We start from the raw sequence: 57671 nt of genomic DNA, 5'->3' as shown, positions 1-57671 counted from the left end.
TACCCGTATGAAATCCGGAACCGCTCAAAAACTGGTGCTCAACATGATCAGTACTAGTGTGATGATAAAACTGGGACGTGTCAGAGACAATCGTATGGTGGACATGCAACTCAGCAATGATAAGTTGGTAGATAGAGGTGTAAAGATGGTCATAGAAAAAACCGGTCAAAACTACGAACAAGCAAAAGAACTCCTTTTGGAAAAAGGATCAGTCAGAAAGGCGGTCGATGCTTTTTTTCAATGCTAAAATGCTGATATTTATTGATCAGCAAGGAGGTTTTTAACCTGCTCCACCACATTTTGGGCTGTAAAACCAAATTTTTCGTCCAGTACAGGATATGGGGCAGAATAGCCAAAATGAGTCATTCCGAATACCATTCCATTATCCTTGATAAGGCCTTCCAATGTTACTGGCAATCCTGCAGTCAATCCAAATACCGGAGCATCATCCGGTAATACTGAATGCTGATAATGTGCGGGCTGGGTCCTGAAAACACCTTCAGAAGGTACTGAAACCACTCTAACTCTGAGCCTTTGAATCTGTTCGAGCAACGGAGCAGCCTCTATCAATGTGGCGACTTCTGATCCATTGGCTACCAAAGTGATATCACAATCATCACTGGTGGCATAAACCACATATGCACCTTTTTTAATCTGTCTGCTTTCTGACATCCTGTCAGATTCTAAAGCAGGAATATCTTTTATGTTTTGTCTTGAAAGTATTAAACCTGAAGGTCTGCTTTTTGTTGACAACATCAGCTCCCAAGCGCTTGCAGTCTCTGCGCTATCGGCAGGTCTTAGCGCAATAGAAGATGGTTTTCCAGAATGGTTATATAGTTTTTCTAAAAGTCTCACCTGTGCTTCCTGCTCGATCGGCTGATGTGTAGGTCCGTCTTCACCTACTCTGAACGCATCGTGTGTCCATAAGAATTTTACCGGAACTTCCATCAGAGAAGCGACCCTTAATACTGGTTTCATATAATCAGAAAAAGCAAAGAATGTAGCACATACTGGTATGACACCGCCATGTAAAGCCATACCAGTACTTAATGCAGCCATAGTTAATTCAGAAACTCCTGCCTGAAGGAATGCACCTGAAAAATTTCCGTTTGTAAATGCTTTTGTCTTTTTCAGAAATCCATCGGTCATATCACTGTTGGACAAATCAGCAGAGGCAACGATCATGTTTCCTACATTTTGAGCCAGGTAAGCCAGGACTCTGGACGAAGCATTTCGGGTAGCATCATTGGGAGCCAGTTCAATTGCTGCGAAGTCTAGTTTTGGCAAAGTTCCAGAAAGGTATTGTTTTAATGTTGCATCGGCTTCAGGATGATCGGCTGACCATTTGCCGTACACAGCATTAAATTCTTTTACTTCCTTTCTTTTTTGATCCAAAACGTTTTTATAATGATCTGCTACTTCAGGAAAAATCGCAAAGGGATTTGACGGGTCACCTCCCAGATTTTCGACGGTTTTTGTAAATGATGCTTTTGATTTTCCAAGAGGCTTTCCATGGGTTTCCACCATACCTTCATATGATGTACCATCTTCTTTGACAGCACCTTTGCCCATGACAGTGCGTCCGATGATCAATGAAGGTTTTGAAGTTTCGCTTTGACAGCCTTTGATGGCTTCTCTGATTTGTGTTTCATCATTTCCATCTATAGTTACTACATGCCAATGCCAGCTTTCATATTTTTTGGCTGTATTTTCAGACGTTACTTCTCCCACTTTGGTGGATAATTGTACATCATTGGCATCATAAAACATGATGATATTTCCAAGTCCAAGATAACCTGCAATCCTTCCGACGCCCTGAGATATTTCTTCCTGGATACCACCATCTGATATGTAAATATATGTATGATGGCTCATCCATGGGCCAAATCTTTCGACAAGGAACCTCTCAGCAATAGCAGCACCCGCTCCGAAAGCGTGACCAAGTCCAAGAGGCCCTGAAGTATTTTCAATCCCACGTTTAATATCCAACTCCGGATGACCTGGTGTAGGGCTTTTCCACTGTCTGAAGTTTTTGATATCTTCTATGCTCATCAGACCCAAAAGGGTAAGTTGCGAATAAAGCATGGCAGACATATGCCCGGGATCGAGAAAAAATCTATCTCTGAAAGGCCAGGAACAGTTATCAGGATCAAATCTCAAAAATTCACTGTAAAGAATGTTAATAAAATCTGCACCTCCCATGGCTCCGCCCGGGTGACCTGAAGCTGCTTTTTCTACCATTGCTGCTGAAAGAATTCTGATATTATCTGCTGATCGGAGGGCAATTGACTTTTCCAAGGATGATGATTTTTTTATTAGGGCGCAAAATTAGAAAGAAAAAATATTTATAGCACTACATTTGTGGGTGATATATAGCAGGATGGCAATAAAAATGTACATTCAAAACAATTTCTATCAACATTTTAAATAATGACCAATAATAAATCCATTCAGGATATAGTCCATCAATCTCTTGCCGTAGTCAATCAGGCAGCACAATTTATTAAAACCAACCTTAATAATGTCTCTGAAGATCAGGTGATCGAAAAAGGCACCAATTCACTGGTATCTTATGTGGATCAAAATGCTGAAAAAATCCTGATTGACGGTCTGTCAAAAATACTTCCTGACGCAGGTTTTATTACCGAGGAAGAAATGGTGGAGCAATCCCAAAAACAGTATACCTGGATCATCGATCCATTAGATGGAACGACCAATTTTCTTCATGCTGCTCCTTATTTTTCAGTAAGCGTAGCCTTGTATGACGGAGAGAGGGTAGTAGCAGGTATCGTGCATGAAGTGATGCACGATGAAGTATTTTTTGCATGTGAAGGCAAGGGTGCATTTCTCAATCACAAAAAAATCCAGGTCACTCAGAGACCATTATTTTATGATGTTTTAATCGGGACAGGTTTTCCATACAAAACTGAATACTTGTCTGACGGGCACTTTACAGCACTCCGTCAGATTCTGACCAAAACCAGAGGTATCAGAAGATTTGGATCGGCGGCTCTAGATCTCTGTTATGTGGCAAGTGGCAGATTTGGAGCATTTTATGAAAAAGCACTGAATTCTTACGACATTGCCGCAGGTGCTCTGATTGTAAAGGAAGCAGGTGGATTGGTATCCGATTTTAAGGGTGGTCAAAACTGGCTGTTTGAAGGGGAAGTACTGGCGACAGCACCTCAGTTTAGTGAAGAAATGCTGGGCATTCTCAGCGCTTTTGACATTTGATAAGACGAGTATTATTATTTTATCAATCTGACACCATAGCAAAACAGACTGTTCCAAATGAATCACCTTACAGATACCATCATCGCACCTGCTACGCCTCAAGGTCAAAGTGCTATTGCCGTAATTAGACTTTCGGGAACAGATGCCATTGCCATCACTGATCATATATTCAAAGGTAAAAAACTAAATGAAGCCGATTCGCACACAATACATTACGGGTGGATCGTAGATGGTGACAAAGAAATAGACGAGGTCATGGTGTCGGTTTTCAGAGCACCTAAGACATTTACAACAGAAGATAGTACAGAGATATCCTGCCACGGATCGCCACAATTGGTACAGGCTATTATCTCATTAGCAATAAAAAACGGCGCAAAATCTGCATTCCCCGGAGAGTTTACGCTGCGGGCTTTTCTCAATGGTCGTCTTGATTTATCCCAGGCAGAAGCCGTTGCTGATTTGATCCATGCTTCATCAGCCAAGTCATCAGAGATTGCCCTCAATCAACTCAAGGGTCATTTTTCTCACATGCTGAAGGATCTGAGACAAGAGTTGATAGATTTTGCGGCTTTGATCGAACTGGAACTCGATTTTTCTGAAGAAGACGTAGAGTTTGCCCATCGTGGAAGGCTCAAAGATCTTATTCACAAGATAATTACGGTAATCAATCCTTTGCTAGACTCTTTCCGATGGGGAAATAGTATCAAAGAAGGCATACCGGTAGCCATCATCGGTGCGCCAAATGCGGGCAAATCCACCTTACTCAATACGATACTGAACGAAGAAAAAGCATTGGTCAGCGACATTGCAGGTACCACAAGAGATTTTATCGAAGATACATTGGTCATTGATGGTATTATGTTCCGTTTTATAGATACCGCAGGCATCCGCGAGACGTCCGATATCCTCGAAGGTCTAGGTATAGAAAGGTCAAAACAAAAACTCCGTGAAGCAGAGATCGTACTTTTTCTGAGTGATATACATAACAGTATTGAAAAAACCATTGAAGACTTCCACGATCTAGCGCTCACCAAAGATCAGACATGCGTCATCCTGCTCAACAAAGCAGACACCATCTCCGCTGCTCTGGCTGAACCCAAAACCCAAACCATCTCAGACAAAAGCGATGTAAAAACCCTGCTCATTACCGCAAAATACAAAGAAACGTTACAGCCATTGTTGTCTTATTTTTCGGAATATATCCAACACCACAACCAAGCTGAAGGTACCATCATCAGCAATACCCGGCACTACGAAGCGCTTGAAAACACCAAGCTATGTCTGCAGAAAGTGTTGGCAGGATTGGACTCAGGTCTTTCATCAGATTTCGTAGCGATGGATATTAGGGAAGCACTATTTCATCTCGGTACGATCACAGGTGAGGTGTCAACAGATGATTTGTTGGAGAGTATATTTAGTAAGTTTTGTATAGGGAAGTAAAGCAATAAATAAACCAGAAATTGAAAATAATATTTGCATATTTTTGTCGTTTTGTATGCGTATTTTTAGTATAAACTTATTGTAGAATCATGAAAAGAAATAATAAAAGCAATATAGTTAGTGAATTTGTAACACACATAAATAAGATTCAATACCATTTTGGTTCAGACCCTTGTTGGCAACTCATCTTTTCGAATGGCAAAAAGAAATGGTACTATCTTAATGTAAGTTTGTATAATGAAGTATATTATGTTAGCCAATTTATAGGTAATTCAACGAATATAGAGATACACAATAAATCCGAATTGAAAGAAGGACAGTCTTTTGGCATAGGTTCAAATTTTATAGACATTAAATATTGGAATACAGTATTTGAATTAGCCATTGATAGTATAAATTTAATAATAGATAACCCATTAAAAGCATATGCTACTCTACAGTCTAATTTTCCATGGAAATACAGGTTTGGTCTTATTCAAAAAGCTTTGTTATGGCAATTTGATAAGGAAATATACCGCTATGACCAGGATTTATCGCAACAAGAAATTAATCAATTTAGTAAATTAGTCGAAGACAGAACATTTAGTGAAAATTCTTTTAAATCAGTAGAAAGTCTGACTGCAAACAAGTTTTTTGAATTGTGTAAAATTGCTTATATATCAAGCGGTTTAAAACTTAGTGCCAACCAAAAAAAGATGAATGGCAGGGAATTATATAAACTATTTGCAGATGGTAGGCACGATGGTTTATTGGATATTGATGGTGAAAGTACTGAAGATTTTTGGGAATGGATAAATCATAAACACCCAAAATATACAGGAGGAGGCCACCCTTGGGAAATATTAAGGGGAGGAAATACCACACACATTTCATTGTATGTTAGTAAGAATAATTATAGTAATGATAGAGAATATACAATCAGCTTAGCGGGCAATGCGGCTAATAGACTTTGTGAAACAGTAAAAATTGCATTAGGACTTTATAAAAGTGGTCATATAGTTCAGATCAGTAGTGCGGATTTAATTCGAAATCGCTTACTAGGTCTGGACTTTATAGGGATCGTACCCGAGTATGCTTCACTTCATAGAGCTGAGCAACTCTTTGAAATAGAACTCAAAGATGTGTTACATTTAAGTGATATAAAATCAAGGAATCGCCAACTTATTGATCTTATTAATTGGAAGCAAATTCCATTTAATTTTGCCATAAATACGATGAAATAATTACTACAATTATTTTATAACCGTGTGTATAACAAATTGCACAAATTCATATTTTCTTCCCCGCTACCCTCATTCCCTAAAGAGCCTGTCAAGCTACGCTTGAGACGCCCCACCCTTTACCACTCTTCAGACATCTGATCTCCCCTTCAGGGGTCGGGGGTAAATTGATGAAATATTCCTTATAGACACATTCTCAAAAGAGATCCGCCTTTCTTGTCTGATTGGTTATACAATACAATACTAGATAAGAAATTCCAAGAAAGTAATAATCCTGAAATAAGTAGAGAGATTCTTAAGAACAAAGGTATTTCAAAAAGAGATAGTGATATTTTTTTAAATCTTATGACTTATTTCGATCTCATTTTCCAAAAACCAAATTTTGGTAAAGATGAAAATGATAAAGTTGACGATGAAAAGCAAATCTATATTGTACCACAATTTCTTGCTGATTTCAATCACAGTTTCAAAAATATCATTCTAGAATTATTGCCGTTTACCTTTAGTCTTAGATTCTCTGATTACTTCCACGAAAGTAAAATCTTTAACTTTATTGCACATTACGGAGCGTATGATGATGACGAAACATCAAGGTACCTGACGGTAACTCCATAAAACACAAAATTTCGTTTTTCACATCTGGCCCCGCTATCCGCCGAGGCGGATTCCGTTCAACTAAGTTTTCATCGCATGTGCTTCGCACACGACGGCTGGCATTATGCCGTTATCTGTTTCAACCATTTTTTTATATGTTGTTTTTGTTTGTTGTCAAGTTGAGTGATTTTTATGTGTTTCAATGTGTTGCCTTCACCTTCTAATTTATTGTCTGGGTCAATAAGTTTGTCAATATGGTAAAAACCAAGAGTTATGTGCTTTTTTGAAAATCTTAAATAAGCAAAGTCTTTGGTCTTGCCAAAGACAGGCATTTTCCATTTTATTTCTTCTGTCACATTTTCAACGCTTTCGTGAATTAATTGTCGCAAAATTTCAAGTGTCGTAATTTGTTCAGCACTTGCTTTGCTAATATATTCTGTAACTTTTTGATTGAAGCTCATAGTATTTATTTTGATTTGGATTTTAAAATGAAACTCAATAGTAAAGTAAAAGAAATTCCTGTAATTAGGTTGCCAATAAAAGAATAAAAACTTTGCACAGAAGTGCTGTAATATTCTTTCTTTTCAGCAAGTTTTTGTTGTAGTCTTTCAGGTTCTACATTCATACTCTGCATTTTGGTTTGCAGGGAACTCAACATATCTGATACATAGTTTGGGTACAGAATTTCATAAAACAGATAAGTTAGAACAATACTAAACAAGGCTGTTGAAATACTCAAAATTGTTCCTTGAAGTAGAGCTTCCTTAAAAGCTATTATCTGTCCGTTGTGTTCCTTTCTTTTTTTAATTGTCAGGTAAATTACGAATAATAAGAATAGATAGAGCATTAGAAACAAGATTGTTCCGCCTATCATTTCCGTGTCCAAAGAAATTGCTTTGGGTCCGATAAGTTTAAGCCCTAAAAGTGAAACCATTAGAACGCTGCCTGCAAGTGCAACTGCAAGTCCATTGAAAATTGCTGATTTGTAATTACCGAAATTTGCCATTTTATTTAAATTTTTGTTCGTGCAAAAGTCAGTCGTTCAAATCCGTCTTGCAAGTTTTGGTAGGTTGAAAAAAGGGTGGATTTATTGATTTCCAACCTTTTCTAAAATGGTTTTGCTCAATACAGCAAGTTCTTTTCTGTTTTTTACTCCTGTCTTTTTGTAAATATTATTTATATGTGTTTTGATTGTTGAAATGTTATTAAAGAGTTCGTCAGCAATTTCTTGGTTCTTTTTGCCTTGTGCTATCAATTCGATTACTTTTTTTTCTTTGTCTGTAATTTGGTTTTGAAATGCCAATTCAAATTCGGTGTCTTTTTTTGCAGTTCCAAGGAAAATTCCGAGCCAACAAACCAAAAGTATAAACGGAACTAAAAACAATGAATTACGATTGTTGATTTCTACAAGTCCGTAACTTGACGAGTAATGAAATACATTAAAAGTCAACATTCCAAGAATGACCAAAATTGTCAGAATGATTAAAATGCTGTTCTTTTTAAATGTTGTTGTCATATTGTTATGGTGTGTCTCTGTATGCTTGCCGCTAACGGCTCGGCTTTGCGTCGGTTTTTGGCGATAGCCAAAACTGGTGTCAAAGCACTTGTGTGTGCCTTGAATGGCAAATGTACAACTCAGTAATGAGAAGTACAAACTGTTTAAAGAAACAGTTTATCTTGAGAGTGAAAGCCCGTAGGATAAATATCCAACGGGTTGAAAGTCTCTCATACGCTGGTGTAACGCCCGGAAGTATTAGCAAGCTGTCCGCCGCGGCGGATGGTTTAGAGTGATCTAAGCACTGAAGTAAGCAGGACTGCAAAAGTCGGTACTCTGGGTGGCTTGCTATAGCAAAGAGTAGGGATATAGGAACCGGATAAGAGGCTGGTCAGGTTGGGTTAGATGACTGACCGATCCCGAAGGGTGAAGTACTGAAGTGCTTCAAGGGAAGGAACCGCGAAAGCGGATGGGTTGACACACTAACGCCCGAAGTTCTGATACCTGATGAGTAGATTCGGCAGCGATTGACTGAAAGATATTTGCCTTACCGAGATGACTGACCGATCCCGCAGGGTCGATGCCCTTTTGTGGCATCGAAGGGAAGGAACCGGAACGGGTGGGTAGGTTGAGTTCATTGATTGAAGTATCAGAGAAGTCAGCAGAGGTCATAGTACCCATAGAAACGAGTCTGGGCTGGTAATTCCATACCTTGGTAGGTCTCACATTGGGGAAGGACTGAACGTAAGTCTCCAAGAAATTCGAATAGGAAAGAAATTCTTAGCCTATTCTTAAAATAATGGATAGGCCGAATAGGTGAAAAGAGCTATTTGGTTGATGATTTGCGAACTGTGACTGAATGGTTGCATAGCAAATCAAGTGAACGATTTCACTTGATAATGAAGGAACCACAAACAACGGCTTGTGGCTACAAATGATCCAATAAATATATCAGATAGAGGCGCTCCCCATCAGCTTCGGCTGGTGGGACCGTCTACTCGATTGTGCCGTCGTGCATTTTTCAGTTTTGAAATATTATACCGTTTTTATTATACCATTTCGCCAACTTTCCATATACTTCAGATACTGAATCACCTTTAAATTCTTTTTTATCTTCCATAAATTCTCCGATAAAAGAATCACATATCTCGCTTTTAAGACTTAAAACTATTGGATTTAGTTTCCTGTCGTAAATTACTAATCTACCTGAATACATTACCCATTCATTTGAACGAAGATGTTTTCCAATCACTTCTTGGTCTGCTTGATATATGATTAACGGTTTTGGCATTCCTTACTACTTTCAATTATCTTTTTTAAACGCAAAACACTTGAATTCATCATCATCCTTTTGGTCATATCGTGTCATATTGCATAGCATCTCTTCGTCTGGATTATCATCATTCATGCAAATTAAACAAATTGATGGCTTTTTAATCAATTCGGTATTAATTTCAAATCCATCGTCATCAAAAAATCCATTAATCTGTTTTTTGTCCATTGTGTCAATATGTCTTTGACCTTTTTTATTGTCATTTTTTTTAATCGCTAAATCAATCTCATAATCGCTATCAGGCTGACTCTCTCCAGTAATACAAGTAAAACAACTATTACCAGCAAATGCAGAACCAATCACCCAAATATCATTTCCGCAAGAGCATTTAACTCCTTTATTATAATCCGCCAATGCTGAGTTAAGGTTTTTCCGTAAATCCTTTTCATTCTCAGATGGATTACTTTCCAAATGCTTTTTTATATACTTGTCAATTGAAATCGCAACAAATCCCATATCCATTATTATCTATAAAACCAACTACTAAAAATCAAGGTAAAACTAAATCCATTTTACAACTTTTCAAAATCCCACCTAAACTATCTGGTTGCGTATTTTTGCATGCGGCACAACGTCTAGGCTATGTGATGGATGAAGCGATAGCGAATCTATCATCATAGCCATTGTGTGTGCCTTGAATGGCAAATGTACAATTTTCATTTAAGTTGTACAAACTGCTTAAAGGAGCAGTTTATCTGGAGAGTGAAAGCCCGTAGGAGTCTGGGCTGGTAATCCCATACCTGGTAGGTCTCACATTGGGGAAGGACTGAACGTGAATTTCCATGAAATTCGGATAGGAAAGATAATCTTAGCCTACTCTTAAACTAATGGATAGGCCGAATAGGTGAAAAGAGCTATTTGGTTGATGATTTGCGAACTGTGACTGAATGGTTGCATAGCAAATCAAGTGAACGATTTCACTTGATAATGAAGGAACCACAAACAACGGCTTGTGGCTACAAATGATCCAATAAATATATCAGATAGAGGCGCTCCCCATCAGCTTCGGCTGGTGGGACCGTCTACTCGATTGTGCCGTCGTGCATTTTTCAGTTTTGAAATATTATACCGTTTTTATTATACCATTTCGCCAACTTTCCATATACTTCAGATACTGAATCACCTTTAAATTCTTTTTATCTTCCATAAATTCTCCGATAAAAGAATCACATATCTCGCTTTTAAGACTTAAAACTATTGGATTTAGTTTCCTGTCGTAAATTACTAATCTACCTGAATACATTACCCATTCATTTGAACGAAGATGTTTTCCAATCACTTCTTGGTCTGCTTGATATATGATTAACGGTTTTGGCATTCCTTACTACTTTCAATTATCTTTTTTTAAACGCAAAACACTTGAATTCATCATCATCCTTTTGGTCATATCGTGTCATATTGCATAGCATCTCTTCGTCTGGATTATCATCATTCATGCAAATTAAACAAATTGATGGCTTTTTAATCAATTCGGTATTAATTTCAAATCCATCGTCATCAAAAATCCATTAATCTATTTTTTGTCCATTGTGTCAATATGTCTTTGACCTTTTTTATTGTCATTTTTTTTAATCGCTAAATCAATCTCATAATCGCTATCAGGCTGACTCTCTCCAGTAATACAAGTAAAACAACTATTACCAGCAAATGCAGAACCAATCACCCAAATATCATTTCCGCAAGAGCATTTAACTCCTTTATTATAATCCGCCAATGCTGAGTTAAGGTTTTCCGTAAATCCTTTTCATTCTCAGATGGATTACTTTCCAAATGCTTTTTTATATACTTGTCAATTGAAATCGCAACAAATCCCATACCCATTATTATCTATAGAACCAACTACTAAAAATCAAGGTAAAACTAAATCCATTTTACAACTTTTCAAAATCCCACCTAAACTATCTGGTTGCGTATTTTTTGCATGCGGCACAACGTCTAGGCTATGTGATGGATGAAGCGATAGCGAATCCATCATAGCCATTGTGTGTGCCTTGAATGGCAAATGTACAATTTTCATTTAAGTTGTACAAACTGCTTAAAGGAGCAGTTTATCTGGAGAGTGAAAGCCCGTAGGAGTCTGGGCTGGTAATCCCATACCTGGTAGGTCTCACATTGGGGAAGGACTGAACGTGAATTTCCATGAAATTCGGATAGGAAAGATAATCTTAGCCTACTCTTAAACTAATGGATAGACCAAATGGGTGAAAAGAGCTGTTTGGTTGATGATTTGCGAACTGTGACTGAATGGTTGCATAGCAAATCAAGTGAACGATTTCACTTGATAATGAAGGAACCACAAACAACGGCTTGTGGCTACAAATGATCCAATAAATATATCAGATAGAGGCGCTCCCCATCAGCTTCGGCTGGTGGGGCCGTCTACTCGATTGGCTGTCCGTTTTTTATTCAATTAATTTTAAATCCATTGGCAAATATCGCTTGTCCAGAGGCTGTAAAATATTTTGTGTAAACAAAACTTCAAAGAATTATGGCTGAATCAAATTATCCTCAAAGATAATTAAAATTTCATTATTCGTGTCTTTTGCCAGCTTACTTATAACAGTTATGAGAAATTGTCTTGCGAAATCAATAATTTCCATCGGCACAAAAGCCTTTTGAAGGATAAATTTTGTTGAGTTATAATATTGTCGAGTGACTTTTGCTGAAATAGCTTGGTTCTCACTCTTAGTCCAAATTATATTGTATGTCAAGTCATTATTTTTCAAGTTAAAAAGTAATTCATTTTTCTGGCTGTCTGTGACGAAAGAATTCAGGTCAACTAAAAAATTTATTAATTGTCTCAGCTTAACAGAGTTATTTGTGTCCCAAATTTCTTTGTCTGTCCCAAAACCAAGATTTAGGTCAAACGAGCAGTGTATAGTTGTATGAGCAGTCCAAGAGTTGTTAGGTTCTTGTACTTTATTGTCAGTCTTTGTAAATAATTGAATATTGTCAAACATCTTTTAATTGTAGGGTCTTTCTAAAATGGCAGCCAACGGTCTGCGGCTACCCGAAGGGTGGGACTTTTACCACAAAACTTGATTTGAAAAACTAATGTTTGATTAACCAAAAAACTGTCTTTGGAACACGAAACCCCGCCTTTTGGGTAGGTGCTGTTGGCAGTAGTACCTTTTATTCTATTCGTTTTATCAGTTCTTCATTGCCGTAATAGTCGTGAAGAAAAATTGGAAATGCACTAAGAATAGCAACTGTTTTATCTTTGTTTATGTGTTTTTCTATTTGTTTGCTGAAAATTGTCAATTGGTCAATAATTGAAATTGGAAGTTGATATTTGTCATTTACAATGTCATTCATTTTCATTAAATGTGATTTGATAACTGTCTTCCAAGTATCTATGTCGTAAAGATGAAAATGCTTAAAGGTTTCAATGCAATTATCACTTACTATTTTTTTGTAGTTTTCAAAATCTTGAGAAGCAAATATTAAATCCTTAAAAGTATCATAACTCTCTATATGTTTTAATGCTTCAACCATAGGATAACTGATGTACAATTTACCTTTTTCTGTTTCTTCATTGAAAAAGTCTAATAAATCGTTCAATTTCTTATCACTTGCGTTTGTTGCGTGACCGTCATAGTCAAAAAACATAAAAATCTGAGCAAAATCAGACCTTTTGTAATCTTTTAAAGCGTCTTTGTTTGCCTCAATATCTTTCACTAAATTAAAAGTGTCCAAGAATTGGTCTGCTGAAATATCAGAATACATTTTATATATTGTCGAACAATACGCACAAGTAATAACAGTGTTTTCATTTACAAAAAATTTAATCAAATTATCTGTAATTGATTTTTCTGTTTTAGGACCTTCAAAAATGAAAAGAATATTATTCGACATTGAATGAGCCTGCTTTATACATTTTTTCTATGTTATGAGCTTCTCGCAATTCTTTTTGAGTGCTTCTTGATAAAGACCGAATTTGTTTTTTTGTCATTTCAAAATAACAGTCTGGTCGTAACAAATCATTTGTCATAATTGATGTGTTATGAGTTGTAAGTATAAATTGAACACCTGTTTCTTTTAGTTTTTCAACAATCAAAGCAGACAATGAATGATGATAAAAGGCATCAAATTCATCAATAAAAAGGAAAGAAACTTTCTTGTTTTCTTTTATATCTTGATACCATAAATAAAAAATTGATAGTGCTATTGTTCCTGTGGAAGCAAATTCAAAAAATGGCAATAATTTACTATTAAAATTAAAAGCTATTGTTTTAACTCCAAGCTCTTCGACTTCAGAAAGTTTACATTCAATTCCCGCTTGATTTAAAAATGCTTCAAAATTTCCTACATTTTTCTTTTTTACAATATCTTCTAAAATGTTTTTTCTTCCTACATCTAAACCAAAATAGGTTTTATCAAGTAGTGAACGAAAATATAGCATTTGCTCAATAAATGTAAAAAATGAAAGAAAAGTAGTATTTATATCGTTGTGAACTAATTCAGTATTATTCTTAATATATTTTAATATAGACAATTGATTGTTCTCAATGTCTGTTTTTAGGGTTTCCGCTCCTTTGAAAGAGATTTTTGCATTGGATGTTTTTGTTCTGTCAAAAAGAACAAGTTCTTCATTATCTATTCTAAATCTTTCGTAAACAATTGTCTTGTAGTCAGATTTTTTATATTCATAAACCACAACTTTGGAATTAATTGAGAATTCATAATAAAAACACGCTACACTTGATTTGCAATAAGCGTTTAAATAATTTTTGTAAACTGCCTCGTTTCTTTGTTTGTCTGTTAAATGTTCAATAATGTCAAATATTGCAAGTGCTAAATTTGATTTTCCTGTTCCATTCTGTCCATAAATAATAGCATTATTGACAATTCCCTCTTTTACAGAGTCTTTATTGAATACGTAACCATTTACATTGGTCAAATCTATTTCAAAGTCTTTCTCAAAACTTTTAAAATTTGAAACTTTAAATTTCCTTAGCATTTCGCTTTTTATTTTTGGGCAAAGATAGTCAAATAAATGATTACCGTAAAAAAATTACGGCATTTTTTTTCGGTGGCACTGTCGTCACGGTATTACTGCCTAACGTTTTGGCTATGTGATGTGGCGACGATAGGAGACATGTACATCATAGCCTGTGTTGGTGGCATTTATTTTATATAATTTTGTCCAAACCGTATACATCTTCGTCTATATTTTCAATTTTTCTTGTTATCTTAGAAAAGTTATTTATATATCTGTTGTATTTGTTTTCTGATTTTAATTTTTCAAATACCGAATTTGTAATTAAGATTGGTTGTAAAGTATAGCTATCATACTTAGTCTCAGAACTGGAAAAAAATGACATAAAATATTGATTCTTAAACTTTAGTTGGTTGTTCGAGTACAATATTTCAATATTTTCTTCAAATTCCTTATTACTATAAAACTTCCAAGTCCAATCATTATCCCAAGGATACTTAAATCCAACTCTATAACCTGCAATTTCCTTAGAATTTGAAAAATACTTATTTGCGCTATCTGTTAATTTTGATGCAATATTTGCAGTTTTACCTGCCCAAACTAAATATTTATAATGACTGTTTTCATTACCATGTTTAATTGAACCACACTTGGATACAAGCATTTCTCCATAAGATATTCCAATTCCACATTTAACACTTGCATCTTTGAAATGCTTATTAATGATGTTCCTTGTAACTGTATTCATTAAAACAGCTGTCTCGATAGCTTTTTCACAACAACCAATACTGTCATAAACAACCATTACTCTATCACCAATAATATTTCTTACTTTCCCCCCTGTTTTCTCCGCAATTTTTATCATACTTCGACTAAATGAAGAATATAATTTAGTCATTTTTATTGCATCATTTTTTAAACTTATTGCAGTTGATTTTCTTATATCAATAAATAGAACACATGTTTCAATTGTTTTTACTTTCTTCGAATAATTGTCAAAATTTTCATAAGTTAAATTTGTATCTTCCTGTGATGGAACATAATAAGTGTTTGTAATATCTACCCCAAAATATGAAGCATGTATTTCTTCTACTTCACTGTCAAGTTCGTCTAAGAAATCAGAATAGTCCATTAAAAAATGTATGTTAAAATTTGAACAAATAAAACAAGTATCATACTTGAAAAGAAACGTATAGCCCAGCCTACTTTAACAAATTTATTCCAAGCTATATGAGAGTTAATGTATATCTGCTCGGAAAACATTTCATTTAGTTCTTCTTCGTTTAACTCTTTTATTGTCTTGTGATATTCAGAGTTGTTCGAGTAGTTTTTTATAGTCCCAAAATAAATAACAGATTTTTTATTATGATTTGTTAAGTTGGGATTTATTGCCAAAAATGAGAATATCAATGTCAAAAGGAATAGCAAGGCAGAAATTATGGTCAATCCAAATTGAAAGCTGGATGTAGCTAGAGCATCGTACAAATCATTTGCATTAGTGTATATTATGGTCAATATTACACCTTGAACGGTAACTATTATAGTTGCTTTTGTTTCTGCAAACTTTAGCCAATCTATGTTGTACTGAAGGATGTCTTTTTGATTTTCCATTTATTTTATTTTTTACTTTCAGACTTTATTTATAATTGCCACCAAAGAGAGGATTGACGCCAAATGGCGTATATCCCGGATATCAATACATGCTTTCTTTCTCACTTAACTCCTTGATTTTCTGCTCATATTAAATATGTAAATATACGAATGTTTGTTAATGATTTGTACATTATTTAAGTGTAGGTCGACAAATCTCACAATATCAGACCGCTGTTTTGTGTACTCCTTACACATCATGCACACGTCAAGGCAGCGTATCCCACGACGACGAATTTTTAATAATATTTACAACGGGTGTGACAATGCACAAAAGATGAGAAAATAGATATAACTAAATGTTTTGACGCTGAAACAAAAGGAGTTCCGGCATCAATTTAATCTTTCGATAATCCCTGCTATACCCTGACCTCCACCTATACAAGCGGTCACCATTCCGTATTTTTGATTCCGTCTCTTTAATTCGTTGATGATCTGAATACTTAGTTTTGCACCTGTACATCCCAGTGGGTGACCCAATGCTATGGCTCCGCCATTGACATTGACTATATCTGCGTTCAATCCTGCTTCTTTGATCACGGCAAGAGCCTGTACTGCAAAAGCTTCATTTAATTCTATCAAATCGACATCATCCAGAGTAATACCTGCTTGCTTAAGAGCTTTGGGTATAGCCACTACAGGTCCGATACCCATAAATAAAGGGTCTACTCCTCCTAGTGCACAGGAAGCCAGACGTGCTTCGGGTGTAAGCTGAAATCTTTTGACCATCTCTTCACTCACTACGAGCACAAAAGCGGCTCCATCTGAAGTCTGAGAAGCATTTCCCGCAGTCACAACTCCACCTATTTTGAAGGCTGCTTTGAGTTTTGAAAGCCCTGCTACTGACGTATCGGCTCTTACGCCCTCATCTGTGTCAATGATAAATTCCTTTTCTACTCTCTTATTGTTTTCTACGTATACTTCCTTGACTGTTACCGGTACTATCTCATCTCTGAATTTACCATCGCGAATGGCTGCTGCTGCCAGGGCATGTGATCTTACTGAAAATTCATCAGCCTGCTCTCTTGTTATATGGTACTTTTCAGCAACGGCTTCTGCAGTATGTCCCATACTTACATGATAGTTTATGTTTTGCATGGCAGCATTATAGCTTGGCACCAGCTTGTATCCCGTCATAGGTAGCAGGGACATAGATTCTGCACCTCCGGCTATATAGCAGTGACCCATCCCGGCGTTTATTTTGGCAGCAGCTATGGCGATGGCTTCAAGACCTGATCCGCAATATCTGTTGATAGTCATGCCCGGTACTTCTTTGCCCAGCGCTCTGGCTGCTATAAGTCTTCCTACCTGCAATCCTTGTTCGCCTTCAGGATTGGCGCATCCTACTATGACATCATCGATTTCTTTGGGATCCAATTGTGGTACCTGTGAAGCGAGGTAAGAAACTATATCAACGGCGAGATCATCTGATCTGTAATTTCTGAAACCTCCTTTTTTTGCTTTTCCAACTGCAGATCTGAATCCTTTTATTATATATGCGTTCATTTTTTACTATTTGATTATTTTATGAAAAAAGAATAAAGTGTAATTAATTTCTCAATGGTTTATTGTTCATGAGCAGATACTGGATTCTGTCGAGTGTTTTCTGATTGCCCAATAACTGTAAAAATGCTTCTCTCTCAATATCCAGCAAATATTGTTCTGACACTTTTTGTTGGCCTGTGAGGTCACCGCCACATAGAACATAAGCGACTTTTTTTGCTATTTCAAGGTCATACTCAGACATATACTTGCCCAGATAAAACTCATTGAGAGCAGTATATAAAGTACCTAATCCTCCTCGCCCCAATACAGTCACATTTTTCGGAACCGGAGCTGTATAATTTTTTGCCAGATCCAGCACTTTATCCTTAGCCCGGCTCAGTACATTGCCCAGATTTATTTCTACATAGTCTCTGTCATGCTGGAGATAACCATATTTATACCCTTCATAGGCAGATGTTGCGACCGAAGCTGTAGCAATAGTTTTCAGCTTTTCGATCAGTGTAGGTATCTGCACATCTCCTTCAAAAAATGATTCAGAGGCCCTGACAGCAAACTCTTTGGTACCACCACCACCTGGTATAAGACCAACTCCTACCTCTACTAAGCCGATATAGGATTCGGCATGACAAATAGCAGCATCCGTGTGCATTAAAATTTCGCAACCTCCTCCAAACACATAACCCTGAGTAGCTGTCACCACCGGCACAGGAGCATATCTCATGGCCATATTGATCTGTTGAAAACCATGGACCATTTCTTCAAGTTTTGCAAAATCTTTCTGCATGGCCACCATAGCTACATTCATCAGATTGGCTCCCACTGTAAAGTTTTTGGCATTGTTGCCTATGACTATACCTGCCCAGTCGCCGGATTGTGCGATATTTAATGCTTCAATAGCTCCCTGACCTATTCCATCACCTATGGCATTGGATTTTGATATAAACTCAAAACACAAGACACCATCACCGATATCATGAATGATACACTCGGAGTTTTTGTACACAGGAGTATTGCTCCGGAAGTTGTCAAGATGGATATTTGATTCGGTACCAGGAATGACTTTATAACTTTCGCTCTGCAGATCGTAATATTTTTTCTTTCCGCCCTCAGATTTGTAAAAAGACGTCAGCCCCTTTTCAGCTGCACTTCTTATCCACGCAGGAGTTTTTTCACCTATCTGTTCAGCAAGTGCAATGGTTTCTTTTATACCTATCATATCCCAGTATTCAAAAGGACCATATGACCAGGCGTAGCCGGCTTTCATAGCATTGTCAAGACTGTATATATTATCGCTGATTTCCGGAATTCTATTAGCAGCATAGACCATCATTCCCGCCAAAAGATCTCTGACAAAATGTCCCGACTTTTCATCAGAAGCCATCATATCTTTGAGCCTCTTATCCATCAGCTCTACTTTTTTGGCTATACCTACTACCGGAATCATTGGTTTTTGAGCCGGATTGTATTCAAGGGTATTGAGATCCAGAGCCAGAATGACTCTTCCGCCTTTATCATCGCGCTGATCCGTTTTTTTATAGAAACCCTGCCCGGATTTATCTCCCAGAAATTTATTGTCCAACAAAAACTGGGTGGCTTTCGGAACAGATCTGTTTTTCAGAACTTTGACGTACTCGTCCTGAGGACAGTTGTCTATCACTCCTTGAGTCACTTTTACAGATGTATCCAGACCTACGAGATCAAGCAATCGATAGCTTCCTGTATTGGGCCATCCTATAGGCTCGCCGGTGATTTTATCCACTTCTTCAATAGTCAAGCCATACTTTTCTGTAAGTTCTCCTACTTTATTACCACTATAAAATCCTATTCTGTTAGCAATAAACGCCGGGGTATCCTTACATAAAACAGCTTTTTTTCCCAGATGCACTTCGGCATAGGTCATCCAGAAATTGATCACATCGGCATCAGTACCTGCGTGCGGAATGACCTCAAAGAGAGCCATATATCTTGCCGGATTGAAAAAGTGGGTCCCGCAAAAGTTTCTCTTAAAGTCATCACTTCTGCCTTCTGCCAATTGCGATATAGGAATGCCGGATGTATTGGATGTAACCAATGAAGCAGGCTTACGAAGGAGGTCTACCTTTTCGAAAATCTGTCTTTTTATTTCGAGTTTTTCAATGACAACTTCGATGATCCAGTCACAAGAGGATATTTTATCAAAATCATCATCAAAATTTCCTGTGGTAATTCTGGAAGCAAACTCGATGTCATAGAGAGGTGCAGGTTTTGATTTTAGAGCATTGGCCAGCGATGTATCAGCGATACGATTTCTGAATGCTTTGATAGATTTTTGTTTTTCGTCAAGGTCAAACGGAACTATATCAAGCATGATAACTTCGAGACCTGCATTTGCAAGGTGACAAGCAATACCGGAACCCATAACTCCTGACCCCAGGACTGCTGCTTTTTTGATTCTATGTGTCATAACTTTATTGTAAATATGAAATTTACCATAAAATTACACGCTTTTTTTGAATGGGTAAATATTTGGCATAAAAAATTTAACTCTGAGTTCAATTTTTCTATAAAATCCATAAAAAAAGGCAAGTTTTTTTACAAACTCACCTTTCTATTAACTAACAAATCACCTTTTACATTTCAAAAGATCTGGTTCTGGCAGTCTTGGGATTAAATTTTTTTGAGTATTTGGAGGATGCCTCTTTTTTTCTCAATTCCTTTTTTTCGATCCATTGACCTCCCTGGGTTTCAGTCACCTCTTTTACCAAATCTAAAATCTGTTGTTGTACAGTATTAATAATTCTCATTGCTTATTTTCTTATTTTAACGCAAAGGTATGGCTTTTGATCACGCAAGTCAAATTGTTTAACGATACTTTAACAAAATTTAATATGGTAATGAATCATATTTTATAATATTAACAATATAATACTTTACTATATAAAAAAATGCCGAACAAATAATAATTATTGGTGCTGTAGATGGAAAAAAGTTTGTTCTATTTTATTATAGCAAAATATAAGCAAAACCACAATAGAAGAGTGTTGTAACTAAAATAGCAGCCACAGGTTTCAGAAAGTCAATATTTATTTGCGATCGAATAAGATTTTCTAATTATGGTCCTGCGGTCTGCCGTTTTTTTTAAAATTCCTTCTAAAGCTTAGTGCCCACTAATTTAAAATTGACAGACTCATTGCCAAAATCAATGGTATATCTCAATTCAATAGTATTATTTACAAAAAATCCTTTGCCACGCATGTGGATATCCCTGTCTATCTGTTGATTATTGATTTTGAAGTCCATAATTCGTTCATCCTGATTATCTATGTCTGACCTGACGGTGTACCAAAAGTCTCCATCAAATGGAGCTTCAATGATTACGTCATCTCCGCCAGCAGTACTTATGACCAAATCAAATGGTCCCGCAACCCCAACAATATGCGCTCTGTAAATACCTACTACAGGAAGGATTTCCTCGTCTATGTCATAACATCCTGAGAGGAGTGTCAATAAAAATGGGAAAAGTAATAATTGTTTCATAACTCTCTTTTTTATTAAAACTTGCTACACTTCCATTTTGTAGATCATAAGCCGGTAGTTTAATTTATATTTAACCTGAAAAGCATTATTTGTTAAGGAAAATAACAATTTTAAAATATTTTTCTGAATACTATACTGACCATGTTATATTTGTGCTTTAATAACCTTAAAAATCAAACAATCATGATCAAAAAAGTTTTACTTTTACTTATTGTATTTGGTGTTTCAATCACCGATCATTTATATGCACAACAAGAATATACCTGGGAAGAATATGGGATCGGGTTTTCTCTGGCTGATGATTTTAAAGAAACAGTCAATAGTATGGAGGAGTTTTCAGCTATTGGAGACGGAATGGAGCTATCCATCATTCCATTTAAAGACAATAGCATAGACGATAGCGATATCACTACTTACACGATGTCCATTGCTGCTTCCCTCAAACTGGAGAAGATCGATGATATAAGTACCATCGAAATTAATGGGTTTAAAGGAGGTTATGCTGAAGGTGTACAAAACGGTGTGAAAATATTTGTTATGGGTCTTATTGATCCAACATCTGAAACCAATTTTTTTGTAATGATTGTATTTCAGGAAAATGATGAAAATGCTGTTGATGAAGCTATAAGTATTTGTCAGAGCATACATAAAATATAAAAAAGCAAAAGGACTGTTGCTGAAGGGGTGTATTTCATTTTTTCGCCTCACATTAAAAATCATCATTTTTTTTTTGCGATTTAATCAAGATGCCTTAATATATTGCATCGTAGCTAAAAGCTACGACGAGCAAACGATGCTTTAGAGACATGATCCTGCAGATAAATTACTCCCGCCTATCGGGGCAGGAGCGTAGCTCTGACATCTTTGTAGAAAACATTAGCACCTGAAACATAAGGGGCGTAGCCCTGACATCTTATATGTACCACATGTTTTAAGATCACAGGGCTACGCCCCTACTACGTGAAGGTGTGTGGATATTTTTGCTACAAAGATCACAGGACTACGTCCCTATATTAATCTCGGACATAAAGATTAGAGATAATAGAAGAGTATATTTCATTTTTTCGCATCACATTAAAAAATCATCAATTTTTTTTACGATTCAGGCAAGATGCCTTAATATATTGCATCGTAGTTAAAAGCTACGACGAACAATCGAAACTTGATAAGAAATCGAGCACAGTGCGAAAAAATGAAATGCACCTTGCTGCAGGAATTCTTGTAACGTATACAATATTTTTCATATAGTTCAAATGGATTTTTACAATAAGAAAAATATTGTAACTTTGTACTGTCATAAATTTTACTTATGAATGTCCAGTTTGCGCAGTTAAAATATTTTCTGACACTTGCAGCCACCAAAAATTACAGTCAGGCAGCAGATCAATGCAATGTATCTCGGCCAGCATTGAGTATGGCTATCAGAAAAATGGAAGAAGATCTGGATCTGGTACTGATTGATAGAAAAAGCAACCCCATTTCTCTTACTGAAAAAGGAGAAATGATTGCAACGCAAGCGATCAAAATTCTGGATGAATTTTCTATTTTGGAGAAACTTGCATCTGACCTCCATCAGGACAAACTCCATGGTAGTATTACAGTAAGTATAATCCCTACACTGGCCCCATATATTATTCCATTGTTCGTCCAGAAATTTGGAGAAATGTTTCCGGATATTGAGTTAATTATTGAAGAAGAAACTACAAAATCTATACTGCACAAGCTAAAAACATCTGAAACAGATGCTGGTATTCTTGTGACTCCGATAGATGAAAAATCATTAATAACATATCCGGCCTTTTATGAAGAGTTTTATGTTTTTTCGCACGATAAGATAGATAAAACATATATCCTGCAGGAAGACATTGACTTCAAACACCTATGGTTGCTGGAAGAAGGTCACTGTATGAGAGACCAGATGATGAGGATATGTGAGTTGCGCAATCTCGAAAATACAAAAATAAAATACAATGCCGGTAGTATAGAATCTCTGATCAATATTACAGAGTCTATGGGTGGTATGACCATCATACCTGAACTTGCCACATGGAATCTTTCACCGGAAAGAAAAGAAAGGGTCATTCCATTTGCTGAACCAACACCCGTGCGGGAGGTAAGTGTCATTCATCATAAATTTACCACAAAACTGAGGTTGATTCATGCTGTTTTAAATTCTTTGAATGAAGTGATACCATCTTATATGAAGATAAAAGAGAGTTATCAGAGGATTGATATCGGACCTTTGAATGGAAAATAATAAATCACATGATTGCTAACAGGCCGAAGGATTAGGATCTAATCCTCTTTGAACCATCCGGAGTACATCACATAGTTATTGGCTATACGATCTATCTCCCCTGATATGAGTTCCTGACTGATATCTTTGACTTTTTTTGCCGGCACCCCTGCATAAATTGTTCCTGCTTCTACCCGGGTATTTTGTGTGACAACTGCTCCTGCAGCGATGATGGAGTTGGATTCCACTACACAGTTGTCCATCACTATAGCTCCCATACCTATCAGAACATTGTCATGAATGGTGCATCCGTGTACAATAGCATTATGTCCTACAGAAACATTGTTGCCTATATTAGTTGGAAATTTTTCATAAGTACAATGTATGACAGCTCCATCCTGGATGTTGACTTTATCACCCATTTTGATATAATTTACATCACCTCTGATGACAGCATTAAACCATACGCTACATTGGCTACCCATTTGCACATCACCAACTATTGTTGCATTTTCTGCTATAAAACAATCTTCTCCTATTTTGGGAAGTACACCCTTTACAGATTTAATTATCATAATTCATTTTTTGTCATTGGTTTTTTTTAAAGATTTGAGTTGTACCCTTTCAATATTGATTTTATTATGACATTACCTAATTCAGATCTGATACCTAATTCAGAAATTTTTGAATTGTTCCTGGTGGGATATACCCTGTTTGACAAAAAGACGTAAACAATATTATACACCGGATCTACCCATGTAAAGGTACCTGTAAACCCCGAATGACCGTAACTCTGATCTGATGCAAGGGATGGGCCGTTTTTAATTTCCGGATTAAAGTCTTTTTTATCAAATCCTATACCTCGCCGGTTTTTTAATTCCGGAAACTGATATTTAGTACACATATCGATTACATCCGGCTCAAAAAAACGTTTTCCGCTATAGCTTCCTTTCTGGAGGTACATCTGCATAAGTTTTGTGAGATCATTGGCATTGCCAAAAAGTCCGGCATGCCCCGATATACCGCCCATCATGGATGCACCTTCATCATGTACAAAACCATGTATCAGTACTTGCCTGAATAAACTGTCATATTCAGTGGGTACGATTCTATTGGTTGGAAACTTCTGTAAAGGATTATAAGTCAGCGATTGTGCTCCGATAGCTTTGTAGGTTTCATCAAGATATCTTTCAAAAGGTTTGCCTGTCATGTTTGCCACCATGTCCGGGTACACGTAATAATGCAAGTCACTATACACATATCCCTGTGATGGGTTAAGCGGTGAGGTAGCTATTTGCTGTATGATCTTAGATTTGTAATCTTTATGCAGATATAAGTTTTTGTCTACACGTACATTAAAGTCAGGTGACTGTGATGCCATAAAAACATTGGGCTTCCATACTCTGGTATCTGCGCGAAGCATCTTTGCCCAAAGCTCAGGTTTAGCCCGGATGCTTTCAATGTACTGAATTTCTCTTGTGGTTTTTTTGCCAAAAAGCCTTTTAAAAAATCCCGGTTTCTTTATTTTTACCATACACAACTGCTCTAATTCCGGTTGAATCGCCAATGATTTCTTCATTGTGGCAATTGTGTCTATGGCATCTCTCCAGAAAGGTATCCACGCTTTCAGTCCGGCTTTGTGCGTAAGCAGGTCGCGCATAATGAGTCCTGCTTTGTCCGTATCGTTGAACTCAGGATAATAATCTCCAAATCTTGCATCGAGGTTAAATTTATTTTCGCTCATCAATTGCATTACAGCAAGAGCAGATGTACTGATTTTAGTGACTGAAGCCAAGTCATAAATATCATCTGATCTGACTTTGCCCGGAGGGTTTTGCTGTCTTTGTGCCGGCCTGAGCGTAGTAGTCAGAGATTCAGGATTGTCCATAGCATCATCAATGAAGGCATATGCACTACCTTCGGAAGTACTGTTTTCTTTTGCTTTTTCTGCCATTTCAAAAGTATGATATCCATATGATTTGGAAAAAATCACTTTTCCGTCTTTAACAACCTGTACCACCGCACCAGGATAGGCTTTTTCTTTTATGCCCAGTATCACCAAGGAATCAATCCCTGAATAAAATCCCTTTCTATCTAGTCCTACCTGTTCCGGCAATCCATAGCTGAGGATATCAAGTTTGGGATACGTGATGCCCATACCCTGCCTAAAATTATCGTCAATGTCAAGTGGAAACTTACCTACAGGTGGCAAGGCTCCAAAAATAATCTGACCCGCAGCTCGCTCAGCATAGATGTTTTGCTGATAAGCCATAATCAAAGTTTTTGACTGTTTTATATCAGGGATTTTTGCCAATACAAATGGGTTTCCAAAAAGACACAATATCACTTTGGGTTCATTGGCCAGTTTTGAAATGATTTGAGTATTTTCCGGTGTAAGTCCGTATTTCCTGCTGGCTCTGATATCTATAAGGTGAATCCCTGCTACGACGATATCATAATCTTTAACACAAATCGATATAATACTGTCTGCATAAGATGGGCCTGCATTTTTGGCAATATAAAAGTTATCAGCTTTTGCATAGTTGGAAATCATTTGGTATAAATCAGACTCAGGTTTGTCAGATTCTATAGAAATGACTGCAATTTTTTTGTTAAAATCCGTGACTGGCAGCAATGCTGCCTCATTGTTAAGACAGGTTATACTTTTTTCAGTCATCACCTGATTCAGTATATCAGATTTGACAGTATTCAGGTCCTGGACCAGATTTTCTGTACTTATGGGTGCGTACTGATCTAAACCTACCCAGGACTTTGCCATTAATATTTTTTTGACCTTTTCATCAAGGAGAGATAAAGGTAATTTTTTTGTCTTAATGGCATTTTTTATGGCTTCTACGGTCTGCGGAACATCCATAAAAGTCTCTAAAACATCATTGCCTGCCAGGATGGCCTGTACCATTGCCTCTCCTTTGGGAAAGTTTTTTACAGCACCTTCCATTTCCATAGCATCAGTGAAAGTAAGCCCCCGAAATCCGAGCTCCTCTTTGAGCAGGTTTGTGATGATGTTTTTTGAAAATGTAGAAGCAAGTCCACTTTGTGGCTCCAAGGCAGGAATATTGAGATGTGCTGTCATGATGCCGGACAATCCATGATCGATAAGCTGCCTGAAGGGATATAATTCGATATCAAGAAGTCGTTTTTTGTCGTGGTTGATCAGCGGTAGGGCATGGTGTGAGTCGGCATCGGTATCTCCATGTCCGGGGAAGTGTTTGGCAGTACAAAATAATCGCTGGCTTTGCATACCTTTCATGTACGCCAGTCCTTTGGCGGTCACCTGGTGCTTATCTGATCCAAAAGACCTGAAGTTGATCACCGGATTATTCGGGTTATTATTGACATCTACTACCGGCGCATAATTGATATGAACTCCTATTCTTTTGCATTGTCTCGCTACTTCTTTACCCATTTCTTCCACCAGGTGGTCATCACCCTTTATAGCACCTATGGTTGCAGCATACGGAAACCTGTCAGTACTGTCCAATCTCATACCTACTCCCCATTCAAAATCCTGACCTATGAGAAGTGGTACACGCGATATAGCCTGAAGTTCATTGGTGATGTTGACCTGTATTGTAGGGTTAGATGCAAAAAATACAATTCCCCCTATCTTATAGTCTTTGACCCATTTTTTCAACAATGCAGGATCATGTGGTTTGCCAGAATAGTTGCCTCTTGGCAAAAGTAATTGTCCAATCTTTTCTTCCAATGTCAGTGTGCGGAATATAGAGTCCACCCACTTTTTGTTGTGATCAGTGATAAACGGTGGTATGATCCCTTGCCCGAAAGACTGGAGATTTAAAACTAAAAATACTATTAATAAAATTGACCTGATCATAAATTCTTTTACATTTATTAAAAACCTAAAAATCTAAAATGATAATCTATTACCACCTCCAAATACTGTATTCTCACCTATGAAACAACATGACCTGCACACAGTATGATTTGTCTTCAAAAATGCTGATTTCACCTACCTGCTCTTAAGCGGGCAGGTTGTGCTTTTTACCTTCATTTCGGAACTCATTATAAATATTTAGATGTAAAATGATTGCTATAATTTCATTCCTGATTTTAACCTGAAAATCAAGAAATAAGATACCCTCCATCAGATATAAACTCCTGACCTGTACAATATGATGATGCATTTGATGCCAGAAAAACGGCAAGTCCAGCCATTTCCTGCGGATGAGCCATACGATGCAAAGGCATATTGCTGGTCCAATGATCAAGGATTTCTTTATTGTTCCACAATGCTGCGCTGAACTTTGTTTGTACAAGTCCCGGACAAATAACATTGGACCTGACACTGTAGGCGCCCCATTCTTTTGCCTGTGCTTTGCAAAGCATGATAAGTGCAGCTTTGGACACGCTGTAGATACTCAATCCAGGACTGGGCCTAAAACCCTCCACCGAACTGATGTGGATCACTGATCCCGAACCACTACTTTTTAAATGCGGAAGACAAAGATTGGATAGCGTAAATGCCGCTTTGACATTGATCTGCATCAATTTGTCAAACAGCTCACTCGTCATATCTTCAATGGGCCCGTATACAGGATTGGTAGCAGCATTATTAACAAGGATATCGATGCTGCCAAAGTGGTTGTGTGTTTTTTCAACCAGGTTTTTAAGTTGTGCTTCTTCACCTACATGACATGCTACAGGCAAGACATCAAGTCCCAATCTTAAAAATTGCTGCGCTACTTCGTCTACACTTTCTTGTTTTCTTGCAGCAATAACCACCCTGGCTCCAAACTCCGCTAAACTTTTTGCTATACTCTCGCCGATACCCCTGGAAGCACCTGTCACAATAGCAGTTTTGCCAGTGAGGTCAAATCCATTTTTTATACTGCTGTGTTCCATTATTTTTTGATGATTTTTTGAGAAAAAGACATTTTGCCGGAAGGTGAGAATAATTGTACTAAGTATAAGCCATCAGGCCAGTCTAATGTATCAAGCCTTGTAACATTTCCGGAATGTATAATATCAAAATGTACATATTTTCCTGACATATCTGAAACCAAACAAGTGTAGGAAGCAGATGCTGGACCAATTTCAATATCAATATAGTCTGAAGCAGGGTTTGGGTATATCTTAAAGCGGGTATCTATGGCTGCAGTTTGTGTAGAAGATGTAAGATTACCATCATCTATAAAAGTGACTCCCAAAAATGTACCGTCCGGAGTATATTCTGCTGAAACTATGGCTTCTTTTTTTACATTATTGTAGAAGTTGTAGGATATAGTAGTGTCTTTTCCCAGAATATCACCAAATCCTTCCGGAATGATGCCTCCTGCTATTGCAAATAAATCGACCCATAAACCTAACACCTTAACAAATACCTTTGCTTCGGAAATGACTTCTGCCTTTTCCCTGAGGACATCATAATTTTTTCCATGTATTTTTACAGTACCATAAGCATCGATCAATCCTCTTAGTGTATTTGATACCTGAAATCTGATACTATCCGGCTTGATAGGAAAAACATTCAGTAAAGTATCGGGAATGATGCGTGCATTCAGATCAATTCTGAACTCTCCCTGAGAGAAGGTAGTATTTATAAATTCTAAGGGAGCTTTTCTTAGGACAGGTCTTTTGTTGTATTTTATTATTACATTAGTGTCAAGAAATTCATTCTGTCCTCCTATTCCAATTGCTTCCATTATTTGTGCGGTGGATCTTATATAAAATTCCTGACCATCAGACAACAACAACAAATTGGCGTCAGGAAAAAATGCGGCATCTTTGCCTGCAGAAGGTAGCGCGTATATTTCCCGTTGTTTCGATCCTGATTTCAATTGACTAAAATCCCATGTTTTTGGCCCTCCGGTTGTTCCCATTTGCAATGCAGTAGGTACATTGATGGTGTAGATGGTTTTTAATGTATCTTCCGGTTTGGGAAATACAGAATTTGTAATTCTTACCTGAGCAAAGATACAATGAGCCAAAATTACCACAAATCCTAAGATTATATTTATCCTTCTCATAATTAATTTTTTAGTCAGTGTATTCCACTTTTCTTAAAAATTTGATTCCCACTTTGGCCTCAATGGATAGATTTCTCACTTGTCTGAGACCTATATTGGTCGGTTGACTTGTCCAGGGGTCTATGATATTGAACAATGGTTGTTGCTCGTATTGAAATGATAAATCCGGCTGCAAGGAAAACTCCACAAAAACATTACTGAGATCCGATACAGGAAGTTCAAAACCACCACCGGCAGTAACACCATAATTGAATTTTCTTACAAACTCATTGATCGGATAAAATAATTGTCCAAACTCGACATACCTGTCTAAATTAGTACTGATCGTATATTCCCCTCTTACACCAAGGATAAAATATGGATTGTACTTATCAGAGTTTATCAGAGATTTTTTAGCACCTACTTCAGCTACGATATTTCTGAATTGAAATCCTTGCTGTTCAGAAAAAACATTGTTGAAACTAAAAAACCTGAATGAACTACCTCTGACATGATAACCTGCCTGAGCATAAAGGGCACCTTTTCTGAATTCATCATATGACTCTATAAATAAGTCTCCATTTAATGAAAACAATGGGTCCCGATTTACACTACCCCCAAAACCTCCATCACCCCAACTCTGGAAATTCATCGCGGCACCACCCTTGGCACCAAACCAAAAACTCTGCCCCTTGAGATCCAAAAAAGCAAAAATGACGAAGAATAGAAAGATAAATTTTGATGTATAAAACTTCACGAGTATTAATTTAGGTCAAAATTACAATTTTTGGATGAATTTCTGAATAATCTGCTGTACTATATCCAAAAGAAATGGGATTTCATCCAACGGTAGTATTGTAAATTTTAAGAGTACGTTTAAATTTTTATTGCCTTAAAATCAATGTATTATGAACCTGACTTCAAAATAATCGCTTTATTTAGTTCACTAAATGCGTTGATTATTCTATTGCCAGAACCATAATCTCTTGATTTACAACTAAGAAAAATTTTAAACCCTGCTAGCGCGAGTTTGTAACTCGTGCTTCTAACCACACACAAAAGCCACACAACCTAAAAAGTTGTATGGCTTTTTTCTTAAAAAACACCTTACCTTTGTATCGGAGATAAAAGTATCTCTACCATCATGCACAGGGCTACCTGCAAAGGCTGGGTAGCAGCAATTTTAAGCACAGATATGTCATAAAGGACCACTTGGATGTCTGAGCGAACCCAAAGGGTGAAGTACGACAGTGCTTCAAGCGAAGGAACCGCGAAAGCGGTTGGGTGGGATATAGTCTATCACGATGATAGTGCTAACGGGGCTGTAGAAGCAGGTGAGATCATTGACGAAAACCACTATTACGCATATGGAATGGAGTATAGTGGCTTTATTAACAGTACGGAATATGCCTATAAATTCAATGGAATAGAAAGAATAGAGGCATACCAATCTGACTTTGCATTCTATCGGGGGCTGGATCCAATACTAGGAAGATGGTATCAGGTAGATCCGAAAGCGGAAGCTGTTATGGGCATGAGTCCATATTGTGCAATGGGGAATAATCCGGTATCTAATTCTGACCCAAATGGCGATTTATTTTTTGCGATACCTCAAATCAGTTTTGGAAGTGGGGGCTTTAGTATTGGGTTGGAAGTTGGTATTGGAATACCTGGAGTATTAAGTGCGTCAGTAACGGGAGGTGTCAATATAGGAAAAGGTGGTACATCAGGCTATTGGTCTGCACAGGGTTCTGTGGCTGGATTTTATGCAGGATATGGAAGTAGTGGAGGTTTTGCTGGATGGGGGTATAGATATGCAGGATGGAGTGCAGGAATATCTTATGGTCAAAATTCTGGCTGGGGAGTTGGTTTGAGTTATGGAGGTACTTCCACAGACAATCTCAATTACTCCATGGGCATTGGGTATACTCAGCACGGAGGATTTAATTGGAATGTAAGTGGTGGTTATACGCATTATATTGAAAAGCCAATAATAGAACCAATTGGTGGTGAAACTTATGAATGGTCTGGAGCATCTGATAAAGCTATTTCACAGAAAGGAGAGAAAGATTGCCTATTAGCTTTATGTGAATATTTTGGGGACTATTCTTATGAAGAGATTATTAGAGCGTTTGGCGAACTTTATAATGCAGAAAAAGGGACACAAACTTTACAAGCATTAAAGAAAATTTATCCATCATCTGGAAAATTGGGAAATGATATAACAGATTTACCTGATGGATTTTATAAATACTTAAAAGAAAGACCTTTTGTGATAGCGCAAAATAAAAATCATGCTGTGGGATTGATAAAATTACAAAAAGTATATGCAAAATATAATTATGCCCATGGAGCAAATGGTAAAAATTCCATAGCAAGAAGAGAATTCATATTGACTTTAATGAACCCTGATGGGGGTAAGATTTATTCAATCAGAAAATACAGTTGGAAATCTCCAGTCTTTGTTGTTGGACGTAAAAAACCCTTAAAATGAAATATTTGATTGTAGTTATATTAATATTATCTTTTTATAGTTGCTCTAAATTTGTGCCTTTAGGATCTATTGATTTTTATGATAGTTCCAAATTAGTGACTTATAGTTCTAATAAAGCTTTAATTGAGTATGATAGTGATAGGTTTAAAGATAAACTTACTAAAGAACATTTTAAATATTTATCATTTGCAAAAGGTAAAATGGTCAATAGAAAAAAATCAACAAATTTGTGGAATAGTATATTAATAAAGCCAAATGAACCATATTTGATCGCTTTTAGAGATACTTTTCCAAGAGAATTTGCAGAATTTTGGGTTTATGGAACTGTGCGAGGAAAAATAAAACATGATGAAGTCTCTTTAATTATTGAATCATTTTATTATGGTTTAGAAAATAGAAATATTCAATTTCTCTTTTATATTCCAGAATTTAAAGAAATTTATTGGTTTATAGAAAATAATCAACTAAAAGTGTTTTACTTAAATGATGTTACTTGGGATGATGAAAAGGGTCCGAGAGCTAAACATATTGAAATGGACGCTAAAGAATTTATGAAGACTAAAGTTTTAGATTTTAAGTAAATTAATATAAGCTGTGCTCAAGTTAATATTATTGACTTAAAAGCCACACAACAGAAAGTTAAAAAGTTGTGTGGCTTTTGTACATAATCCCTTACCTTTGTATTGGAGATAAAAGTATTTCTGGTCTATATGCTGGCATGAGATACTTGATGAGAACCATTACTATGCTTATGGTGAACGAGGGCTTGCGAGACATACAGATGTCTCGCAAGACCTAAGTGAAATAGAGCTTTCGCCCCGCAAGCGGAGCGAGGAGCGATTAGCGTAGTCTGGAATCTTTGTGCGATAGCCAAAGAGCTCCAGCGGAATGGAATATAGTGGCTTCATTAACTGTACGGAATATGCTTATAAATTCAATGATGACAGAGCGATTCACGCCATAGCGTGATGGATGCCCACAGGTGGCGTCCAAGCGAAGGAACCCGCCTTTTGGCGGGATGGGCGGCCAACGCGTTGAAGCCTTCCAGTCTGACTTTGCTTTCTATCGTGGACTTGATCCTATATTAGGAAGATGGTATCAGGTAGATCCTGAGGCTGAGGCTATGATGGATATGAGTCCATATTGTGCCATGGGGAATAATCCGATTAGCTATAGTGATCCGGACGGTGACTTACCTTTCTTGGCATTAGTAGCTATAGGAGCAGCAACAGGAGTATTTAGTAATGGACTCAGTAATGTATCAAATGGTCAAAACTTCTTTTCAGGAGCGGGAAAGGCAGCACTGTGGGGTGGCATAGGAGCAGCAGCAAGTTTTGGTGTGGGAGCAGCATTCGGAGCTACAGGTTCATTTGGACATGAGTTATTAAGAGCCGGTGCACATGCGGCTACCCAGGGCGGTATATCAGCTGCTCAAGGAGGAAGTTTCTGGCAGGGAGCATTGAGTGGAGGTATATCATCGGGTATAGGCTCTGGCATAGATGCTTTAGGAGGTAATGGCGGACATCAGATCCTCGGTGGTGGACTTGGTGGCGGTATTGGTTCTGCAATAAGTGGTGGCAACTTCTGGCAAGGTTTTGGACAAGGGATAGCTGTAGGGGCTTTTAATCATGCGTTGCATGATGTTGCATCTAAATTAGTTAGTGAATGTCCATGCAAGTATAATGGAAAAGAATATAAAACAGAAGGTGATCTCTATCGTGCAATTTTATTAGATCAAGCGATGGAGCAATTTGGAATCAAAGATTTAGTAGCATTAGCAGCAGCATTAGATGGTTCTTTTCCAAGTATAGAAAAGCCAGGAGCATTAGGATCTGGTAATAAAACATCTTATGCATCAAAATATGGTTCAAAAATATTACCACAAGAAATGCCAATGAAACTTCCAACTCATATTAAAAATGGTTCGGTTAGATACACAAAAGTCTTGGGTCGATTTTTAGGAAGAATAGCAGGCCCAATTGGATGGGCAACACTGGCTTATGATATTGGAATGACATTTTATAACACTCAAAATATATACAATAATGTCATCAATAGAAAATAACATTGATCAAGATATTCTAAATAATATCATAGATATCTGTTCTAAAATTAGTGGTTTGAAAAAGAGTAAAATCGAATTAAATTCATCAATTAATAAAGATTTAAAAATTGACGGGGATGATGTAGTTGAATTGCTTGATGAATTGATATCAAAATACAATTTAAGTACAAAAAAATTTGAATACTCTAAATATTTTGACTGGGAGGGCGAAGCCAATATTTTAGCCCAGATAAAAAGGCTTTTCAAACCAAAGGTTGATTTAAAATATGATGTTAAAATATATGACTTGTATCGCTGGGTTATAAGTAAAGAATGGAGTGAAACCCACTTGAACTAATCATATACTAAACAGACAGTTGCAGTAGGTTTGTCATGGTTTTGTTAAAGAGAGCATTGAATAATTCGTAGCCACACAACAGAAATTAAAAATGTTGTGTGGTTTTTTTACATGTTTATATGTAATAACAGAGTAGCCAGTATCAACACCGCCCAGCTATGTGTAGTATTGTCTACTTCTAAGTGATACCGTGGCTGTGCCATGAGATGGAGTCAAAATGACTTGTCATATAATAAAGCCACACAAACTCAAAAGATGTGTGGCTTTTGTATGATATTATCTTGTATCTTTGTACCTGAGATAAAAGTATCCCCCATGCTGGCGCGAGTTTGTAACTTGTGCCTATAAACAGCCTTCGCCTTATAGACTTTAGGTTTTTGGTAAGAATTTTGATGATATCTAAATACATCTTTAAATATAAAAGAAAGTGAGCACTAAATACAAGTTTATAGATAATGATGGTATATACTTTGTAAGTTTTGCAACGGTATCATGGGTAGATGTTTTTACTAGTGCTACAGGAATGAAGTAAGTACATAATAAAACGAAGTAGATTATTTTCAAGATCAAGGCGAAAAACACAGACATAGCAATAGCTATGGAGAGGCTTTTCAACGCTGATATTGGGAATAAGATCAAGTTTTATAGGTACTTATTTTGTTCCTGTAGCACTAGGCTCACCTATATTGAAATATTTATCGAGAGCATAAAATATTGTCAACAAAACAAAGGATTAAACTTGCATACGTGGTGTTTGATGAGCAATCATGCACATTTGGTGTTTTCTAAATCCGGCCTTTATAGCCATTCAGATATTTTGCGTGATCTTAAAAAATTCACTTCCAAAAAACTCATCGAAGCTATAGTAAACAATCCCACTGAAAGTAGAAAAGAATGGATGTTAAATATTTTTAGAAGTTCAGGACAAAATAAAAGCAATAATAAAGATTTTCAATTTTGGCAACAAGATAATCACCCTATTGAACTTTTTAGTCCTGCTGTTACGTTTCAGAAGATAGATTATGTACATAATAACCCTGTTGTGGCAGGTATAGTGAGTGAAGCCGACCATTATTTACATAGTAGCGCCAGAGATTATTTAGGAACAAAAGGCGTTTCGGATGTTGAAATATTAGAAAGACCTATGAGTCTTGAAGGTTATGTGTTTTGTTATTAATAACAATAGAGTAAGGGGCACAAGTTACAAACTTGCGCCAGCAAGGGGAGGAAATTTTGTAAATTCAGTTGGAAATTTTTTAATAAATAGAAAATGAAAATTAAAATCTTTTTAATAGGCTATCTATTTTTGCTTTTTTCTTGTAACAACTCTTATAATGAATTCAAAAATTTGGATAGTTTATTATTGAGTGGTATGCCTTATACAAAAGTTGAAACATTTGTTAAGGATTTTAGCTATTTTGTTTCAGATTTGCATAAATCAGATGAAGTATTATTTTCAATCGTCATTGAAGGGCCTTTGGAATCATCAGAACAATTATATATTGATTTTTCTAAAGATAGTGTAGTAGTCAATAAAATTTTTGTGCATTGATTGCTATTGTGATTCGTAGTATTGTAAATTTTCAACAAACTTATGAAGCCAATAAACTTTTTATATCAACATTTGTTAACTCTCGATTTTAAGTCCATATACATCAGGCCTAAATAATATCCATGGTTGCTTATTCTATTAAAGATCTCGAACATCTCTCTGGTGTAAAAGCCCATACTCTGAGAATTTGGGAAAAGCGATATGGTATCATCAAACCTTGCCGTACAGATACCAATATCAGGTATTACAATGACCGTGATCTGCAAAATGTCCTTAATATCAGTTTACTCAACAGGAAGGGTATAAAAATATCCAAGATTGCTGGAATGAGTTCTGACTCGATCAAACAAAAAGTTGCGGAGGTCACAGAAGTAGATACCGCATTTGAGGATCAGATAGATGCATTGATGTTTTCTATGTTTGAGTTGGATGAGGTGAAGTTCAATATCATCATCGATTATCAGATCCAGTCTAAAGGATTTGAAGAAACTATGAATGATATCGTATATCCATTATTGGACAAACTGAGTGTGATGTGGGTTGCGGGGTCTGTGAAAGGCGTACATGAAACATTTGTAAGCAACATCATCCGGAAAAAGACCATTGTCCAAATTGATAAGCTCTCAAAAAATGCAAGCTTTTCAGACATCAGATGTCTTATATATCTACCTGAAAATGATTCACATGAATTGAGTCTTTTATTTTTGGAATATATACTACTCAAAAGCAAAGCAAAGGTGATCAACCTGGGAACATCTACACCGTTGATAGATGTACTTGAAGGTAAAAACATTTTTAAATCTTCATATATTTTTACAGTTTTCAATGATAGTTTTGCGGAGTCACCTTTACAGCCTTATATCAATGAACTTGCCAAAAACGCCCCTGAACAGCAAATCATTATCAGTGGATTTCAAACGGTAAGTCAGGACCTGACCTTACCTGATAATGTCGTCATCATCAATAGTATTGCTGAGATAAAGTCATTTATTCAGAAGAAGATTGCTGAATTGTAATTTATTTTTAGGAGGTGTAACCCAAAATTGCATTTTTCATTAAAATTTTTAATTAAGTGAAATATCCAGGTAATCAGGTGTTTAAGCGATGGACGTCTCAAGCGTAGCTTGACAGGCTCTTTAGGGAATGAGGGTTGTGGGCAGTTTAAACACATTAAGTGTAAAAATGGGATACACCCTTTTAAGGTAATACGTCAACGGAATGCGTAACTGCTTCCACTGCATTACAAAAAATGATTTTGATCTCTAAAATGCTATTTTTAAATCTCTACTTAAAAAACACAATCTTCTTTCTCAACAACTTTTCAGGCATTACCAGCTGACAAAGGTACAGCCCATCTGAATCAAGAAGTGAAGATAAAGTAACAGCTGTTTCAATTTGAATGCCTGCAACCTCTGTATCAAAAATCATTTTGCCTGACATATCGTACAATTGTAGCCTGCCGCTTTTCTGACTCCTTGCTATGATATGCACACCGTCCCAGGTGATATACGTATCATCATTACTCTCTGTGTTTTGCAAAGATGATGCATTGGTTTTGATAAAAAAATCACACACTACTGGTAAATGATCAGAACAATCTTCAACATCGCCTTTCCTGAGTCCTGATGCTACCAACTGGGCATTGGTCATAGAAGGAGTCCAGAGTGAATAACTGTTTTTAAGATCCATAACAGAATTTGTATAAAAAAAATAATCCAATCTACCTGGACTGAATGTCCCCTGTCCATTGTACCATGTGAAGGCGGATGAAGTATTGGTGGTAAGAGGAGTGGCATCCTTCAGATCAGAATCATCCCAATCCGGTTGAAAATCCGGGCCATATCTCCCATTGTCCATAATATCACCTGTCATAAAAGTCTGTGGCTGACGTCTTTGTCCCACAAAATTCATATCTCCGGAGATAATGATAGGTGTATTCTGAGGTACCTGAAACGAAGAAATACCAAAACGTATACCTCTAACAAAAGACATAATATTATCCACTTCCTGTTGACGCTGAAGGTCGTTTTCACAACAAGGCAAATGTGCTACAATATACACCAGCTTGCTGTAGCCCAGATCGAGGAGGAAAGCCCCATTTCCATCCAGACTTCTTGATTGCAAAATAGGATACCGGCTTACAAGCCTGATATCCGGATTTAAAGCGGCATGGTGCCACTTTTGTGATCCTGATGAAGGAAGAATGTTTTCTACAAATGCCGCCGTTTGAGCAGATGTATTATCATAAATCTCACAAAAACCTATGATGTCCGGAGTGATAGCCTTAAATACCCTTTCATAGGCCGATGCATATTGAGGTAAAAACATACGATCACGCAATACATTGTATGACAGGATCCGCAAATACTCCTTTTTTTCTTTTTGGATGCTAAATGGAACAGGTGTAAACTTCCTGTTGTTGTCCATCGTATAGGTGTAGCCTCCGGATATGTCCGGTGCTTTGTCTCCGGCCACATTTTCATCCGAGACGAGTATTCTGATTTTATCACCCATCTTTCCTGTACCCAAACCGGTAGAAAAACTGCGTTTTATACCCACTTCAAACTGATGGCTCGTAACAGTAGGTGACGAAATCAGACCGATATCATTATGAAATACAGAAATGGATTGATTGGCGGAATAATATTTACCATTTCTCGGACCAAAAAAGTATACCAAATCTGCTCCAATACCAGAAATGTTCAATCCTGTAGACACTTGATTATCGATGTCGACATACAGCGCCAAAAAATTATTTTGTTGAAGGTTGATTTCTTTTTTCAAGTCAAAGTAGACATACAGGAAGGCATCATCATTGCTTATTTTCACATCTGTGAAGTCAATGCCACTGGTATTTCCATCTCCACTTTTGTCTTTAAAGGAAGCAATATTGTTACCTTGCCAGTCTGTAAAGGAGTCATCCAATATGATCTGTTGTGCATCGACAAAAGGATGGACAGAAAAAGTAAAGAATAAGAATATAAAAAATGCAGAAAATCTAATCATCCATCAAAAGTACATTAATTTTTAAAAACCGGTAGATAAAAACATTATTAAACAGCTAAAAATCAATCGTATTTTAGTAATTTTGAAGGTAAAAATGGAGAATATTAAGACAGAAAGAGTGTAAGAGTTGAAACATGCACAATTTCAAAATATTTGGTTTTTTAGAATAAATACTTTTGCTATGAAAAAGCAATTTTTAATACTTTGATACCGATATCAAACTGATAAAAGAAAATGCAGCTTGCTATCTGGAACTAAATCTGGATAAAAAATGGGTTACAAAGCAAAAACGAATGATAATTACCACCGGCATTTTAGGAAAGGCCATCATCCCGAATCTGCCTTTCGAGAATGCCGATGGAACTCCACTTAAGATGGATGTTGATTATTTTGGTAAGAAAAGGTACACAGCAAATCCTTCGCCGGGGCCATTCGAGATTGGTAGAAGTGGTAAGCAGAAGATAAAGGTTTGGTAATAAAAATAGTTAAAAACATTTCTTTATCAGTCATTTTGGGCTACTTTTGGTGGGAAAATTGGTGAATTTATACAGCCTGCCTTTAAACAAGCAGCTTAAAAAAGACACTGTCACAACTAAAATAAGGGGGAAATGAACAACAAATTGACTCATTTTGCAATCCACATTGACGATATGGCACGCGCAAAAAAATTCTATGAAGGGGTTTTTAAATGGGGTTTCACCAGCTATGGACCTGATGACTTTCTACAAATAAAATCCGACAAGTCCAAAATTGGAGAATTGATAGGGGCACTTCAATCCAGAAAGTATTCGCCTGTTCCCGAAAAAATAATTGGATTAGAATGTACAATTTGTGTCGAAAACATTGATGATACTATAGAAAAAGTAAAAAACAAGGGAGGACAGATCTTAATGTTAAAGACAGCTATTCCATGTATAGGTTACATTGCAAAGTTTTTGAACACTGAAGGTAATTTGATTTGTGGTATGCAATATGATCATTCAGCGAGATGAATACTATAAGACCGATTCATACGGATTTCCGGTTCATTCTGGATTTAAAAGGGCAAGAAGTTATAGATTTGTTTTGCGACTTGCGGCTTTACATTTTGGAAATGTACCCTGACTGCAACGAACTGTTGTATCATACTCATGCCTTGACAGCAGTTTTTTCTATTTCGGAAAGACTCTCAGATGCATTTTGTATGCTACCTATTTACACCAACCACATGAATCTGGGATTTAATAAAGGAAGGCTTTTAAAAGATCCACATAAACTCCTTACTGGCACAGGAAATTTGATCAGACACATCGATATCAAAAAAATAGAAGATTACAGAAACCCAGGAGTCGAAGCATTGATAAAAGAAGCCATTGACTTTGCCACCAAAGATATGGACAAACCCACAAAATCCATAGGTAAAACCATTTCAAAAATCAAGAGATAATGAATTAAGGATTGTTAAAAAGCATCGTTGATGGTAAGGTAAAATGCACCACCTTCAGAAGGTGTAAGGCCATAATCCAGCCTTATTCGTACACGGTCTTTTTTATTGATAATAAATCTTAGACCTGCTCCATAAGCCAATTGATAATGATATGAGAATAATGAAGCATAAGTTTTCCCTACTGTTCCTGTGGATATAAAACCCACGCCTTGCAGACGTTTATATAATGGAAATCTATATTCTGATTGTAATACAAGCATGTTTTTGTCCATAAATCTTCTATCCTGATATCCTCTCATGATACGTGGAGTACCAAAAAAAGGCATATCAAAAAAAGGCGGACTGCCCTGGATAAATACTGAATTAATATTACCAGCTATGGTATGATTTTCCCCAAGTTTGATATACTTAGACGCATTGACAAATAATCTAAAAAAGTTAAAATCGCTCCCTGTGACTTTATTTGATAAAAAACTCTCCAATTCTACATAATGTCCTTTTGTGGGATTAAAAATAAAATTTCTTTCATCATTATGAGCTAACATCCCTATACCGGCATTTATTCCTCCATTCAATCCTACGGGCGATTGTTGTTCCAGGATACCATTTGGTTTGATTTCATCCATTGAAAATCTATCAAAAGCAAATCGCATTCCCAAAAATGTTTTTTTATATCTTTTCAATACATCAATGCGCACTCTGGGGGCATTTGCTTTGTATATTTCTCTATTTTCAGCCTTGGTATCAAAACCTACACCGTAAGCATTGAACTGATATCTGAAATAAGTCAACTCGCCTTTTATTTTCCAGGTATTATTTTTTCTGTAAAGCTCATATGGCATCACAAAAATAAGTTGTTTATTTTGTGTGTAAGACGCAATAAGCTGAATCTGAGAAGGATTTGACTCTGACGGCTCATCTCCAAATCTAAAATTATACAAACCGGCTGCACCAAAACCCCATCTAGTCTCAGGCAAATAAAAAACGACCGGGTAGGCTAAAATTTGATTTTTGATTTTGGTAGTGTCACTATCTGAGGATATATTAAACTGACTACACGCTCCTTCATTTGGCAAGAAGGATATCAATAGTATATATAATAAATAAAATCTCATATTGAATTAATTTGAAACTAGAGAAGCATAACCCCTTTCGCACTAAAGAGTTTTTTTAATATTTGGATACTTACTTCATTTTACTAAGGCTGTACGAAAGTATATTTTTTTCATCTGAAGTAAATAATATTCTTTCCAAAAAAATATAAATATCTCTATTTCAAACCATTTTGCACCGTTTTTGTCATGAAGTTGTAAAAGCAAGTCAAAACAGTTCATAGAAATATTTAATTTTTATACTTTTGACCTTTAATTCTTTAATTAGTTAATCACCCGGACATATCATATTTTAATAGACAAATGAAAGATTATTCTTACGTATTTAATGCACACCCGAGTTTTATAGAATCCATGTACAAAAGCTATCAGCAGGACTCGTCTTCTGTGGATGATGGCTGGCGCTTGTTTTTTGATGGCTTTGAATTCAGTGGTAATAGGCATAGTGATACAGATGCTAAACCACAAATATCTTCCAATCTCTCAGAGAAAGAATTTGGTGTGATGTCCATCATTTATGGCTTCAGGAGCAGGGGACACCTTCTTTCTACCACCAATCCGCTGAAACCACGTAAGGACAGAAAACCCCATCTCGATCTGAGTGACCACCACCTGTCTGATGAAGACCTCAATAAGGTTTTCATGGCAGGAAATGAAATGGGGTTAAAAAATGCTACACTGGCAGAAATATTGGACAGATTGCGTCTGATCTATTGTGGCAATCTCGGAGTAGAGTATGGCCATATTGAAAACAGAGAAAAACGTCTCTGGATGAGGGATAAAATCGAAAGCAGAGTGTTTGACGGCAGTTATGGATTGTCTTTGGATAAGAAAAAACAAATCCTCAAAAAACTCAATGGGGCGGTCATTTTTGAAAAGTTCCTTCATACCAAATACGTAGGTCAGAAGAGATTTTCTCTGGAAGGTGGTGAAACCACAATTGCTGCACTGGATGCCATCATTTCAAAAGCTACCGAAGACAAAGTGGAAGAGATAGTCATGGCTATGGCGCATCGCGGAAGGCTCAACGTCCTGGCCAATACTTTGGGCAAGACATACGATCAGATCTTCAATGAGTTTGAAGGTACGGCCATCCTGGATCAGAGTTTTGGAGACGGAGATGTCAAATACCATCTGGGCTTTTCATCACAAATCACCATGCCATCAGGTAAAGTCGTCAATCTCAAACTAGCTCCTAACCCTTCACACCTCGAAGCGGTCAATCCGGTCATGGAGGGATTTGTAAGAGCCAAGGCGGATGTACTTTACGGGGGAGATTATGACAAGGTCTTACCCATTTTGATACACGGTGACAGTGCGGTAGCAGGTCAGGGAGTTGTGTATGAGACAACTCAAATGAGTCAGTTGGACGGTTACTATACAGGAGGAACCATACATTTTGTCATCAACAATCAGATAGGTTTTACCACCGATTTTGACGACGCACGTTCATCCACATATTGTACAGCTGCAGCGAGTATTGTGCAGGCACCTGTATTTCATGTCAATGGTGATGATCCTGAAGCAGTGGTATTTGCAGCAGAATTGGCTATTGAATACAGACAAAAATTCAACAACGATGTATTTATAGACATGGTGTGTTATCGTCGGCATGGTCACAATGAAGGGGACGATCCTAAATTCACCCAACCTACCATGTATGAACTTATCGACGCTCATAAAAACCCTCGGGAAATCTACCTTGCAAAATTGATTGAGAGAGGAGATGTTGATGCCAAAGTTGGCGAAGAACTGGAAAAATCTTTCTGGTCCGAACTTCAGGACAGGTTGGATATGGTCAAACAAAAAGTACTTCCTTACAAGTATCAGGAGCCCGAACAACACTGGAGACAGCTCAAAAAAACCATCGATACCGCTGATATGGTCAATCCTGTCACAGGTGTAAGCAAAAAAGGTGCTGATAAAATCCTGTCCCACCTGATGAACCTGCCAAAAGACTTCAACCCCAATTCCAAAATCAAAAGACTCCAAAAATCGAAACAGGAGCTTTTGGACAAAGGTTTGATTGACTGGTCATTCGGCGAGTTGATGGCTTATGGCTCTATCATGCTGGAAGGCAAAAATGTTCGAATGAGCGGACAGGATGTCAAAAGAGGGACATTTTCTCACAGACACGCTGTCTTTTTTGATGAAAAAACCAATAAAGGATACAACAGGCTCAATACCATGGATGGTGCAAAAGGCAAATACCTGATTTACAATTCATTGCTGTCAGAATTTGCGGTATTGGGATTTGAGTACGGATATTCGCAGGCATCTCCGGATCATCTTGCGATCTGGGAGGCACAATTTGGAGACTTTTATAATGGGGCTCAGACGATAGTTGATCAATTTATAAGTGCCGGAGAAAGCAAATGGCAGCGGATGAGCGGATTAATCATGTTATTGCCACATGGTATGGAAGGTCAGGGTCCGGAGCACTCGAGTGCACGGATGGAAAGATTCCTTCAGAACTGTGCTAACTTCAATATGCTGGTATGTCAGGTGACTACGCCTGCCAATTTATTTCACATGATCAGAAGACAGCTGGCATTGCCATACAGAAAACCGCTGATCCACATGTCTCCTAAATCCATGTTAAGGCATCCCGAATGCGTGAGTACCATAGAAGAGTGTACGGGTAAAACTTCATTTATGGAAGTGATCCCTGATAATAAGGTAAAAAAAGCGAAGAGATTGCTCTTCTGCAGTGGTAAGGTCTATTACGAACTTGACGAATACAGAAGAAACAACAATATCAGTGATGTAGCCATAGTCAGGATCGAACAGTTATACCCTCTTCCTGAGGCTGAGATCAGATCCATCATCAAGCAGTATGGGAAAGCAGAAGTATTTTGGGTACAAGAAGAATCTGCTAATATGGGTGCATGGAGTTACCTGATGAAACATTTCAGAAAAGATCCTATAGAAGTAATTGCCAGAAATGAAACGGCATCTCCGGCAACAGGATTTAAAAAAGTACATGATCAGCAGCAGGAAGAACTCTTAAAAACAGCTTTCGGTGTTAAATAAAAAATATACAGCAATCCCGATCATCATAGGTTTACTTGTCGTGATGATGAACATAATATCCGACAATAAGTGGGTTGAAATTGTGACGTTTTCTTTATTTTTTATTTCAACATTGATTCTAAAAAATAAAATAATTGAAGAAAACAAAGATTACGGAGTGCATATATATTACACATTGATGGTACTTTGCCTGATATTGATATTTACAAGGTGGTTTATATAATTTCCTATTACAACCAGGGAAAAAATCTTCCGGTATGTGATTTATAACTTTTATATTCAGAAAATTTATTGGTTAGTTGTTCCTCTTCATAGGCTGACTTATAATAAAAAAGGACAATCAATGCCGTCGTAATCATTAGCTGGTATACCGAACTCCAATACAAACTCATGCCAAAAAAAATCATGATCACTCCTGTATAAATAGGATGCCTGATATATTTATATAGGCCTCCGGTATAAAGTCTGGCGCTTTCTTTTGGAGTAGGAAATGCAGTCAGATTATGATTGAGCTGCAGGATGGAAACGATACATACAACGATACCTGAAATAAAAAGCAACAGCGCCGGTAACTTTAGGAATGTACAAAGCTCCAAGCCTGTCAATTCAGGATTCAGAAAAAATAGTGCAAATAGGGTAAATTGAGCTATTACATATGTATTGTCCTTTAGATTTTTGTGCAGCATGTTTTGTGGTTTCAAACATATCATAAACAACCTTCGTCAGCAAAACTGTAATATTCCATGTCTCCAATGATCAGGTGGTCCATCACAGTAATATCAAACAGAGTCGCTGCTTCTTTGAGCTTATGGGTGATTTTGATATCTTCATTTGAAGGTTTCAGATTGCCGGAAGGATGGTTGTGACATAGCACTATAGATGTAGCCAGGTGTTCTAAGGCACATTTCAAAACGATCCTTACATCAACTACAACACTTGCTATACCACCACGTCCTATGGACTGTAAGTGTATCACTTTACAGGCTTTGTTGCAGAGTAAAATCCAGAATTCTTCATGGGGTAGGTCGGCAATTATCGGATACAAAATATTAAAAGAATCTTTGCTTGAATTGATGACCGCCCGCTGCATTGGGTCGGTTTCTTGTCTCCTTCTGCCGAGTTCAAGTGCTGCTATAATATTGATAGCTTTGGCTTCACCGATGCCTTTGTACTTTTTGACAAGGTCTTTGATGGTGATTTTGCCAAGTTCATTCAGATTATTATTGTAATCACGAAGGATGCGCTTGCTCAAATCTACAGCTGATTCACCCGGTGACCCTGAACCAAGGATGATGGCTAATAATTCAGAATCCGACAGAGATTTCCTGCCTTTGGTCATCATTTTTTCTCTGGGTCGATCATCGACGGACCATTCTTTTATGGATTGGTATTGTGGAGAGTCAGACATAAGTTCTGCAGGTTTTCGAAAAAATTATTTTGTTTCACTTTAGCACTCATTTTCTTCCAAATCTCAAAAATAAGTATTTTATACTCAAAATAAATTGATTTGCGAAAATTAGTTTAATCAAAATACGGATTTAGAGTAAGGTCGAAGTTTATGTATACCCAAAGCGGTAACACGAAGCTTGTCTTTAAAGTTAGGACTTTCTCAGATTGTAAAGCTATACCTTTGCTAATTGCGTGAACAAAAAAGCATCAATGCATAAAAATATACGCATTCGTGCATAATCGAAGTTTATTGATGTACCCCAAATGGAATATTCGGAATAAAAAAATGAGGATTATTGTCTTTAATCAAAAAAAATCAGCAGTACAATTATAAAAATGCTTTCCATGCATTGATCAGTCCATTGGTAGAACTATCAAAAGCCGTGGTTTCGGTTTTTTTATCCAGTTCAGGTATGATGTTTCCTGCAAGTTGTTTGCCTAATTCCACACCCCACTGATCAAAACTGTAAATATTCCATATGATACCCTGTACAAAGATCTTGTGTTCATACATGGAGATGAGCTTGCCGAGAGTTTCGGGATCTATTTTTTTTACAAGAATAGAATTGGTAGATCTATTGCCTTCGAATACTTTAAAAGGTACCAACGGCAGATATTCTTCCGGTTTTTTACCGGCTTTTTCAAATTCTTCCATGACTTGAGCTCTTGATTTTCCGGTCATAAGAGCTTGTGTTTGGGCAAAAAAATTGGATAATAATAGCTTATGGTGATTTCCAATAGGATGATGTGACAAAGCCGGTGCTATAAAATCACATGGAATCAATCTCGTTCCCTGATGGATAAGCTGGTAGAATGCATGTTGGCCATTGGTACCCGGTTCACCCCAGATGATTGGTCCTGTCTGGTAAGTGACACTATTTCCGTTTCTGTCAGTGGTTTTGCCGTTACTTTCCATATTTCCTTGCTGAAAGTACGCAGCAAACCTATGCAGGTACTGATCATATGGCAAAATAGCTTCTGATGCGGCACCATTGAAGTTGGTGTGCCATATTCCTATCAATGCCAGGATCACAGGGATATTTTTTTCAAAAGGAGTTGAGCGGAAATGCCTGTCCATCTTATAAAACCCGGTTAGTAATTTTTCAAAATTGTCATATCCTATCGCCAATGCTATAGATAAGCCTATGGCTGAAGTGAGTGAATACCGGCCACCTACCCAATCCCAGAACTCAAACATATTGGCAGGATTAATCCCGAATTTTACTACTTCAGCAGTATTGGTAGATAGTGCTGCAAAATGTTTACTGACATGTTGTTCATCACCTGCTTTGAGTAGAAATATATCTCTTGCAGAAAAAGCATTTGCCATAGTTTCCTGTGTGGTAAATGTTTTGGAAGCAACGAGAAAAAGTGTGGTAGCCATATCAAGTTTTGAAGTGACTTCAGCGATGTGAGTCGCGTCAACATTGGACACAAAATGAACATTTAACCTTGTTTTGTATGGTTTTAAAGCTTCAGTGACCATCACGGGTCCTAAATCCGAACCACCAATACCTATATTGACTACATCTGTGATGGGTTTGCCGGTATATCCCTTCCATTTGCCGGAGATAACCTCCTGGCAAAATTTTTTCATTTTTTCATTTACCTCTTTTATTTTCGGCATCACATTCACTCCATCGACCATTACCGGCCGTCCTGATTTGTTGCGAAGAGCAGTGTGCAGTACAGCTCTGTTTTCAGTGACATTGATTTTTTCTCCATCAAACATAGCAGAGATCGCTTCCCTGAGCTTGCAGTTTTTTGCCAGATTCAGGAGAAGTTTCATTGTATCATCAGAAATATTGTTTTTGGAGTAATCTACCAGGATATCATCGAAAGTAGTTGAATATTTTTCGAATCTATGTTTATCCTGACTGAACAATTCTGAAATAGTGATATGTTTTGTCGCCTTATGGTGTTTTGTCAGTTTTTTCCATGAAGCAGTGGTAGTTGGATCAATATTGAAAAGCATAACTTCAAATTTTATTAATTGTCAGAAAAACTATGAATCTGTAAATTTATTTTTTGAACTCAAAAAAGCATTTACTTCCACTTGAAAGACGAAATCAAGCTATCGATATCTGCTTTGATGAATGAAGCATTGGCGCTGTTGAATCAGGATTCACCTTACTGTTAAAATACATCCCACCTCTGAAAAAATGATTTTTTTCATCTGTAAGGTAAAACTGTACCGGACTCGCCACAGGCCCTTCAATGTCAAACAGTACACCTTTGATACCTTGCGGAGTATCAATGATGGATTCTTTACGGTAATTGGCTTTTATATTGTGCTTGCCGGCTATATAGAAAGCATCATTTATAAGCCCGGAAAGCGTTTTTGATTTCGTAATGGTATAATAACTGCAATGAATACTGGCATTTAAGGCCGGAACTTGTATATCAAACCAGCATGGGTGACTGGGTTTTCCATCAAAAATAAATGAATCCTGTACTATATTACAATAATCAGGAAGTCTGAATGTAAAATTGCATAACGAAGTATCAAAGGCCGTCATATTTTTTTCCGGATAAACCACCTTTGGATACATTCTGGCTTTGGGAAGTTTTATTGCTTCATCATCACATCCACTCCATATGAATAACAATAATAATAAAAAAAGATTTTTGGATTTAAGCATGGATAAATAGGCTTATTTTTTCAATTCTTCTTTTAGTAACGGTCACAACTTTTAGTGTAGTATCATTGATAGTAATTTCTTTTTCTGAATTAGGTATAGCACCGACTATCTCAAGTATCAAACCAGCCAATGAGTCTGCATCTCCTCTCACATCATCGAAATATCCTGCACTGACACCAATGATACGGCATACATCATTGAGAAGTGTTTTGCCCTCAAAGATATAGTTATTGTCTGAGATTTTGATAAAATCCACATCTTCTTCCTGATCAAATTCATCTTTGATGTCTCCCACTACTTCTTCCATGATATCTTCAAGAGTAGCAATTCCCGCTGTACCTCCGTATTCGTCTACAATGACTGCCATATGCATCCTCTTGAGCTGAAACTCTCTTAGTAATTCATCTATCTTTTTTGATTCGGGTACAAACAAAGCCGAGGGTCTTATCAACTTTTGCCATTCAAACTGATCTCCTTCTTCAGTATATGCCAGCAGGTCTTTTACGTAAAGGATGCCTGATATACTATCCAGATCTTCCTTTATGACAGGGAGTCGGGAGTAGCCGGATTCCTTTACTATTTTCATGACTTCTTTGAAGGTATTCTCAACATCAACATACACAATATCCATGCGCGGATGCATGATTTGTTTGGCAGAAGTATCTCCAAAATTGACAATACCTTTCAATATATCTGCTTCCTGAGTAGCGTGAGGAGTATCATTGGTCATAGTAAGGTCAATGGCAGCGTCTATATCTTCTTTGCTGGTCAGGTTCTGACTACTATTGGCAGATAACCTTTTTTCCATTTTTGACGACCATCCTACCAATATTCTGCTTATCGGATTAAACAACCACATCAAAAACGTCAGCGGTCCTGACATCAGATGTACTATCTTATGTTTGCTCAGTGTGGCGTATATTTTTGGCATTGCCTCACCGAACAGCACTAATATAAATGTCACACCCACTACTGTGATAAGAAAATGGAAAATTCCTGCAATAGCTTCAGGTGTGGTTAAGCTATAAAAAATATTGTCGTGAAGCCACGTTCCTATAGACAATAATGTAATAGGTCCAAAAAATATTTTTACAATAATATCAGCTACAATAACAATGGCCACATTTACAAAGTTATTGGCAATCAATATAGTAGCCAGAAGGTATCTTGGTTTCTCTTTGAGTAGTAATGCTCTTTTTGAAGAAGGAGAATTTTGTTCTTCAAGATCTTTGATGTCTTTGATTCCCAATGAAAAATAAGCTACCTCAGACGATGAGATAAGCCCGGAACAAATGATGAGGACGATAAAAATTAAAAAAGGAATCAAAAGTTGTCCTGATGGCTCAGTGACGACACTTTGAAAAGCTATAAAAGACAAACTGGGCTCAGGGTCCAAAATTTACATTTTAATTAATAAATAACTGCATCGGCTTTAAAATGGTAAGTCGTCAGCAGGAGGCACATCCTGATTTGCTGATGGTGCACTGGTAGAGGAAGGGGCGTTAATAGGCTTGTTGAAAGGATCGTCTTCTACTCCCGGAAATGAGGTAGAAAATCCACCGCCTTTATTTTCACGTTTTTCCAATGAATAAAGAGTATTAGCCACAATTTCAGAAATGGTTCTTTCATGACCTTCTTTATCCTGATATTTTCTGTGGGTGATTTTACCTTCTATAAATGCAAGACTTCCTTTCTTTAGTTCTCGCTCAGCTTTTTCAGCAAGATGTCTCCACACTACGATATTATGCCATTCAGTAACAGTCTGCCATGTATCATTTTTATCTCTGTAATTTTCATTGGTAGCCAGTGTAAAAGTACCAACTTTCGTACCATTTTCCAGTGTTCTTATCTCCGGATCTCTGCCAAGATTACCTACAAGAGTGACTTTATTTATCATAGGTTGATTTATTTTAAATTATTGTGATCAATAGTTTTTACTACCGGAATTGTTTTCCAGGTAGAAAGTGATGATTTTTGGAAATGCAAAGTTTGATACTTTTTGGCTATCTACCAAACAATATGGTTGTTTTATTTCTCCAAACGTACAATTTAGTGATATTTTATGGAAATCTGCGTGTATAATACGATGCGTTAATATTTGTTTGAGTCGTATCACTTTGACAGGAGTAGCCCCTATCTCATTTTCCTGCAATATTTTGAGCAGTAATCCGGTAATATCGTCTCTGTCAGGTGTGGCTTCTTCGGCAGATTCAATCATAGGCAATTCATATAGATTTTTCCAGATATCATTCTCAGTTCTTTGTATTATGATAGTTTTGCCTGATGTATCCTGTATGTCATAATAGTGGAAATATCTGATAACTTTTTGTACTCTTTTTGATTTATTCGGAATGCTCTGGACCAAACCCTGATGATATGCTACGCAATATTCATTCATAGGGCATTTGATACAATCGGGTTTCCCGGGGATACATACCAAAGCTCCAAAATCCATCAGTGCCTGATTGAACTCAGAAGGTTTTGTATGCCGTATGGCCTCTTGTACAAATAAGTAAATCTCGTTTAATACTTCTTTTGTGTCTACTGGTTTTGTGATGCCATTGACACGGGAGACCAATCTGATCACATTTCCATCCACGACGGGATAAGGCAACTCATATGCAAATGATCCGATCGCAGCAGCTGTGTATGGTCCTATACCTTTTAACTTTAGCAAACCATGATAATCTTGGGGAAAAACTGAGTGATGAAGATCAACTATTTGTTTTGCAGTCTGATGAAGATTTCTTGCTCTGGTGTAATATCCCAAGCCTTGCCAGGCTTTCATGACTTGATCGGTAGTAGCATCTGCCAGAGCGTTGACATCGGGAAATAAATTTAAAAATCTATGATAATATGGTGTGCCTTGCTCAACTCTTGTCTGCTGCAGGATAATTTCAGAGAGCCAGATTTTATATGGATCAGTTTGATTTTTCCAAGGCAATGACCTTTTATTTTCTGACCACCATTCCAGCAAATGAAGAGAAAATTGTCCTGTATTCATTAAAAATATCGGTAGTGTAAAAAGAAGATGTTAAAATTTTTGACACAAAAAAAGGTCATAAAATAAATCATGACCTCCAAAAAAAATTATTTTAAAAGAGAAACTCTATGCAGACAATGATCTTACCAAAGAATAGTCTCCATAGTTTTCCTTAATCATATCTTTCAATGCTTTTCTTGCAAAAAATATGCGGCTTTTTACTGTACCGAGAGGAAGATTGAACTCATCAGCTATTTCCTGATATTTGAATCCTTCATAGTGCATTACAAATGGAATCCTGATACTATCTTCAAGAGAATTGATCATACCATTTAGTTCGTCCATGAGAATATTTCTTGCGCCATCATTTTCAATAATAGCACTACCTGAATTGATAAAATACAGGTTATCAGTAGAATCTATGATTGTATTTGACTTTGCCTTCTTACGATAATTGTTGATGAAAATGTTTTTCATTATCGTGAATGTCCAGGCTTTAAAATTGGTATCAGGTCTGAATTTATCTCGATTTGTTATAGCCCTTATAGCAGTCTCCTGATAAAGGTCTCTTGCATCTTCAGTATTTTTTGTAAGATTATAGGCAAAAGCATTTAACGAATCTGTAAGAATTTCAAATTTTTTATCAAATTCCAGCGTCGACATGCCAAAAACTTTTTTGTTGCAACAAATGTACAATTTTATTGAACAACTAACAATAAAAGTTCGTCAGAATAGTGTTAAAAAAATACTAAAATTAAAAACCCCATACCAAAGTCGCTCATAATCAATGCATTTTATTTAGAATGGTTTTAATTAATTTTGACCTTATTGATCACTTTTATTCATTTAAACAAACTCTAAGAGCATATTTATGTCACGCTATCATGGACTTAACTAAATAAATGTCTCCATAACTCTTTCTAATCATATCTTTTAAGGCTCTCCTTGCAAAAAATATCCGGCTTTTTACTGTCCCTAACGGCAGATCAAATTGCTCAGCTATCTCATTATATTTGTACCCTTCATGATGCATCATAAACGGTATCCTGATAGTATCATCAAGAGAATCAATCATATTGTTTAACTCTTTCATCAGCATATTTCGGCTTCCGTCATTAGTAACTTTTTCAGTACCACTGTCTAGAAAAAATGTATTATCAGTGTGATCAAGTATAGTGTTGGACTTCACTTTTTTCCTGTAATTATTGATAAATATATTTTTCATGATAGTAAATGTCCAGGCCTTAAAATTTGTCTCAGGTCTAAACTTTTCCTGATTGTGCAAAGCCCTGAAAGCGGTTTCCTGATACAAATCTCTTGCGTCCTCACTATTTTTTGTAAGGCTATAAGCAAAAGCATTTAAGGAATCTGTAAGGATGTGCAGGTTGTTGCTAAATTCTATCGTTGACATAATATTTAAAATTTGATACAAAGATATATATTGTTTAACAAATGAACAAATAAAGTTAAACAAAATATATTTATGGACATATAATTACTATTGATAAGATCCGTCAGGGCTCCTAATTCTACTTTGTCACCTTCAAAAATCTAGGTCAATTACACTTTCATCAATGTAATCAACTGGTAACCTGATAATTTTTGATAGATAAAGATAAATGTATGGGTAAATTAGGGTCACAACTGTTGGGTTACCCAACAGTTTCCAATCAACCAGAAAGTCCGGGTAATTTAACAAAGTAGAATTAATAAAGGCACAAAGTAGAACTAATGGGTGTATCTCAAAATTGCACTATATTATATAATTTTTAAGTTTCAAATTTAGTGTATTATCCTAGTAGATAAGAGTTAAAGGGTGGGACGTCCCTTCAGTGAATGAGGGTAGCGGGCAGTTTAAACAATTTTAGTGCAAAATTGGGATACACTTGAACTAATTAAAAATCTTCTACTTTCACATCATAGATCAGAATAGCGTTTTTACGTACTCCAAAAGGTGGATTGGAACCATATCCAATGCCGGAAGGTATTATGACTGAACCCTCTGACATTTTCCCAAATTTTCCCAATCCAAACTGCAGGCCCTTCAGAGCAAAAGAAAGTTTTAGAGTTACCTTTTTTTCCTGCGGGGACTGATCGAAAACTACTCCATCTGTGTAGTATCCCTTATAGGATAGTAAGATAGTGGCATTTTCTGCAGGCCTGCTTTGGTCACCCTGTTTTGTGATAACTACATGAACTCCGGATGTATCTGTTGATATGAGATTGCGTGTGTCGAGATAATTGAGTATTGTAATCCTGTCTTCATCTTCCAGATCAGAGCATGACAGAATTGCTATCAATCCCAATACCATCATCTTTCTGAATGATATCATCTGATCAAAAATCAAAAACTTCGATATCAAAAATTAAAACAGTGTTGGGTCCTATGTTTTGGTTCCCTTTTGGGCCATATCCATATGCTGAAGGTATTAATAAAACTCCTTTACCGCCTTTACCAAACTTGGGAATACCGATCTGCCACCCTGCAACCACCCCGTACAATGGAAAGGATGTCTTTGCGTTAGAATCAAAAGTGCCACCATCCAAATAATACCCTTTGTACCCTACCGTGACAGTACTGGTTAGTTTGGGTTTTTCGGCACTTCCTTCTTTTTCTACGATGTAGTATACGCCTTCAGGTGTTTTTTGGGCTTTTTTATTATTGGCTAAGAGGTACTCTTCAATAAGCTTGGTATCTTCTTCAAATTGTTCGGCCGGGGATAGATCTTTGCTACATGAAATTAGGCAGACAAAGACCGCAATTAAATATAATGGATATTTCACTGTTACTGGGTTTTTATTGAAAATTGCAAAATTATACTTTTAACAAATAATATCCTAATTTTGGTTTTTACTGTTTTGAAGACTGCATTTCAAAAAGTCCAGATAACTCTCCACGCCTTCTGCAAACGGTCTTGGACTGGTGATTACCTTTTGATCATTTGATGCCATCACATAGAGGGGCTGGCTGTTTTGTTCAAAATTGACAATCTGAAAATCTGCCCATTTATTTCCAACATTTCTTAGTTTATTGCCGCTATGCTCGGAGATATATACAGATGATAGTTTTTTATCATCGTCTACATATAACGAAATCAAGACTAATGAATCATTCAATATACCTCTGATTCTGTCATCTACCCAGATGTGCTCTTCTGTTTTTCTGCAATTGACACATCCATATCCTGTAAAATCCAGCATGACAGGTTTACCTGTTTCTTTAGCATAAGTCATACCTTCGAAGTAGTCTTTAAAACAATTGATATTATTGGCACATTTGGAATAAGATGGATATTTGGCTTTGATGGTGGGATCGACTTCCTGTAAATCCAGAAAAAAATTATAGTGTGCAGGTGGTGCAAGACCGCTCATCAAAGACAATGCTCGATAGTCACCGGTTTTTTCATTTATTCTGAATCCTGAAATGAGATAAATTACCAAAGCTACAGAGAGCGCAGCAAACCCAATTCTGGTTATCGAAAGCTTTTTGAGAGGGCTATCATGTGGAAATTTGATAAATCCAAATAAGTACAATGCCATACCAGCAAAGATAAGTACCCATAGTCCCATAAATAATTCATACTTTAAAATCCCCCAACCATTGGTCATATCTGCCACAGAAAGGAACTTAAAAGCTAAAGCTAATTCGAGAAATCCAAGGACAACTTTTACAGAATTCATCCAGCTACCAGATTTTGGCAGTGTATTGAGCCATGCAGGAAATGCAGCAAATAAACCAAAAGGTAAAGCAAGTGCTGTAGAAAACCCTAACATCACTAAAAATGGCCCAAGATACTCTCCTTTAGTAGCCGCCTGAACTATGGCAGTACCAATGATAGGTCCTGTACATGAAAACGATACTAATGCCAGTGTAAATGCCATAAAAAATATCCCTATCAAACCGCCTTTGTCAGCAAGACGATCACTGCCTGTACTCCAGCTACTGGGTAACGTAATTTCGTAAAAGCCAAAAAACGAAAATGCAAAAGCGATAAAAATTACAAAAAACAAAGTATTTGCAATCCAGTTGGTAGAAAGACGGTTCAACGCTTCAGGGCCTACAAAAATGGTGATCAGAAGTCCAATCAATACGTAAATGACTATAATGGATACACCATATAATAGCCCGTTTACCCAACCTTTCCGATTTGTATCTTTGGTAAAGAAACTGACGGTGATAGGCAACATTGGAAAAACACATGGAGTAAGTAGTGCCAGCAATCCGCCAATAAATCCAAAAATGAATGTCCAGAAAAGTCCTTCTTTTTTTTCTTCCATACCTCCGCACACACTCACCGGATTTTTGTAAGTATTCAACAATGCCTCCACACGCTGATCTATTTTGTTGCCATTGATGACTGCACCATATTTAAAATCTGTTGCAACTGCTTGTGCAACTCCTGATGTATCAGATGGAATTCCTGTTGTTGTTTGAGGGTTTGCAGGCTCCGTTATGGTTTTAATTTCCTGAGCTACTGACTTGACAGGTTCGGAACTATTTTCTGTAGTAATTGGCGCAGCACCATCAGGAGGTATTCTGAGTGTAAATTCCGCATCTGTGGGAGGAAGACATTTCTCATTATCACACGCCATAAAGTTGACGTAGCCGACGATAGGCTTTGATGCATTGATTACTCTTATTTTTTGCTCTATTACGAATGGTTTGTCAGCAGTAAATTTGATCACATTGACACCAAAAAGAGGATCCATTCCTTCTTTTTTTGCACCTGATTCTGTAGGTTTACCTATCAACTCAATGCCTGATTTTTCATCATAGTTGATCGATGTTGGTACCGGACCATCATCAGAAGTGTATTGTGAGTACACAGTCCACCCTTTATCTACATTGGCTATATATCTGAGCTTGTAATCACTCCCGGATACTTTTTCAATCTCAAATCTCCATTTGACAGGATTTAATATCTTGCCCTGTCCTTCGCCTTTGGTGTAAAATAGAAAACTGATTAAAGTTAAAATTGCTAATCTCATTTTCATTGGTTGCATTTATAATTAATAATTGGGAGTTCTTTTGGCGTTATATGTTAAAATGAATTATGCCTAAAAACGCATTAATATTTTGATGGAATACCTTCTGGAAAACTATTTCGGGTATTGAATTATATTTTCTCACTTTTGCTTAAGTGTAAAGATATAAAATTGATTCAAAATTTAAAATCAAACTCTACATCTGTCGGGGGCAGACATTTAGCTCCGTCGCACGTCATAAAAGTCACATAACCCTTGCAACTCTCAGCATCTTCCTTTTTTATGATGTAAGAAAAAATAGCCTCATCTTTAAATTTTATGACATTCACCTCAAATAAAGGGTCAAACTCTGTGGTAGTTTTGCTTTTTTCTACGAACTTCACTTCCTTGTCACCAACCACAAAAGAAGTAGGTACTGGACCATTATCTTCTGTAAACTGTGAGTAAAGTGTCCAACCTTTTTTGATGCCGGCTGATGCTACAATTTCATAGTCTGTATCATTCAGTTTTTTGAATTCAAAAGACCATTTTACAGGGCTCTCTTTTTGCGCGATTACTGATGAAGCTGAGAAAAAAAATAGTAAGGCAATCAAAATATTAAACTTCATATTATGTATTTATTTAATTTTTATATCACTCATTTTAAATTGATGGTGCAAAGATAATTCCAATTATTATGAAATTGGGTGACTACAGTTACCTTTAATATAAGTTTAACCAAATTATTATTTGATAAAGTAAAATAATTTAATCGGAAACCTCATCAAATAACTAATAATTTGAATTGTGTTAATAAAATCAGGCCCAAAATCATAAAATGTAACAGTTCATGGCTGATTTTTGACTTTGAATCACTGATCAATATACCTGTGAGTATGGATAGCGGGATCGCAAGTGTCAATAAGTGCATAGAACCATCTGTACTGAAAATCAAAAATGATATCAGACTGTATAACAATATCCAATATAACACTGCTACTTTCTTTTGTACTTGTATAATCTTTTTGCCGGTCAAAGTGCCGTAATTGAGTATACAGACTAACACACTAAACAGAATAAATCCTATAGAAATATAATTGACAATTAAAAAATTTGATTCAAAAAAAGGCAATCTGAAAAACAGTTCTTTTAAAACTGAAATATCCATTAGTGATGTATCTGTGAGATATCTGTATGTAAACAAAAATAAATATGGTATAAAAAATCCCAAAAAGTACTGGAGTTTTTCTAACAACTTGAATGATCGCAGTATAAGTAATATGATGATACCAAAAAATACCATAAAGACATAAGGTGTATAAAATAATGAGGCGACGCTTATATAAAAACCGGCATTAAAAATACATGCAGCAGCATTGGGAAGTTTGTATGTTTTAAACAAGTTCATCAAGGCAAATATGATAAAAGTATTGCCCAACAATGCAGGGTGTAAAACT

General features: G+C 36.8%; 56 protein-coding genes and 1 pseudogene (2 of these 57 cut by a window edge). 19 read left to right on the top strand and 38 right to left on the bottom strand.

Going from position 1 to position 57671, the window contains the following annotated elements:
- A protein-coding gene (murQ, locus tag IPK35_02635) for an N-acetylmuramic acid 6-phosphate etherase (GenBank protein MBK8052194.1) crosses the window boundary here: on the top strand, positions 1–247 show its end. Its footprint begins 563 nt before the window's first position; 247 of the gene's 810 nt are visible here — the last part of the coding sequence; its start codon lies beyond the left edge, outside the window; it ends in the stop codon at positions 245–247.
- An 11-nt stretch (positions 248–258) separates the two neighbouring features.
- Here murQ and IPK35_02630 read toward each other — a convergent pair whose 3' ends face one another.
- Complete coding sequence (locus tag IPK35_02630; GenBank protein ID MBK8052193.1) at positions 259–2298, bottom strand: transketolase; 2040 nt, start codon at positions 2296–2298, stop codon at positions 259–261.
- Between the two features lie 132 nt (positions 2299–2430).
- Between IPK35_02630 and IPK35_02625 the strand changes: the two genes are divergently transcribed.
- The 4 genes from IPK35_02625 (at position 2431) to IPK35_02610 (ending at position 6509) form a co-directional block, all read left to right on the top strand.
- Positions 2431–3234 (top strand): inositol monophosphatase, encoded by an 804-nt coding sequence (locus IPK35_02625; protein MBK8052192.1) that lies wholly within the window; start codon positions 2431–2433, stop codon positions 3232–3234.
- 57 nt (positions 3235–3291) lie between these two features.
- Positions 3292–4674 carry a tRNA uridine-5-carboxymethylaminomethyl(34) synthesis GTPase MnmE gene (gene mnmE, locus IPK35_02620; GenBank protein MBK8052191.1) on the top strand — a complete coding sequence of 461 codons (1383 nt, stop codon included), beginning with the start codon at positions 3292–3294 and terminating at the stop codon, positions 4672–4674.
- Between the two features lie 89 nt (positions 4675–4763).
- On the top strand, positions 4764–5897 hold the full coding sequence (locus tag IPK35_02615) for a hypothetical protein (protein MBK8052190.1): 1134 nt from the start codon (positions 4764–4766) through the stop codon (positions 5895–5897).
- 213 nt (positions 5898–6110) lie between these two features.
- The gene (locus IPK35_02610; protein MBK8052189.1) at positions 6111–6509 is read left to right on the top strand and encodes a hypothetical protein; all 399 of its coding nucleotides are present in this window, start codon (positions 6111–6113) and stop codon (positions 6507–6509) included.
- A 101-nt stretch (positions 6510–6610) separates the two neighbouring features.
- Here the strand turns inward: IPK35_02610 and IPK35_02605 are convergent, their stop codons facing one another.
- From IPK35_02605 to IPK35_02530, 16 genes are all read right to left on the bottom strand, one after another.
- Positions 6611–6949 carry a DUF1801 domain-containing protein gene (locus IPK35_02605; protein ID MBK8052188.1) on the bottom strand — a complete coding sequence of 113 codons (339 nt, stop codon included), beginning with the start codon at positions 6947–6949 and terminating at the stop codon, positions 6611–6613.
- A 5-nt stretch (positions 6950–6954) separates the two neighbouring features.
- Positions 6955–7494 (bottom strand): DUF4199 domain-containing protein, encoded by a 540-nt coding sequence (locus IPK35_02600; GenBank protein ID MBK8052187.1) that lies wholly within the window; start codon positions 7492–7494, stop codon positions 6955–6957.
- Positions 7495–7575: 81 nt separating this feature from the next.
- A complete protein-coding gene (locus tag IPK35_02595; protein ID MBK8052186.1) occupies positions 7576–8004 on the bottom strand; it encodes a response regulator transcription factor in 429 nt (142 codons plus the stop codon).
- A 1000-nt stretch (positions 8005–9004) separates the two neighbouring features.
- Positions 9005–9274 carry a hypothetical protein gene (locus IPK35_02590; protein MBK8052185.1) on the bottom strand — a complete coding sequence of 90 codons (270 nt, stop codon included), beginning with the start codon at positions 9272–9274 and terminating at the stop codon, positions 9005–9007.
- 12 nt (positions 9275–9286) lie between these two features.
- Positions 9287–9778 carry a hypothetical protein gene (locus tag IPK35_02585; protein ID MBK8052184.1) on the bottom strand — a complete coding sequence of 164 codons (492 nt, stop codon included), beginning with the start codon at positions 9776–9778 and terminating at the stop codon, positions 9287–9289.
- A 601-nt stretch (positions 9779–10379) separates the two neighbouring features.
- Positions 10380–10634 (bottom strand): hypothetical protein, encoded by a 255-nt coding sequence (locus IPK35_02580; GenBank protein MBK8052183.1) that lies wholly within the window; start codon positions 10632–10634, stop codon positions 10380–10382.
- Between the two features lie 195 nt (positions 10635–10829).
- A complete protein-coding gene (locus IPK35_02575) occupies positions 10830–11030 on the bottom strand; it encodes a hypothetical protein (GenBank protein ID MBK8052182.1) in 201 nt (66 codons plus the stop codon).
- A 772-nt stretch (positions 11031–11802) separates the two neighbouring features.
- A complete protein-coding gene (locus IPK35_02570) occupies positions 11803–12276 on the bottom strand; it encodes a hypothetical protein (GenBank protein ID MBK8052181.1) in 474 nt (157 codons plus the stop codon).
- A 172-nt stretch (positions 12277–12448) separates the two neighbouring features.
- A complete protein-coding gene (locus IPK35_02565) occupies positions 12449–13171 on the bottom strand; it encodes a hypothetical protein (protein ID MBK8052180.1) in 723 nt (240 codons plus the stop codon).
- The gene (locus tag IPK35_02560; protein MBK8052179.1) at positions 13161–14276 is read right to left on the bottom strand and encodes an AAA family ATPase; all 1116 of its coding nucleotides are present in this window, start codon (positions 14274–14276) and stop codon (positions 13161–13163) included. Before IPK35_02560 ends, IPK35_02565 begins: the two co-directional genes overlap by 11 nt.
- Before the next feature lie 172 nt (positions 14277–14448).
- Complete coding sequence (locus IPK35_02555) at positions 14449–15387, bottom strand: adenylate/guanylate cyclase domain-containing protein (protein ID MBK8052178.1); 939 nt, start codon at positions 15385–15387, stop codon at positions 14449–14451.
- Positions 15387–15866, bottom strand: coding sequence for a hypothetical protein (locus IPK35_02550; protein MBK8052177.1), 480 nt, complete (start codon positions 15864–15866; stop codon positions 15387–15389). The genes IPK35_02555 and IPK35_02550 overlap by 1 nt, the downstream gene beginning before the upstream one ends.
- Positions 15867–16238: 372 nt before the next feature.
- Positions 16239–17411 (bottom strand): acetyl-CoA C-acyltransferase, encoded by a 1173-nt coding sequence (locus IPK35_02545; GenBank protein MBK8052176.1) that lies wholly within the window; start codon positions 17409–17411, stop codon positions 16239–16241.
- A 43-nt stretch (positions 17412–17454) separates the two neighbouring features.
- Positions 17455–19854, bottom strand: a complete 2400-nt coding sequence (locus IPK35_02540; protein MBK8052175.1) for a 3-hydroxyacyl-CoA dehydrogenase/enoyl-CoA hydratase family protein — start codon at positions 19852–19854, stop codon at positions 17455–17457.
- A 166-nt stretch (positions 19855–20020) separates the two neighbouring features.
- The gene (locus IPK35_02535; protein MBK8052174.1) at positions 20021–20194 is read right to left on the bottom strand and encodes a hypothetical protein; all 174 of its coding nucleotides are present in this window, start codon (positions 20192–20194) and stop codon (positions 20021–20023) included.
- Between the two features lie 346 nt (positions 20195–20540).
- Positions 20541–20927 (bottom strand): hypothetical protein, encoded by a 387-nt coding sequence (locus IPK35_02530; protein MBK8052173.1) that lies wholly within the window; start codon positions 20925–20927, stop codon positions 20541–20543.
- Positions 20928–21110: 183 nt separating this feature from the next.
- On the opposite strand from IPK35_02530, the gene IPK35_02525 reads away from it, so the two are divergent.
- Positions 21111–21584: a hypothetical protein gene (locus tag IPK35_02525; GenBank protein ID MBK8052172.1), complete on the top strand. Its 474-nt coding sequence runs from the start codon at positions 21111–21113 to the stop codon at positions 21582–21584.
- Positions 21585–22236: 652 nt separating this feature from the next.
- A complete protein-coding gene (locus IPK35_02520) occupies positions 22237–23184 on the top strand; it encodes a hydrogen peroxide-inducible genes activator (GenBank protein ID MBK8052171.1) in 948 nt (315 codons plus the stop codon).
- 38 nt (positions 23185–23222) lie between these two features.
- Here IPK35_02520 and IPK35_02515 read toward each other — a convergent pair whose 3' ends face one another.
- From IPK35_02515 to IPK35_02495, 5 genes are all read right to left on the bottom strand, one after another.
- Positions 23223–23738 carry a gamma carbonic anhydrase family protein gene (locus tag IPK35_02515; GenBank protein MBK8052170.1) on the bottom strand — a complete coding sequence of 172 codons (516 nt, stop codon included), beginning with the start codon at positions 23736–23738 and terminating at the stop codon, positions 23223–23225.
- Between the two features lie 26 nt (positions 23739–23764).
- Complete coding sequence (locus IPK35_02510) at positions 23765–27016, bottom strand: serine hydrolase (GenBank protein MBK8052169.1); 3252 nt, start codon at positions 27014–27016, stop codon at positions 23765–23767.
- Between the two features lie 251 nt (positions 27017–27267).
- Positions 27268–28047, bottom strand: coding sequence for a glucose 1-dehydrogenase (locus tag IPK35_02505; GenBank protein ID MBK8052168.1), 780 nt, complete (start codon positions 28045–28047; stop codon positions 27268–27270).
- On the bottom strand, positions 28047–29171 hold the full coding sequence (locus tag IPK35_02500; GenBank protein ID MBK8052167.1) for a T9SS type A sorting domain-containing protein: 1125 nt from the start codon (positions 29169–29171) through the stop codon (positions 28047–28049). Before IPK35_02500 ends, IPK35_02505 begins: the two co-directional genes overlap by 1 nt.
- 10 nt (positions 29172–29181) lie before the next feature.
- Entirely contained in the window at positions 29182–29907 is a 726-nt protein-coding gene (locus IPK35_02495; GenBank protein ID MBK8052166.1) for a hypothetical protein, read from the bottom strand.
- A gap of 459 nt (positions 29908–30366) precedes the next feature.
- Between IPK35_02495 and IPK35_02490 the strand changes: the two genes are divergently transcribed.
- The 8 genes and pseudogenes from IPK35_02490 to IPK35_02455 all read left to right on the top strand — a co-directional run bounded on the left by IPK35_02490 (position 30367) and on the right by IPK35_02455 (position 36614).
- Positions 30367–31644, top strand: a complete 1278-nt coding sequence (locus IPK35_02490) for a hypothetical protein (protein MBK8052165.1) — start codon at positions 30367–30369, stop codon at positions 31642–31644.
- On the top strand, positions 31641–32225 hold the full coding sequence (locus IPK35_02485; GenBank protein ID MBK8052164.1) for a hypothetical protein: 585 nt from the start codon (positions 31641–31643) through the stop codon (positions 32223–32225). The genes IPK35_02490 and IPK35_02485 overlap by 4 nt, the downstream gene beginning before the upstream one ends.
- A 401-nt stretch (positions 32226–32626) precedes the next feature.
- Positions 32627–33709, top strand: coding sequence for a hypothetical protein (locus tag IPK35_02480; protein MBK8052163.1), 1083 nt, complete (start codon positions 32627–32629; stop codon positions 33707–33709).
- Positions 33690–34046, top strand: coding sequence for a DUF1493 family protein (locus tag IPK35_02475; GenBank protein MBK8052162.1), 357 nt, complete (start codon positions 33690–33692; stop codon positions 34044–34046). Before IPK35_02480 ends, IPK35_02475 begins: the two co-directional genes overlap by 20 nt.
- Before the next feature lie 427 nt (positions 34047–34473).
- Positions 34474–34557: pseudogene (locus tag IPK35_02470) on the top strand (transposase).
- Positions 34558–34644: 87 nt separating this feature from the next.
- Positions 34645–35223, top strand: a complete 579-nt coding sequence (locus IPK35_02465; protein ID MBK8052161.1) for a transposase — start codon at positions 34645–34647, stop codon at positions 35221–35223.
- Between the two features lie 93 nt (positions 35224–35316).
- Positions 35317–35598: a hypothetical protein gene (locus IPK35_02460; protein MBK8052160.1), complete on the top strand. Its 282-nt coding sequence runs from the start codon at positions 35317–35319 to the stop codon at positions 35596–35598.
- 122 nt (positions 35599–35720) lie between these two features.
- A complete protein-coding gene (locus IPK35_02455) occupies positions 35721–36614 on the top strand; it encodes a MerR family transcriptional regulator (GenBank protein ID MBK8052159.1) in 894 nt (297 codons plus the stop codon).
- Between the two features lie 268 nt (positions 36615–36882).
- Here IPK35_02455 and IPK35_02450 read toward each other — a convergent pair whose 3' ends face one another.
- Entirely contained in the window at positions 36883–38604 is a 1722-nt protein-coding gene (locus tag IPK35_02450; GenBank protein MBK8052158.1) for a hypothetical protein, read from the bottom strand.
- 293 nt (positions 38605–38897) lie between these two features.
- On the opposite strand from IPK35_02450, the gene IPK35_02445 reads away from it, so the two are divergent.
- The 3 genes from IPK35_02445 to IPK35_02435 all read left to right on the top strand — a co-directional run bounded on the left by IPK35_02445 (position 38898) and on the right by IPK35_02435 (position 40030).
- Positions 38898–39080: a hypothetical protein gene (locus IPK35_02445; GenBank protein ID MBK8052157.1), complete on the top strand. Its 183-nt coding sequence runs from the start codon at positions 38898–38900 to the stop codon at positions 39078–39080.
- A 132-nt stretch (positions 39081–39212) separates the two neighbouring features.
- Positions 39213–39596 carry a VOC family protein gene (locus IPK35_02440; protein MBK8052156.1) on the top strand — a complete coding sequence of 128 codons (384 nt, stop codon included), beginning with the start codon at positions 39213–39215 and terminating at the stop codon, positions 39594–39596.
- Positions 39593–40030 (top strand): DUF1801 domain-containing protein, encoded by a 438-nt coding sequence (locus IPK35_02435; GenBank protein ID MBK8052155.1) that lies wholly within the window; start codon positions 39593–39595, stop codon positions 40028–40030. Before IPK35_02440 ends, IPK35_02435 begins: the two co-directional genes overlap by 4 nt.
- 14 nt (positions 40031–40044) lie before the next feature.
- Here IPK35_02435 and IPK35_02430 read toward each other — a convergent pair whose 3' ends face one another.
- Positions 40045–41145: a BamA/TamA family outer membrane protein gene (locus IPK35_02430; protein ID MBK8052154.1), complete on the bottom strand. Its 1101-nt coding sequence runs from the start codon at positions 41143–41145 to the stop codon at positions 40045–40047.
- 300 nt (positions 41146–41445) lie between these two features.
- Between IPK35_02430 and IPK35_02425 the strand changes: the two genes are divergently transcribed.
- The gene (locus tag IPK35_02425) at positions 41446–44175 is read left to right on the top strand and encodes a 2-oxoglutarate dehydrogenase E1 component (protein ID MBK8052153.1); all 2730 of its coding nucleotides are present in this window, start codon (positions 41446–41448) and stop codon (positions 44173–44175) included.
- A 230-nt stretch (positions 44176–44405) separates the two neighbouring features.
- On the opposite strand, the gene IPK35_02420 is transcribed toward IPK35_02425, so the two are convergent.
- The 14 genes from IPK35_02420 to IPK35_02355 all read right to left on the bottom strand — a co-directional run.
- Positions 44406–44861, bottom strand: coding sequence for an isoprenylcysteine carboxylmethyltransferase family protein (locus tag IPK35_02420; GenBank protein MBK8052152.1), 456 nt, complete (start codon positions 44859–44861; stop codon positions 44406–44408).
- Positions 44862–44881: 20 nt separating this feature from the next.
- Complete coding sequence (gene radC / locus IPK35_02415) at positions 44882–45583, bottom strand: DNA repair protein RadC (GenBank protein ID MBK8052151.1); 702 nt, start codon at positions 45581–45583, stop codon at positions 44882–44884.
- Positions 45584–45952: 369 nt separating this feature from the next.
- Positions 45953–47599, bottom strand: a complete 1647-nt coding sequence (gene pgi, locus IPK35_02410; protein ID MBK8052150.1) for a glucose-6-phosphate isomerase — start codon at positions 47597–47599, stop codon at positions 45953–45955.
- A gap of 94 nt (positions 47600–47693) precedes the next feature.
- Positions 47694–48266 carry a hypothetical protein gene (locus IPK35_02405; GenBank protein ID MBK8052149.1) on the bottom strand — a complete coding sequence of 191 codons (573 nt, stop codon included), beginning with the start codon at positions 48264–48266 and terminating at the stop codon, positions 47694–47696.
- Positions 48259–49662: a gliding motility-associated protein GldE gene (gene gldE / locus IPK35_02400; GenBank protein ID MBK8052148.1), complete on the bottom strand. Its 1404-nt coding sequence runs from the start codon at positions 49660–49662 to the stop codon at positions 48259–48261. The genes IPK35_02405 and gldE overlap by 8 nt, the downstream gene beginning before the upstream one ends.
- A 36-nt stretch (positions 49663–49698) precedes the next feature.
- Complete coding sequence (locus IPK35_02395; GenBank protein MBK8052147.1) at positions 49699–50163, bottom strand: single-stranded DNA-binding protein; 465 nt, start codon at positions 50161–50163, stop codon at positions 49699–49701.
- A gap of 27 nt (positions 50164–50190) precedes the next feature.
- A complete protein-coding gene (gene mutY / locus IPK35_02390) occupies positions 50191–51270 on the bottom strand; it encodes an A/G-specific adenine glycosylase (GenBank protein ID MBK8052146.1) in 1080 nt (359 codons plus the stop codon).
- 105 nt (positions 51271–51375) lie between these two features.
- A complete protein-coding gene (locus IPK35_02385) occupies positions 51376–51912 on the bottom strand; it encodes an RNA polymerase sigma factor (protein ID MBK8052145.1) in 537 nt (178 codons plus the stop codon).
- Positions 51913–52123: 211 nt separating this feature from the next.
- Positions 52124–52660 carry an RNA polymerase sigma factor gene (locus IPK35_02380; GenBank protein MBK8052144.1) on the bottom strand — a complete coding sequence of 179 codons (537 nt, stop codon included), beginning with the start codon at positions 52658–52660 and terminating at the stop codon, positions 52124–52126.
- A gap of 484 nt (positions 52661–53144) precedes the next feature.
- A complete protein-coding gene (locus tag IPK35_02375; protein ID MBK8052143.1) occupies positions 53145–53582 on the bottom strand; it encodes an FKBP-type peptidyl-prolyl cis-trans isomerase in 438 nt (145 codons plus the stop codon).
- Positions 53583–53586: 4 nt separating this feature from the next.
- Positions 53587–54033 (bottom strand): FKBP-type peptidyl-prolyl cis-trans isomerase, encoded by a 447-nt coding sequence (locus IPK35_02370; protein MBK8052142.1) that lies wholly within the window; start codon positions 54031–54033, stop codon positions 53587–53589.
- A gap of 54 nt (positions 54034–54087) precedes the next feature.
- Positions 54088–56253, bottom strand: coding sequence for a hypothetical protein (locus tag IPK35_02365; protein ID MBK8052141.1), 2166 nt, complete (start codon positions 56251–56253; stop codon positions 54088–54090).
- A 158-nt stretch (positions 56254–56411) separates the two neighbouring features.
- Entirely contained in the window at positions 56412–56843 is a 432-nt protein-coding gene (locus IPK35_02360) for a cytochrome C biogenesis protein (protein ID MBK8052140.1), read from the bottom strand.
- Positions 56844–56998: 155 nt separating this feature from the next.
- A protein-coding gene (locus IPK35_02355; GenBank protein ID MBK8052139.1) for a hypothetical protein crosses the window boundary here: on the bottom strand, positions 56999–57671 show its 3' portion. 311 nt of this gene lie beyond the right edge of the window; the window shows 673 of its 984 coding nt (coding positions 312–984); the start codon falls outside the window, past its right edge; its stop codon occupies positions 56999–57001.

The sequence above is a fragment of the Saprospiraceae bacterium genome, from assembly GCA_016713025.1.
GTDB lineage: Bacteria > Bacteroidota > Bacteroidia > Chitinophagales > Saprospiraceae > OLB9.
This window is presented reverse-complemented; position numbering and strand designations above follow the sequence as displayed.

Coding starts and splice junctions, on each gene's coding strand:
- IPK35_02420 (MBK8052152.1), bottom strand. CDS start 44,861: ATGCTGCACAAAAATCTAAAGGACAATACATATGTAATAGCTCAATTT.
- IPK35_02560 (MBK8052179.1), bottom strand. CDS start 14,276: ATGCTAAGGAAATTTAAAGTTTCAAATTTTAAAAGTTTTGAGAAAGAC.
- IPK35_02590 (MBK8052185.1), bottom strand. CDS start 9,274: ATGCCAAAACCGTTAATCATATATCAAGCAGACCAAGAAGTGATTGGA.
- IPK35_02585 (MBK8052184.1), bottom strand. CDS start 9,778: ATGGATATGGGATTTGTTGCGATTTCAATTGACAAGTATATAAAAAAG.
- IPK35_02460 (MBK8052160.1), top strand. CDS start 35,317: ATGAAAATTAAAATCTTTTTAATAGGCTATCTATTTTTGCTTTTTTCT.
- IPK35_02385 (MBK8052145.1), bottom strand. CDS start 51,912: ATGTCGACGCTGGAATTTGATAAAAAATTTGAAATTCTTACAGATTCG.
- radC (MBK8052151.1), bottom strand. CDS start 45,583: ATGTCTGACTCTCCACAATACCAATCCATAAAAGAATGGTCCGTCGAT.
- IPK35_02530 (MBK8052173.1), bottom strand. CDS start 20,927: ATGAAACAATTATTACTTTTCCCATTTTTATTGACACTCCTCTCAGGA.
- IPK35_02475 (MBK8052162.1), top strand. CDS start 33,690: ATGTCATCAATAGAAAATAACATTGATCAAGATATTCTAAATAATATC.
- IPK35_02425 (MBK8052153.1), top strand. CDS start 41,446: ATGAAAGATTATTCTTACGTATTTAATGCACACCCGAGTTTTATAGAA.
- IPK35_02580 (MBK8052183.1), bottom strand. CDS start 10,634: ATGCCAAAACCGTTAATCATATATCAAGCAGACCAAGAAGTGATTGGA.
- IPK35_02365 (MBK8052141.1), bottom strand. CDS start 56,253: ATGCAACCAATGAAAATGAGATTAGCAATTTTAACTTTAATCAGTTTT.
- IPK35_02525 (MBK8052172.1), top strand. CDS start 21,111: ATGATCAAAAAAGTTTTACTTTTACTTATTGTATTTGGTGTTTCAATC.
- mutY (MBK8052146.1), bottom strand. CDS start 51,270: ATGAATACAGGACAATTTTCTCTTCATTTGCTGGAATGGTGGTCAGAA.
- IPK35_02535 (MBK8052174.1), bottom strand. CDS start 20,194: ATGAGAATTATTAATACTGTACAACAACAGATTTTAGATTTGGTAAAA.
- mnmE (MBK8052191.1), top strand. CDS start 3,292: ATGAATCACCTTACAGATACCATCATCGCACCTGCTACGCCTCAAGGT.
- IPK35_02440 (MBK8052156.1), top strand. CDS start 39,213: ATGAACAACAAATTGACTCATTTTGCAATCCACATTGACGATATGGCA.
- IPK35_02465 (MBK8052161.1), top strand. CDS start 34,645: ATGGAGAGGCTTTTCAACGCTGATATTGGGAATAAGATCAAGTTTTAT.
- IPK35_02430 (MBK8052154.1), bottom strand. CDS start 41,145: ATGAGATTTTATTTATTATATATACTATTGATATCCTTCTTGCCAAAT.
- IPK35_02555 (MBK8052178.1), bottom strand. CDS start 15,387: ATGGACTATTCTGATTTCTTAGACGAACTTGACAGTGAAGTAGAAGAA.
- IPK35_02595 (MBK8052186.1), bottom strand. CDS start 8,004: ATGACAACAACATTTAAAAAGAACAGCATTTTAATCATTCTGACAATT.
- IPK35_02490 (MBK8052165.1), top strand. CDS start 30,367: ATGTCTGAGCGAACCCAAAGGGTGAAGTACGACAGTGCTTCAAGCGAA.
- IPK35_02435 (MBK8052155.1), top strand. CDS start 39,593: ATGAATACTATAAGACCGATTCATACGGATTTCCGGTTCATTCTGGAT.
- IPK35_02500 (MBK8052167.1), bottom strand. CDS start 29,171: ATGAGAAGGATAAATATAATCTTAGGATTTGTGGTAATTTTGGCTCAT.
- IPK35_02395 (MBK8052147.1), bottom strand. CDS start 50,163: ATGATAAATAAAGTCACTCTTGTAGGTAATCTTGGCAGAGATCCGGAG.
- IPK35_02445 (MBK8052157.1), top strand. CDS start 38,898: ATGATAATTACCACCGGCATTTTAGGAAAGGCCATCATCCCGAATCTG.
- IPK35_02550 (MBK8052177.1), bottom strand. CDS start 15,866: ATGGAAAATCAAAAAGACATCCTTCAGTACAACATAGATTGGCTAAAG.
- IPK35_02450 (MBK8052158.1), bottom strand. CDS start 38,604: ATGATTAGATTTTCTGCATTTTTTATATTCTTATTCTTTACTTTTTCT.
- IPK35_02540 (MBK8052175.1), bottom strand. CDS start 19,854: ATGACACATAGAATCAAAAAAGCAGCAGTCCTGGGGTCAGGAGTTATG.
- IPK35_02380 (MBK8052144.1), bottom strand. CDS start 52,660: ATGTCAACGATAGAATTTAGCAACAACCTGCACATCCTTACAGATTCC.
- IPK35_02570 (MBK8052181.1), bottom strand. CDS start 12,276: ATGTTTGACAATATTCAATTATTTACAAAGACTGACAATAAAGTACAA.
- IPK35_02515 (MBK8052170.1), bottom strand. CDS start 23,738: ATGATAATTAAATCTGTAAAGGGTGTACTTCCCAAAATAGGAGAAGAT.
- IPK35_02505 (MBK8052168.1), bottom strand. CDS start 28,047: ATGGAACACAGCAGTATAAAAAATGGATTTGACCTCACTGGCAAAACT.
- pgi (MBK8052150.1), bottom strand. CDS start 47,599: ATGCTTTTCAATATTGATCCAACTACCACTGCTTCATGGAAAAAACTG.
- IPK35_02485 (MBK8052164.1), top strand. CDS start 31,641: ATGAAATATTTGATTGTAGTTATATTAATATTATCTTTTTATAGTTGC.
- IPK35_02615 (MBK8052190.1), top strand. CDS start 4,764: ATGAAAAGAAATAATAAAAGCAATATAGTTAGTGAATTTGTAACACAC.
- IPK35_02565 (MBK8052180.1), bottom strand. CDS start 13,171: ATGTCGAATAATATTCTTTTCATTTTTGAAGGTCCTAAAACAGAAAAA.
- IPK35_02520 (MBK8052171.1), top strand. CDS start 22,237: ATGAATGTCCAGTTTGCGCAGTTAAAATATTTTCTGACACTTGCAGCC.
- IPK35_02625 (MBK8052192.1), top strand. CDS start 2,431: ATGACCAATAATAAATCCATTCAGGATATAGTCCATCAATCTCTTGCC.
- IPK35_02405 (MBK8052149.1), bottom strand. CDS start 48,266: ATGCTTAAATCCAAAAATCTTTTTTTATTATTATTGTTATTCATATGG.
- IPK35_02360 (MBK8052140.1), bottom strand. CDS start 56,843: ATGAAGTTTAATATTTTGATTGCCTTACTATTTTTTTTCTCAGCTTCA.
- IPK35_02600 (MBK8052187.1), bottom strand. CDS start 7,494: ATGGCAAATTTCGGTAATTACAAATCAGCAATTTTCAATGGACTTGCA.
- IPK35_02545 (MBK8052176.1), bottom strand. CDS start 17,411: ATGAACGCATATATAATAAAAGGATTCAGATCTGCAGTTGGAAAAGCA.
- IPK35_02375 (MBK8052143.1), bottom strand. CDS start 53,582: ATGATATCATTCAGAAAGATGATGGTATTGGGATTGATAGCAATTCTG.
- IPK35_02455 (MBK8052159.1), top strand. CDS start 35,721: ATGGTTGCTTATTCTATTAAAGATCTCGAACATCTCTCTGGTGTAAAA.
- IPK35_02605 (MBK8052188.1), bottom strand. CDS start 6,949: ATGAGCTTCAATCAAAAAGTTACAGAATATATTAGCAAAGCAAGTGCT.